Genomic DNA, 56,010 nt, shown 5'->3' with positions numbered 1-56,010 from the left:
CTCGCCGATCCTCGGCGGCTGGCGCGCGAACACGCTCAACGTGGTCAAGCGCACGCCGTTCATGAAGAGCATTTCGCCCGGCGCCACCAGCCGCAAGCGGCGCAACAGCTGGGAGCACCGCGAGGCGGTGTTCGAGCACTTCCGCAGCAAGAAGGCCTTCGCGAAGTGGGACGAGCAGGTGCTGCACGACTACATCGACCACGGCACCTTCGACAGCGAAGACACGCGCGCCCTGAGCTTCGACCGCGACGTGGAAACCGCGATCTACAACACCCTGCCCCACACGCTGGGCGGGCTGCTACGCCGCCATCCGCTGAAGTGCAAAGTGGCGTTCATCGGCGGACGCCAGTCGGTCGAGATGAAGCAGGTCGGCATGGCGATGACCGAGCAGGTCACCAAGGGCCGCATCACCATGCTCGACGGCAGCCATCTGTTCCCGATGGAAAAGCCGCTGGCCACGGCGGCAGCCATCGAGGCTTCGCTGCGCAACCTGATGTAGGTGGCGCTCAGGCGCTGCTGCTGCCCACGCGGCAGGCGACCGCATCGCCGACGCGCAGCACACCGCCGCGCAGCACCCGCGCCGTCACGCCGCCGTGCCCGCGCATGGCGTTATAGCCACCGGCGCCCAGCAGTTCTTCCATGCGCGAGCAGGGCTCGCAGGGCCCGGTGATCTCGAGCAGCACCTCGGGCCCGAGCGCCAGCACCAGCGGCTGGTCGCGAAACAGCGACCGCGCCGCCAGCAGGTTGAGTCCCGACACGACGAGGTTGCGGCGCAGCAGGCCGGCGTCGACACCTTCCACGCACTGCGCGAGCGCCGAGATGACCGGCAGGTGCTCCGCCTGGATCAGCGTGACCTGGCGCTTGCCGCCGCCGCGCCCAGCGCTGCTGCGGTCACCGACCAGGCCCAGCGCTTCGATCGCCAGCACCTCCTCCACCGATTCGACAGGCGTGCGCCGCGCGGGGCGCAGCAGGATGGCGTCGAGCCGGCCGGGGTGCGGGAACTGCCGGGTCAGGGCGTGGAGATCGGACATGCGCCGCATTGTCCATGCGGACTTTTTTTGCGCGCTGCTGTCGGCCCGCCGCATACTGGCGCGTCCTTGGGGTTGAACCTCCTTCTTCGAAGCGACACCGCACCGCGCCGACGATGACCACCACCGAGCTGAGCTGGATCGCCACCACGCTGACCGCCGCGCGCCCGCGCGCGGTGGCGGCGCTGCTGCGCTACTTCCGCGACCTGGACACAGCCGAGGAAGGCTTTCAGGAAGCCAGCCTGCGCGCGCTGCGGCACTGGCCCGAGCAAGGCCCGCCCGACGATCCGCTGGCGTGGCTGATCCTCGTAGGCCGCAACGCAGCGCTCGACGAACTGCGGCGGCGCGACCGGCACGATCCGCTGCCTGAAGGCGATGACGGCGACGCGGACGCGGCCCTCGATACCGACCTCGCCGAGCAGCTCGACCAATCGCATTACCGCGACGACGTGCTGCGCCTGCTTTTTGTCTGCTGCCACCCCGCCCTGCCGCTCGCGCAGCAGATCGCGCTGGCGCTGCGCATCGTCTCGGGCTTGTCGGTGCCGGAGATCGCGCGCGCCTTCCTCGTCGGCGAGCGCGCGATGGAGCAGCGCATCACGCGCGCCAAGCAGCGCGTGGCCGCGGCCGGCCTGCCCTTCGATGCGCCCGGGGTGCGCGAACGCGGCGAGCGGCTGGCGGCCGTGGGTGCGGTGGTCTACCTGCTGTTCAACGAAGGCTATGCGGCCAGCGGCGGCACAGCCCATGTGCGCGCCGCGCTGTGCGAAGAGGCGATCCGCCTCGCGCGCCTGCTGTGCGCGCTGTTCCCCGACGAACCGGAGACCGCCGGCCTGTGCGCCCTGCTGCTGTTGCAGCATGCGCGCGCCGAGGCGCGGCTCGACGCCGACGGCATGGTCGTGCTGCTCGAAGACCAGGACCGCACACGCTGGCACCGCGCGGCGATCGACGAAGGCCTGGCCCTGCTCGATGCCGCGCTGCACCGGCGCCGCATCGGGCCGTACCAGTTGCAGGCGGCCATCGCAGCCACGCACGCACGGGCCGCACACGCAGCCGACACCGACTGGGCCGAGATCGACCGGCTCTACGCCGGGCTCGAACGGCTGCAGCCCTCGCCCGTGGTGACGCTCAACCGCGCGGTGGCCGTGGCCAAGGTGCGCGGGCCCGAGGCCGCGCTGGTGATGGTCGACGCGCTGGCGGTTCCGCTGTCGGCGTACTTTCATTTCCACGGCCTGCGCGGCGGCCTGCTGACGCAGCTGGGCCGCGCCGACGACGCGCGCCGCGCCTTTGCCGACGCGCTCGCACTGGCCCGCACCGCCGCCGAGGCCGCGCACATCCGCCTGCTGCTCGACCGCCTCGGTGCCCACGGCGATGGCACCGCTTCCGACACCCTCCACGCAAAGGACGAACGATGCTCTATTCCATCCTGATCTACGGTTCCGAAGCTGCGGCGGCCGGCTGGGCGCCCGAGGTCGAAGACGAGATGCTCGAGCGCCACACCGACCTGCGCGACGAGCTGCAGGCCGCCGGCCGGCTCGGCACCGTGCTGCGCCTGATGCCCGACACCGCCACCACGGTGCGGCACGCCGGCGCCGCGCATCCGCTGGTGACCGACGGGCCCTTCGCCGAGACGAAGGAGCAGCTCATGGGCCTCTACATCGTCGAGTGCGAGTCGCTCGAGGACGCACGGCATGCGGCGCGGCGGCTGGACTTCGAGGGCGGCGTGTTCGAGATCCGCCCGGTGACCTGGTACGACCCGGGCGTGATCGCGCCGCGCATTCCGCAGGTCTGAGAAAAATCCCACTGCGCTGTCGGATCGCCGGGGCCTGCGCCGTCCTTGGAACGAGCGCCCGCATGTCGCGGGTCGCCATCCCAAGGAGAAGCGCTCATGCCCTCGAATGTTCTGTCTTTGAAAGACCGCTGCGCCGTGATCCACGGCGGCAGCGGTGCCCTCGGCGGTGCCGTGGCCCGTGCCTTTGCACGCGAAGGCGCCCATGTGTTCATCACCGGCCGCAACCGCGACAAGCTCGATGCGGTGGTGCGAGACATCGCGGCCACCGGTGGCCGCGCGCAGGCCGCGGTGGTCGATGCGCTGGACGAAGCCGCCATGCTGCGCCACGCGGCCGAGGTCGCAGAAGAGGCCGGCGGCATCGACCTCGCGTTCAACGCGGTCGGCGTCTTCCACGTGCAGGGCCGGCCGCTCGCCGAGCTGTCGCTGGAGGACTACTTCGTCCCCGTCCACGCCTACACGCGCAGCAACTTCCTCACCGCCAAGGCCGTGGCGCCGCACATGGCGGCGCGCGGCGGCGGCGTGATCCTGTCGGTGTCGACGCCGGCCTCGCGCCTACCCGGTCCCGGGTACCTCGGACATGCCGTGGCCTGCGCCGGCGTGGAGGGGCTCACGCGCCACATGGCGGGCGAGCTGGCGGCCTTTCGCATCCGCACCGCCTGCATCCGCTCGCACGCGATTCCCGAGGCGGCGGCCGCGGGCTCGCACAGCCGCGAGGTGTTTCACCCGGCGGCCGAGCGCATGGGGCTCACGGTCGAGCAGATGCTGGCCGAGCGGCCCGAGGGCCTGCTGGTGGCGCGCCTGCCCTCGCTGGACCAATTGGCGGGCACCGCGGTGTTCCTGGCGTCGCCGCTGGCCGGGGCCATGACGGGCGCAATAGTCAACCTCAGCGGTGGGGTCATCCTCGACTAGGTCCGGCTCACGCTTTGAATTAACATCAAGATACAAATAGGAACTTTAGAAACAGTCGTTTCATTTAAGAAAAAACGTTGCACCACGTACACCACGGCTCAAAAATGTCGTCCTATGTCTGCCCCTCTTCTGGAAGACGTTGAAGTTGTCTCGCTGAGCCCTGCGCTGGTCGTCGAAGACGATCCGGCGATGCGCGAGCGGCTGGCGTACGTGCTCTCCACACTGGGCTGCGACGAGCCGCAGATCGCCTGGGCCGACAGCGTGGCCGCGGCCCGCTCGCTGCTGGAGCAGCAGCAGCATTTCGGCGTGGCACTGGTGGACATCGGCCTGCCCGACGGCAGCGGTGTCGACCTGATCGACTGGATGCATGTGCACCGCCCGCTCGTGCCCGCGGTGGTGATCTCGGCCTGGCGCACCGAGGCCGTGATCTTTGCCGCGCTGCGCGCCGGCGCCATCGGCTACCTGCTGAAGGAACGCGACGACCTCGAGCTCAGCATCGCGCTGCGCAGCATCGAGCAAGGCGGCGCACCGATCGACCCGGCCATCGCACGACGCATCCTCGGCTGGGTGGCGGCGCAGTTGCCCGCCCCGCCACCGCCCTTCGACGAGCCGACGCTGGCCCCCGTCGCACTCACGCCGCGCGAGCGCAAAATCCTCGAGCTCGTGTCGCAAGGGATGAGCAACCGCGACATGGCGGAAGCGCTGTCGATCTCCAGACTGACCGTGGAATGCCACACCAAGAACATCTACCGCAAGCTGGCCGTCAACTCGCGCACCGAGGCGATCTACCAGGGACGACGGCACGGCCTGCTGCGCTGAGGTTGTTTGCGGGCCTTGCGCTGTGGGCCCTGTGGTTGCTGCTCTCAGCAGGCAGCGCACACGCTCAAACACCCGCTGCTCCTGAACTCCGCGCCGAAGCCGCACGCGGCACCGGCTGGGACGACACCGCTCCACCCACCGACGGCTGGACGCCCGTCACCCTGCCCGACAGTTGGGCCACGCGCTGGCCCGGTTTCGACGGCGTGGTCTGGTACCGGCTGACCTGGGAGCAGCCCACGCCCGTGGGCGAAGCCGGGTTGTTGCTGCACTACCTGAACATGGCCGGCGAGGTCTCGCTCAACGGCACCACGATCTGGCGCGACCGCAGCCTGGTCGAGCCGCTCACGCGCGCGTGGAACTCGCCGCGCTACTGGTTATTGGCCGCGCCGCAGCTGCGCGCCGGCACCAACACGCTGCTGGTGCGGGTGTCGGGCCTGTCGGCCTACCAGGCCGGGCTGGGGCCGGTGAGCCTGGGCACGCCCGCCGCCCTGCAGGCCGAGTTCGGCCGCGAGCAGCTCATGCGGCGCGACCTGCAGGTGTTCGGCCTGGCGACCAGCGCGGCGGTGTCGGCCTTCTTCGCAGCGTGGTGGCTGCTGCGCCGGCGCGAAACGGCCTACGGCTGGTTCGCTGCGATGTCGGTGCTGTGGCTGCTGTTCGGCTACAACCAGATCGCCACCAGCCCCTGGCCCTTTGCCAACAACCACAGCTGGCAGGCGCTCAACACCTCGCTGCTGCTGTTCTTCAGCATGTCGTATGGCGTGTTCGTGCTGCGCTTTGCCGGGCGGCGCCTGCCGCGCCTCGAAATCGCGGCGTTCGCGGTGGCAACAATCGGCGTGCTCGACCTGTGGTTCGCCGGCACTGCGAACCTGCCCACCCACCGCGCGATCTGGACCCTGGTGGGCGGCCTCACGATCATCGGGGTGAACAGCGCCGGCATCTTCCATGCGCTGCGTTACCGCGGCAGCCCGATGCGTTCGCTCGCGCCGTTCATGGCGGTGTCGGCGCTCACGGGCGCACACGATCTGCTGGTGTTCACGCAGGTGATCGACAGCAACATCTACTACACGACCATGTCCTCGTACGTGCTGCTGCTGGGCATGGCGCTCACGCAGGCCGGGCGCTTCGTGCAGAGCCTGAAGCGCATCGAGAACTTCAACACCGAGCTGATCGAGGAAGTGAACGCCGCCAAGGCCGAGCTCGCGGCCACGCTCGCGCAACAGCACGCACTCGAGTTGGCGCACGCGCGTATCGGCGAGCGCGTGAACCTCGTGAGCGACCTGCACGACGGCCTGGGCGGCATGCTCGTGGGGAGCATCGCGACGCTGGAGCGCACGCCCGACCACCTCAGCGCGCCGCAGCTGCTGGCCATGCTCAAGAGCCTGCGCGACGACCTGCGGCTGATCATCGACGCCACCGGCCGCGACGACGGTGCGCGTGCACTCGGCGAACTGCTGGCGCCGCTGCGCTACCGCAGCGCGCAGCTGCTCGACGCCAACGGCATCGACTGCCGCTGGAAGGTCTCGGGCATCGACACGCTCGAACTCGCGCCTTCGCAAAGCCTGGACCTGATGCGCTTCCTGCAGGAGGCGCTGACCAATGTGCTCAAGCACAGCGCAGGCCGACGCGTGGACGTGACGGTGGCGCGCGCGGGCGCCGAACTGCAGCTCAGCGTGCGCGACGACGGCCGCGGCTTCGCGGTTCACAGCGTGAGCGGCGGTGCGGGGCTGCGCAATTTGCAGGCGCGGGCGCGCCGCCTGGGCGCGGAGCTTCAGTTGCAGTCGCAGCCCGGCGACACGCAGGTGGTGCTGCTGATGCCTTTGGGCGGTGCTGCTACTTGACCAGCGTCAGCGTGCCCTTCATGAGCGACGCGTGTCCGGGGAACGAGCAGAACCACGCATAGCTGTCGCCGGCCTTGAGCTTGGCCACGTCGAAGCTCACGGCATCGGTCTCGCCGCCGCCGATGACCTTCGAATGCGCGATGACGCGGGCATCGCCCGGCTTCACATAAGCCTTGTCCAGCCCTGCGCCGATGCCGTCCGCCGCCACGCCTGGCGCGTCAGCGGCCTTGCTCAGCACCCAGTTGTGGCCCATTGCGGCCTTGGGCATCTTGCCGACGTGCTTGAGCTTCACGGTGAACTGCTTGCAGCTCGCCGGCACCGCGATGGCGGTCTTGTTGAACTGCATCGCGTCGTTGCCTTCGATCTCGATGTCGCAGGTGGCGGCCAGCACGGGGCCGGCGAGCAGCGCCGTGAAAAGCAGGGCCGCGGTGGTTTTCGTCTTCATCACATGGTTCCTTCGGTGAGGTGCCGATTCGGCACGCCCCACTGTGCGGTGGGCGTGCCGCGAAACCCTTGCGATGAATCAAGGCGTGTGGAGAAAGGCCTCAGAGTTCGAGCACCAACCGTCCTTCGCAGGCGCGGGAACAGCAAGCCATCATCTTCGTGTTCGCATCGCGCTCGCTGCGCGTGAGCACCACGTCGCGGTGATCGACCTTGCCGGCCAGCACGCGCACTTCGCACGAGCCGCACAGCCCTTCTTCGCAGTCGCTCTGCACATCGACATTGGCCGCGCGCAAAGCCGTCAGCAAGGTCTGGTCGGACGGCACGGTGATGACGAGGCCGGAGTCTTTCAGCTCCACCTCGAAGGCATGTTCCTTCGACGGGTCGAGCGTGGCCAGCGTCGATTCGAAATGCTCGACGCGCAATGCGCCCTCGGGCCAGGCGGCGCAGCAGTCTTCGAGCGCTTCGAGCATGCGCAGCGGACCGCAGGCATAGACCTGAGCGCCGGGCACTGGCGTGGCCAGCAACGCACGCAGGTCGTTGCGCCGGCCTTCGTCGGCCGCATGCACGTGCAGGCGATCGCCGTGCATCGCAGTCAGCTCGTCGACGAAGGCCATGGTGGCGCGGCTGCGGCCGCTGTAGTGCAGTTCGTAGTCCATGCCCAGCGCCTTCGCGCGCCGCGCCATCGCGCTCACAGGCGTGATGCCGATGCCGCCTGCGATGAAGATCGCCTTCGCGAGCGACTCGTCGAGCCGGAAGTGGTTGCGCGGGCCGCGGATGCGCAAGCGGTCGCCCACCTTCACGTTCGCATGCACCCAGGCCGAACCGCCACGGCCTTCGGGCTCGTGCAGCACGGCGATCTCCAGCGCGTGGGCTTCGTCGGGGTCGCCGCACAGCGAGTACTGGCGCGACAGCTCGGGCGTGCCGCATTCCACGTCGATGTGCGAGCCCGGCGTCCAGCGCGGCAGCGGCTTGCCGTCGGGCGACACCAGGCGCAGCCGCACGATACCGTCGGCCACCGGCGTCACGCGCTCGACCACCACGGGCCGCGCGATGGCGTGCGCCGACGGCTCGCCGATGCGTACGGGCACTTGCACGTCGCGCAGGCCCGCATTGGCGCGCTCGGGGTTGGCGCGCGCGTCCCACTCGACCCACAGGTGCTCGGGACCGCGGAACGAGGTGTTGGGCACGTAGCTGAAGCGTTGTTCCGACAGGCGCATGTGCGGCAGACGGCGCGTGAACTCCTCCAGGAAGATCTGCATCTCCATGCGCGCCAGGTTCTTGCCCATGCACTGGTGCGAGCCGTAGCCGAAGGTCAGGTGGTCGCTGGCGTTGTCGCGGCGGATGTCGAACAGGTCAGCATCGGCGAAGTGGCCTTCGTCGTGGTTGGCCGACGAGGTGACGATCAACAGGCGCGAGCCCGCCGGCAGGTCGACACCGCCGACCTGCGTGTCTGTCGTGACGAGCCGGCGCCAGGCGGCCACCGAGCCGTTGTGGCGCAGGCACTCTTCCACCGCATTGGGAATGAGGCCCGGGTCGTCGCACAGCTCCTGCCACACCTGCGGGTGCTGCAGCAGCAGCTTCACGGCGTTGGCGGTGGCGTTGGCGGTGGTCTCGTGCGCGGCGACGATGCCGGCCATCATCATCGAGTGCAGGTACGAGTCGGTGACGACCTCGGGGTGCTGCATCTGCTTGCGGATGCCGTACTGCATCCAGCCCGGTGCGTCGGGGTCTTGGCGCATCTTGTCGAGCACCTTGCCGGCGTACTGCCAGAAGTTGCCGACGGCGTGCGCCACGGCGACCTGCTCCTCGGGCTTGGGACGGCCCCAGGTGTTGACGGTGTGCGCGATGGAGTATTTGCGCAGCGTGTCCATGTCTTCCTCGGGCACGCCGAGAAAGTGCAGCGCCACGGTGAGTGGAATTTCCCACAGCATCTGATCGACGAGGTCGGCGCGGCCGTCGTCGATGAAGCGGTCGACATAGCTGCGCGCCAGCTCGCGCACCAGCGGCTCGTGGTGCTTCAGCGCCTCGGGGGTGAACGGGTCCATGAGCGCGCGGCGACGCGGCATGTGGGCCGGCTCATCCTCGTTCACCAGCGTGCGGTTGAGCGCAAAGCCGTAGCTTGCGAGCACGGCGTTGGCTTCGTCGCCCGTGGGCGTGATCTTCTCCAGCGCGTTCGACGGGCTGAAGGTGAGGTTGTCGCGGAACACCGCCTTGATGTCGTCGTAGCGCGTGATCACCCAGTAGCCCAGCTTGGGGCTGTAGAAGATCGGCTCCTGCTCGCGCGCCCAGCGCACGTACTCGGGCGGGTCTTGCTGGTAGCCGTCTTCGAAGGGATCGAACTCGGCGGCGCGCTGGCTCACGGGGCAGCCGGTGGGCGTGCTGTGCGACGAGAGCGCCCCGTGCGCGACGGGGCAGCCAGAAGCCGAGGAAGTGCGCGATGGCATGGCGGTGTCGGACATGGCAGCAGACTCAGTCGAGCGTGATCTTCAGGTCGCGGATCAGCTTGTGCCAGCGCGCGGTCTCGGCCTTCAGCAGCTCGGTGTACTGCGCGGGCGTGTTGCCCACGGGCTCGACGCCGAAGTCGACCATGCGCTTGTTCACCGAGGGCTCGTGAATGGCCGCCACCAGCTGGCGGTTGAGCGTGTTCACCACATCGGCCGGCGTGGCCGCGGGCACCACCACGCCGACCAGCGCGGCGGCCTCGACGTTCTTGTAGCCGAGCTCGGCGAAGGTGGGCACGTCGGGCAGCTGCGGCAGGCGCGTGGGGTTGGCCACGGCCAGCGCGCGCACCTTGCCGCCCTTGATGAAGCCGGCGCCGGCGGCCATGTCGACCATCATGGCCGGCAGCTGCCCGCCGACCACGTCGGCCAGCGCGGGCGCTGCGCCGCGGTACGGCACGTGGACCATGAAGAGCTTGGCCTCCACCTTCAGCAGTTCCATCGCCAGGTGGTGCGGGCTGCCCGCGCCGGCCGAGGCGTAGTTGATGCCGCCCGGCTTGGCCTTGGCCTGCGCGATGAAGTCCTTGGCGGTGGCAAAGCCCGAGTTGGCGCCGACCACCAGGATCATGGGGAACTTGCCCATGAGCGTGACGGGCGCCAGGTCTTTGGTGGGGCTGTAGCTCAGCGACTTGTACAGCGCCGGATTGAACACCAGCGTGCCGTTGTCGGCCGAGAGCACGGTGTAGCCGTCGGCCGGGGCGCGCGCGGTTTCGGCGGCGGCCAGCGCGGTGTTGCCGCCCGGCTTGTTGTCCACCAGCACGGGTTGGCCGACCTGCGTCGACAGCGTCTGGGCGACGGTGCGCGCAAGGAAGTCGGAGCCGCCGCCGGCCGCGTAGGGCACGAGCCAGCGGATCGGCTTGGCGGGGAAAGCGGTCTGGGCGCTGGCGGCGGTGGCCAGGGCAGCGAGGGACAGGACCGCAAGGCCGCGGGCGAAGTGCATCTTCATCGGGTGTCTCCGGAGTGGATATTGTGTATTGCGTAATTATCATACGCATTGCGTAATTAACGATCCACGGGTTTACCCGGCCGCCTGGGCCGCCACCTAAGATGCCGACGACATGACCTCCCCCGCCGAAGCTCCTTCTTCCCCTCCCCGCGAGCGCCGCCAGCGCGTGCAGTCCGCCGAGACCGGCATGGCCGTGCTCAAGGGCCTGGCGCACCTGGGCGGGCGCAGCAGCCTCACGGCCCTGGCCACCCACGTGGGCGAGAGCCCGGCGAAGGTGCACCGCTACCTTGCGAGCCTGATGGAAGAAAGCCTGGTGCGCCAGGACACCGCCTCGCAGCACTACTACCTGGGGCCCGAGGCGATCCAGATCGGGCTGGCCGCCATGCGCCAGGCCGACCCGATCCGCGCGGCCGAGCCCTGCCTGATCCGCCTGCGCGAATCGCTGGAGGTGACCTGCTTCGTCGCGGTGATGGGCAACAAGGGCCCGACCATCGTGCGCTTCGAGGAGCCGGGCCTGCCGGTGACGGTAAACGTGCGCGCCGGCTCGGTGATGTCGATGCTGTGGTCGGCCACCGGCCGCGCCTTTCTGGGCCTGCTCGACGAGTCGCGCGTGGTGGCGCTGGCCGAACAGGAACTGGCCGAAGCCACCGCGGACATGCGTGCGCTGCTCGATGCGGCCGACCCCATCGGCGCGCTGCGCCGCGAGGTGCAGCAGGCGCACTGCGCGATCGTGAAGGACACCTACCTGCGCGGCATCAGCGCCGTGGCGGCGCCGGTGTACGACTACGCGGGAAGGGTGTGCGCCGTGATCACCGCGCTGGGTGCCACGGGCGGGTTCGACCCGTCGATCGACGGGCCGATCGCCATCGCCGTGCGGCGGGAGGCGAAGGCCGCCGGCGCGCTGCTGGGCGCGGCGGCCTGAGGCAACGCCGGAGCTGCCCGAAGGCAGCGGGCAGATTTACTCTGCCCAGACCACCGTGCCGGTCCACGCCGTGGCCAGCACGACGATGCCGAAGGCGATGCGGTACCACGCGAACGGAATGAAGTTGTGCGTGCTGATGTACTTCAGCAACCAGCGCACGCACAGCCACGCGCTGATGAACGAGAAGGCCAGGCCCACCGTGAACATCGGAATGTCGGCCATCGACAGCAGCGCGCGTTCCTTGTACAGGCTGTAGGCACCCGCGCCGATGAGCGTCGGAATCGCCAGGAAGAACGAGAAGTCGGTCGCCGCCTGGCGCGACAGGCCCAGCAGCATGCCGCCGATGATGGTCGAGCCGCTGCGGCTGGTGCCGGGGATCATCGCGAAGCACTGCACCAGGCCGACCTTGAGCGCGTCCCAGGGCGTCATGTCGTCCACGTGCTCGACACGCACCGAGCCCGGCGGGCGCTTCTCAGCCCACAGGATGATGAAGCCGCCGATGATGAAGGTGCTGGCCACCACGGTCGGAATGAACAGGTGCGCCTTGATCATCTTGCCGAACAGCAGGCCCAGCACCACGGCGGGCAGGAAGCCGATGACGATGTTCAGTGCCAGCCGGCGCGCCTTGGGCTGGCGCGGCAGCGCCACCACGGTCGAATGGATCTTCTGCCAATAGACCAGGATCACCGCGAAGATCGCGCCGGTCTGGATGGCGATGTCGAACACCTTGGCCTTGGCGTCGTCGAAGCCCAGCAGCGAGCCCGCAAGAATGAGGTGGCCGGTCGACGAGATCGGCAGGAATTCGGTCAGACCCTCCACGATGCCCATGACAGCGGCCTTGACCAGCAAAACGATATCCACGCGTACTCCTTGTAAGAGCGGCAATTATGGCGAGGCCTCCGGTCAGGTCCTGCTCAGGCCCTCGGCCGCAGGAAATACCTAGTTCAGGTGATGTTCGACGTCGGCGCATTAATACATATTGGTAACAGTTATTCACCTGCGGCCGAAGGAGCATCCATGTCAACGTTCACCACCGGGAGTGAACTCGAGGACTGCGTCGCTGAAGAACGCCCCTCGACGCTCGACGACCATGTCGAAGACCGACTCAAGAGCCCCTGCCAGCGGGAGCGGGAGCAGTGCCACGGCATGCTGCGCGTGGCCGAAGCCACCGGCGCCTCGGCCTACGAGCTGCGCCAGCTGACGCAGCGCCTGGCCGATATCGACCGCTGCGGCGCCAGCGCCTGCATCGTCGCGCAGGGCCACGTGGAGGCCGACCGCATGGCCTCCGGCCTGCAGGCCGACGCCGCCCTGTGCATCGACTTCCGGCTGCTGGAGCCGCTGGGCCCGGCCCACGACAAGAAATGGTTTGCGCGCTGGAAGTTCTGGAGCTTCCTGCTCGGTGCGGCCGGCCCGGTGGCCGCGCTCACGCTGCAGGGCCTGGCGCTGCGCCCGGCCGAACCGCACGATGCGCATGCCGACCTGGTCGCCAAGTCGCGCAAGGTGCTCGAAAGCTGGCGCCGCACCTCCGACACCCTCTTCTGGCACGCGGTGGAAGACTATGTGCGCCAGCAGGCCTTCTCGCTCGAAACGCAGGCCTACCTGATGCACTGCGTGGCGTCGGTCTTCGCCGCCGATGCGCCCTCGCTGTCCGACGCCGAGCGCGAACGGCTGGCCGCCGTGCTCACCGACACCTACTGCGACGCGCTCGGCACCGCGGCGACCATGCCGTCGTCGGACATCTACCGTCGCCTGGCGCAGGGCCTGGAAACCGACAGCGGCAACGCCGGCCCGGGCCGTCCGCTGGGGCGTGGCGAGGCCGCACAGGTGGCGATGACCACGCTGGTCACGGTCGTCGGCAACGGCGGCTCACACTGAGCCTGTAGACGCGCGACGGCGCAGCGCACGCACCGCGCTGTCGACCGTCGTCAGCACCGGCAAGCCACTGGCTGCCTCGCAGGCGCCACGCGCCCGCGCCATGCTGAACTGAGCCAGAGCAATGCGCGTGCAGCCGCGCGCGCGCAGCGCCGCAGCCTGTTCGGCGATGAGCGCATCGTGGCGCTGCGCGTCGCCCGCATCGAGCGCGGCCAGTGCGCCCTCGGCCAGCGCCAGCTCGAGCGCCATGCCCGAAGGAAACTCCGGCGGCATCGACTCCAGCGTGCGCGCAAAGGTCGCGATCAGGCCCAGGCGGCCTTCGCCCTGCACCGCCTCTTCGATCATGGCCTCGTTGGGCTTGAGCACCGGAATGCCCGCATGCCGCTGCGCGACCGCCTCGATGCACGGCCCGAAGGCCGAGCAGGTGAAGAGAATGCCGCGCGCACCCGTGTCCACCGCGTACTGCGCCAGACGCTGGAAGCGCTCGTGCATGGCCGCGTCGAGCCCCTTGCCATCGCGCGCGAGATCGGCCGAGAGGCTGTCGTCCAGCAGGTTCATGCGCACGGCCTCGGGCCAGTCGCGTGCAAAGGCTTCGTTGATGGGCGCGACGGAATGCGAGAGTGCGTGGATGAGGGCGATGCGTGTCATGAAATCAGAGGAGATCGAAACGCTCAGATGCCCTTGGACGACGGGTTGGCAAACGCCTCCTTCGTCTCGGCATTGAGCGGGTAATTGATGTTGATGCCCTTGGGCGGAATCGGCGACATGAACCACTTGCTGTAGAGCTTGTCCATCTCGCCGGACTTCATCATGCCCGAGACCACGCGGTCCACCAGCGCCTTGAAGGCGGGGTCGTCCTTGCGGAACATCAGCGACTGGTTCTCGGTGCGCAGGCTCTCGCCGGTGATGACGAAGTCCTTCGGGTTGCGCGCGTTGGCGATCTGGCCCGCGAGCAGGATGTCGTCGAGCACGAAGGCCTGCGCGCGGCCGCTCTCGACCAGCAGGAACGAATCGGTGTGGTCCTTGCCCGAGAGCTGGTTCACCTCGAGGCTGCGGCCCTTGTCGGCCGCGCGCAGCAGGCGGAACGAGGTGGTGCCGGCGGTGGTGACCACGGTCTTGCCCTGCAGGTCGGCGATGCTCTTGATGCCCGAATCGGCCTTCACCAGCGTGCGCACGTTGTAGCGGAAGATGTCCGGCGAAAACGCCACCTGCGACTGGCGCTCGACCAGGTTGGTGGTGGAGCCGCACTCGATGTCCACCGTGCCGTTCTGCACCAGCGGGATGCGGTTGGCCGAGGTCACGGCCTGGTACTTGATGTCGAGGGCCGGCAGCTTCAGCTCGGTCTTCACCGCCTCGACGATGCGGTTGCAGATCTCGATGCTGTACCCCACGGGCTTCAGGTTGCCGTCCAGGTACGAGAAGCCGAACGAGGCCTCGCGGTAGCCGAAGGTGATGGCGCCGCTGGCCTTGATCCTGGCGAGCGTGTCGTTGGCGGCCTGCGCCTGCGCGGCGGTGGTCGGCAGCAGCGTGGCACAGGCCAGCGCGAAAGCGGCGGCGGCGATGGAAAGCGACGGACGAAGCTGGGGCATGGAACGCTCCTCGGAACGGCGGTTGAAGAAAAGGGGGACGGTGATTCAGCGCGTCGCGCCGCGCGTGACCGCGTCGACCGAGGCCGCGAGCCGCGAAACGATCTCGTGCAGGTGGTCGCGCGTGGCGATGTACGGCGGCGCCAGCAGCACGTGGTCGCCCTGGCGGCCGTCGACCGTGCCGCCGAAGGGGTAGCACAGCAGGCCGCGCGCCATCGCGTCTTTCTTGAGGAGCGCGTGGACCTTCAGCGACGGATCGAAGGGCCGCTTGCTCGCGCGGTCGGCCACCAGCTCGACGCCCCAGAAGAAGCCGCGCCCGCGGATGTCGCCCACGTGCGGGTGATCGCCCAGCGCCTCGGCCAGCATCGCGCCGAAGGCGACGCCGTCGTCGCGCACCTTGGCGACGAGGCCATCGCGACGGATCACCTGCTGCACCGCGAGCGCCGCCGCGCAGGCCATCGGGTGGCCCAGGTAGGTGTGACCGTGCTGGAAGAAACCGCTGCCTTTCGACATGGCCTCGACGATCTTTCGCTGCGCCAGCACCGCGCCGATCGGCTGGTAGCCGCCGCCCAGGCCCTTGGCGATGGTCATCAGGTCGGGCGCCACGCCCTCCTGCTCGCAGGCGTGCAGCGAACCGGTGCGGCCCATGCCGCACATCACCTCGTCGAGGATCAGCAGCACGCCGTACTTGTCGCAGACCGCGCGCACCGCCTTGAAGTAACCCGGCACGGGCGTGAGCACGCCGGCGGTGGCGCCGCCCACGGTCTCGGCCACGAAGGCGATCACGCGGTCGGCGCCCTGCGCGACGATGGCCGCTTCCAGTTCGGCCGCCAAGCGCAGGCCGTACTGCTCGGCGCTTTCATCGGCGCGCTGCTCGCGGTACGGGTAGCACGGGGCGACGTGCGTGGCCGGCACGAGGATCGGCGCGAAGGGCTCGCGCCGCCAGGCGTTGCCGCCCACCGCGAGCGCGCCCAGCGTGTTGCCGTGGTAGCTCTGGCGGCGCGCGATGAAGTGGGTGCGCTGCGGCTGGCCGATTTCCACGAAGTACTGGCGCGCCATCTTCAGCGCCGACTCCACCGCCTCCGAGCCGCCGCTCACGAGGTACACGTGGCTCATGCCTTCGGGGGCGGAACCGATGAGTTCGTCGGCCAGCTGCTCGGCCACCTCGCTCGTGAAGAAGCTGGTGTGGGCGTAGGCCAGCGTGTCGATCTGCGCGTGCATGGCCGCCATCACCTCGGGATGGCCATGGCCGAGCGAGGACACGGCCGCACCGCCCGACGCATCGAGGTACTCGCGCCCGTCGGCGTCGCGGATGAACATGCCCTGCGCGCTGGCGGCAACGGGCGGGGTGTGGCGAAGGTGGCGGTGGAAGACGTGCGTCATGGCAAGGGGAAAGCGGCGGCCTGTGTTTGGAACTAACGTTTCGGCCGAATTATTGTTTGGAACATTTGTTCCGTCAACTCCCGGGATTTCCCTGCTCCGGTACATTCGTTCCAGACACCCAGAGAAAAGAGACACCGCCATGGGCGCCCGAGAACAGATCCGCCAGCGTTTCAACGAACTGAGCCCTGCCCTGCAGCAGGTCGCGCGCTACGTGCTCGACCACCCCAACGAAGTGGTCACGGGCTCGATGCGCAACGTCGGCACGCGCGCGCAGAGCACGCCGGCCACGCTGGTGCGCTTCGCCCAGCACCTGGGCTTCGACGGCTGGCCGCAACTCAAGGAGGCCTTCGCCGCTGACATGGGCCTGGGCACCGAAACGTATGGCGTGCGCGCCAAACAGCTCGTGGGCCGCGCCGCCGACCAGGGCCTGACGGGCGAGATGTTCGAGGTGCAGCGGCGCAACCTGGAGCTCACGCACCAGCAGAGCGGGCCGGCGCTGCTCAAGGCCTGCGTGCTGCTCGAAAAGGCGCCGGCCGTGCACGCGGCAGGCTTTCGCGCGTGCTTTCCGATCGCGTTCTCGTTCGTGTACGTGTACCGGCTCTTTCGCACCAGCGTGCATTTGGTCGACGGCCAGGGCGGCTCGCTCGAGATGCAGCAGCGCGCCTTCGCCAAGGGCGACGCGCTGGTGGTGGCGAGCTTTGCGCCCTACTCGCGCGAAGCCTTGCAGGTGGCCGAGGCTGCGAAGGCGGCCGGTTGCCGCATCGTGGCGATCACCGACAGCGTGACCTCGCCGCTGTCGCTGCTGGCGGACGAGACGCTGCTCTTCACCATCCACAGCCCGTCGTTCTTCCCCTCGGTGGCGGCCGGCGTGGCTGTGACGGAAGCGCTGGTCGAACTGCTCGCGAGCCGCGCGGGCAAGCCGGTGATCCGGCGCATCGACCAGGCGGAAGCGCAGCTGTTCGAGTCGGGGGCCTACCTCATGGCGCCCGTGGCGCGCGGCGGCTGAGAGACGGAATCAGGCCAGCGCGCGGGTGCGGCCGGCGCTCTGGCGCAGATACAGCACCAGCAGGTCGCGGTTGGCGTTGATGTGCTCGCGCATGGCCGCTTCGGCGCCGGCAGCTTCCTGCCGGCCGAGCGCCTCGACGATGCAGCGGTGCTCTTCCAGCGCCTGCAGCGCCTGGCCGTGCCGGTACATCAGCATGGCGGCGTCGCGCTTGTGCGGGCGCGAGCGGCTGTCGAAGATCACCGGCAGCTGGCAGGCCCGCTGCACGGCCTCGCTGAGCCAGCGGTTGTCGGCCAGCGACAGCAGCTTGTGGTGGAAGGCCTGGTTCAGGTCCTGCCACTGGTCGGCGCGCTCGTCGGACCATTCGCCGCTGTCGTGCAGCAGCGCGTGCTGCTCGTCGACCATGGCCGTCAGTTCGGCCAGCGCCTCACCGCCCAGGCCGCGCTCGCTGAGCAGGCGGCAGCCCATGCCTTCGAGCGTGGCGCGCACGCTGAAGGCGTCGAACACGTCCTTGGCGTCGAAACGGCGCACCTGGAAACCCCGCTGCGGGTGGTAGACCAGCAACCCCTCGTCGGCCAGCCGCGCCATGGCGCCGCGCACAGGGGTGCGCGACACGCCAAGCTCGTTGGCGAGCGAAATCTCCATGAGGTGGGCGCCGGGGGCGATCGCACCATCGAAGATGCGGGTGCGCAGCGTGTCGGCCACGGACAGCACGCGCGTCCGCGAGGGATCTGGGGGGGTCATCGAAAGTCGGAAACAGGGAGCGGCCCGAAGCGGGCCGCGCGGATGGTACGGCGGCGTATCGAAGCTTCATATCCCCAATTTCCGTAAAAATTCCTTTCTGGCGACTTTTTCGAGAATTACGGAAAAATTATTAACTTCTGTAAACAAACACCCCGGTTTCCGCGTTACCGCCCCGCCGTTTCGGCCGCCAGGTGGATCGCGGCGCGAATCCGGGGGTAGGTGCCGCAGCGGCAAATGTTGCCGCGCATGGCGTCCGAGACCTGGTCGTCGCTGGGTTTGGGCGTGGCCTTGAGCAGCGCGCAGGCCGACATGAGCTGGCCGCTCTGGCAGTAGCCGCACTGCACCACGTCGACCTCGGTCCAGGCCTGGCGCAGGGCGTCGGCCTCCCGGCCTTTCAGGCCCTCGATGGTGGTGACCTCGCGGGCGCCCACGGCCTCGAGCGGGGTGACGCAGGAGCGCACGGCCTCGCCGTCCAGGTGCACGGTGCAGGCGCCGCACAGCGCCTTGCCGCAGCCGAACTTGGTGCCGACGAGCTTCATCTCGCCGCGCAGCACCCACAGCAGCGGGGTGTCGGGCTCGGCGCTCACGGTGGCGGTCTGGCCGTTGATCTTCAGCGTGGTGGTCGTGGTCATGGGGATGTCCTTCTTGTTCTGGGAGGATCAGGCCAGCCGCAAAGGCAGGCTGCGCAGGCGCTGGCCGGTCAGCGCGAACACGGCGTTGGCCACGGCGGGCGCGATGGGCGGCGTGCCCGGCTCGCCGACGCCGCCGGGCGGCACCTCGGCGCCGGTGCCGGCGAGGATGTCGACCTCGATGACCGGGCACTCGTCGATGCGCAGCGGCGTGTAGTCGTGGAAGTTGCTCTGCTGCACCTGGCCGCGCGCCACGGTGATCTCGCCGCGCAGCGCCGCCGACAGGCCGAACACGATGCCGCCTTCCATCTGCTGGCGGATCAGGTTCGGGTTCACCGGCAGGCCGCAGTCGATCACGCACACCACACGGTGCACACGGATCTGCCGCTCGGGCGTCACCGACACCTCGGCCACCTGCGCCACGATGCTGCCGAAGGCGCGGTGGATGGCCACGCCGCGCGCGCGCTTCGTGCCGTCGGGCCCGTCGGCCAGCGGCTCGCCCCACTTCGAGAGCTCGGCCACGCGCTTGAGCACCGCCAGGTGGCGCGCGTCCTTGGCGAGCAGGCCGGCGCGGAAAGCCACCGGGTCCTTGCCAGCGGCCACCGCGCATTCGTCGATGAAGCTCTCGACGAAGAAGCCGTTCTGCGAATGCGCCACCGAGCGCCAGATGCCGGTGGTGACGGCCGATTCGACAGGCACGTGCGCCACGCGGGCCTGCGGAAAGTCGTAGGCGGTGTTCCAGGCGCCGTCGGTCGAGTTGTCCATGAACGACGGCGCGCCCAGGCTGGAGCCGGCGCTGGTGGTCTGCCACGCGACCAGCGCGCCCGCCGCGTCGAAGCCGGCCTTGCACCGCGCCACGTAGGCGGGGCGATAGAAGTCGTGCGTCATGTCTTCCTCGCGCGACCAGATCAGTTGCACCGGCGCGCCGCCGGCCTCGCGCGCGAGCTGCGCGGCCTGCACCAGGAAGTCGATGAAGTAGCGCCGCCCGAAGCCGCCGCCCAGGTAGGTGACGTGCAGCGTGACCTTCTCGGCATCGATGCCCAGCGTCTTGGCGACCGCGGCGCGCGCGAAGCCCGGCGCCTGCGTGGGCGCCCAGACGGTGGCGGCGCCGTCCTTGAACTGCACGGTGCAGTTCATCGGCTCCATGGTGGCGTGCGCCAGGAAGGGGACGCGGTACTCGACCTCGATGGTGCGCGCGGCCGACTTGAGTGCTGCTGCCACGCCGCCCGTATCGAGGCGCGCGTTGCCCGCGTCAGCGTCGAGCGTGCGCGCGAGGCGGTCGATCATCTCGGCGCTCGACAGGCTCGCGGCCGGGCCGTGGTCCCAGGTGATGTCGACCTTCTTCAGCGCGCGCATCGCGTGGTACGGCGTGTCGGCGATCACCGCCACGCCGCCCGCCGTGCTGCCGGTGCCGACGAGGCTCGCGGCCACCGGCTCCAGCGCCATCACCTTGCGCACGCCGGGCAGCGCCTCGGCAGCTTTCGCATCGAAGTGCGCGACGCGGCCGGCCAGCGTCGGGCACATGGCGATGCTGGCGTACAGCAGGCCCGGCGGCAGCACGTCGATGCCGTAGGTGGCCGTGCCGTTGAGCTTGCCGGCGTTGTCGATGCGCCGCTGCGGCTGTCCGATGACGCGGAAGTCGGCGGGCGCCTTGAGCTTCACCGCCGTGGGCAGCGGCTGCTGCGCGGCCTGCGTAGCGAGTTCGCCGAAGCGCGCGCTGCGGTTGGAAGCTGCGTGCAGCACGCGGCCGGCCTCGGTGCGGCATTCGCTGGCGGGCACCTGCCACTGGGCCGCCGCCGCGCCCACCAGCATCAGCCGCGCCGACGCGCCGGCTTCGCGCACCGGGCCCCACTGATCGGTGACGCTCGACGAGCCGCCCGTGCCCGACAGCCCCGGGATCGTGCGCAGCAGCTTGCCCACCACCTGGTGCGCCGCGCGCTTGCCGAAGCCCTCGTCGCCAGGCTTGAAGGGCAGCGCGTCGAGGATCATGGCCTGGTTGTTGTAGATGGCATCGAAGCCGGCCTGCTCGAGCCGCACCTGCGACATCGAAGCGTCCATCTCTTCGGCCAGCAGCATCGCCAGGCCGGTGTGCGTGCCCTGCCCCATTTCCGACTGCGTCATGACCAGCGTGACCGTGTCGTCACTGCCCACCTTGACCCAGCCATTGAGCACGACCTGCCCGTTGCCCGCCGGCAGCGGCGCGCCGGGCACGAGGCGCGACGCCGCCGGCGTGGCGGCCCAGCCGACGACCAGGGCGCCGGCGGCCCCGAGGGTGCCGAGCACGAAGTGGCGGCGTTTGAGTGTGGGCATGGGGGGTCTTTCTTCGGTGGGGGTCTTGCTTGTCGTTCGTGCGGAGATGTCGCCGTCGTCAGGGCGGCACGGCGATGCCTCGCCAGAACATCTCGAAGCCGGCTTCGGCGCAGTCGAAGGCCTCGTGGTCATCACCGGCCTGCGCGATGTAGCCGACTGTGGTCTCGGCCATGGCCGTGAGCATCGCGCCCAGGAATTCCATCGGCCGCTCGACGACTTCGCCGCGCCGCATGCACTCCTGCGCTGCCGCCTCCAGCCGCGCGAACGGCACCATGCCGGCGACGCGGCTCTCGTTGCTCAGTTCGTCGGACACCTTGAGTTGCGCCAGCACGCGCAGCTTGCCGGGGTGCGCCACGCCCCATTGCACGTAGCGGTCCCAGATGTGGCGGAACTGGGTGCGCGGGTCGGCGGCTTCGGGCCAGTCGGCCAGCATCACGCCGGCCAGCTCGGTCTTCAATGCGCGGTACAGCGCGTCGGTCAGCAGCGCCTTGCTCGCGAAGTAGGTGAACAGCGTGCCCTCGGCCACGCCCGCGGTGCGCGAGATGGCCGAGGTCGGCGTGGCCCACACGCCGCGCCGGCCGAACTCGGCCAGCGCCGCCTCGAGGATCGCGTTGTGCTTGTCTGCGCTGCGGGGTCGGGCCATGCGTCGAGGGTCTCCATCGTTCGTTTAAATGAGTGCGCACTCAAGTATAGGAACGCGGCGCCGATCCGCAAGCCCCGTGGCGATGGCCCCGTGGAACCACGGCGTAACACAACAGTCCAACGAGGGTCGTGGCGTCGTGCTGCGACAGGAGGTAATGACCATGAAGCATGTCAAGCATTGGCAGGACCCCGTCAACGCCGTCGCCGGCGTGTGGCTGATCGTCTCGCCGTGGGTACTGGGCTTTCAGGGCAACACGCTCGCCATGTGGACCATGGTGGCGACCGGCATCGCGCTGGGCGCCGTGGCCTTGGGCGCGACCTTCGTGCCGCATCAGTGGGAAGAGTGGACCGAAGTGGCGCTGGCAGCCTGGCTGGCGGTGTCGCCCTGGTTGCTCGACTTCCGCATGGTCGAGCCGGCACTGGTCAACGCGGTGCTTGTTGCCGCGGTGATCATGGTGCTCGCCCTCTGGGTCCTGGTGACCGACAAGGACTACCTGGGCGGTGCCATCGACCGTCCGGCGTGATGGGGAGAGAGCGATAGTGTGAGCCGAGCGGCGACCACCGCCGCGAAGCGACGACGCCCGGTCCGGTGTTCCTGCATGCAGCGAGCACTGGTCGGGCCGACGGGCCAGGCAGGTTCCCATGCCCGCCCGCGACACCCGCCGCTTACGGCGTGCGGGAAGCGGCGTTGTTGTTCTGAATGCTGTTGCCGGCCGGGCGGGCGTCGCCCATCCAGTCGGCCTGCCAGCCGCCGCCCATGGCCTGGATCAGCGCGATTGCCGCGGCCTGGCGATTGACCTGAAGCTGCACGAGCGCGCGCCGCGCGCTCAGTGCAGCGGCCTGCGCCTGCACCACATCGGTGTAGCTCACCTGCCCCGCGCGATACCTATTGAGCAGTTGCTGCTCGGTCTTGTCGGCCGCTGCCGTGGCCTCGCGGCGCAGGCCTTCCTGCTGCGCCAGCGTGGCGCCGGTGGTCAGCTGGTCTTCGACGGTCTGGAACGCGGCCAGCACGGTCTGCCGGTAGCGCGCCACGCTGGCCTCGTGGCCGGCCTTGGCGGCATCGACGCTGGCGCTGATCGCTCCCGCATCGAACACCACCTGCGCCACCGACAGGCCCAGCCCCCACAGCGTGTTGGCCGAACCGAAGAGATCTTTCACGCGGCTCGCGTTGCTGCCGACGGAGGCCGTGAGCGAGATGTTCGGGTAGTAGGCCGAGCGCGCCACGCCGATCTGCGCATTGGCCGCCGCCACCGCGCGCTCCGCCGCCGCGATGTCGGGCCGGCGCTGCAGCAGCGTCGAGGGCACGCCGGTCGGCACGCCGGGCACCGTGGGCGTCCAGCGCGCGGGCGGCAGGCTGAAGTCGGCCGGTGCCACGCCCACCAGCATCGCGACGGCGTGCTCCAGCGTGGCGCGCGTGCGCTGCAGGCCCACGCGATCGGCCTTGGCGTTCACCAGCTGGGTCTGCGCCTGCAGCACGTCGGTCTGCGCGGCGATGCCGGCGGCGTAGCGGTTGCTCGTGATCTCGAACGCGCGCTGGTAGCCGAGGATGGTTTCGTCGAGCAGCACGATCTCGGCGTCGGCCTCGCGCAGCGAGAAGTAGTTGGTGGCCAGGTCGCCGATGGCCGACAGCCGCGCCGAGGCCAGGTCGGCTTCGCTGGCCTGTGCGTTGGCCTGCGCGCTGTTCACGGTTTCGCGCAGCCGGCCCCACACGTCGGGCGTCCAGCTCGCGCCCAGCGTGGCGCCGAAGACATTCGACGGGCTGGCCGAGGCGTTGCCGCCCACGGTGCCCGAGCGCCTGCCGCTGCCGTCGAGCGACACCGACGGGAGCAGCCCCGCGCGCTGCTCGCGCACCAGCGCCTGGGCCTGCGTGTAGTTGGCGACGGCGGCCGCGATGTTCTGGTTCGACACCTGCACGCGCCCCGCGAGTTCGTCGAGCGTGGCGTCGCCGAAGAGCTTCCACCACTCGCCGCGATCGAGCGCGTCGGCCGGCGCGGCGGGCAGCCAGCCGTCGGCGGCGGGCTGCTCCTTCCAGCCGGCCGGCGCGGCGGAGGCGGGCAACTGGTACGTCGGGCCGACGGCGCAGCCGGCGAGCACGGCAGCCAGCGCGAGCGTGCTCAGCGCGAAGAAGCGGCGTGAAGGGCCGATAGAAGAGAAGGAGGCATTCATGGTCATGGATCTCAGACGGCCGGAGCGCGGCTCAGCGCGTGTTCGTTCTTGCCGCGGCGGCGCAGCTTGTCGAGCAGCAGGTACACCACCGGCGTGGTGAGCAGCGTCAGCAGCTGGCTCGCGATGAGCCCGCCGATGATCGCCACGCCCAGCGGCCGGCGCAGCTCGGCGCCCTCGCCGAAGCCAATGGCCAGCGGCAGTGCGCCGAGCGCGGCGGCCAGCGTGGTCATCAGGATGGGCCGGAAGCGCAGCAGGCAGGCCTCGCGCACCGCCTCGAGCGGGCTCAGGCCGCGCGAGCGCTCGGCCTCCAGCGCGAAGTCGATGATCAAAATGGCGTTCTTCTTCACGATGCCGATCAGCAGGAACACGCCGATCAACGCGATGATGGAAAACTCCATGCGGAACATCAAGAGCGCCAGCACCGCGCCCACGCCGGCCGAAGGCAAGGTCGACAGCACCGTCACCGGATGCACCAGGCTCTCGTACAGGATGCCCAGCACGATGTAGATCACCACCAGCGCCGCCAAAATCAGCATCGCCTGCTGGCCCTGCGACTGCTGCGCGCTCAGCGCGGTGCCGGCAAAGGCGCCGCGCACATTCGTCGGCATCGCGATGTTGGCCTCGGCCTTGGCGATGGCCTCGCGCGCATCGCCAAGGTTGGCGCCTTCGGCCAGGTTGAACGAGATGGTGGTGGCGAGCTCGCCGTCTTCATGGCTCACCGAGGTCGCGACCGACTGCTCCTCGAACTTCGCCACCGCCGACAGCGGCACCAGCGTGGTCGCCGTGTTGCTCAGCACGTTGCCGGTCGAGGCGTTGCGCAGGCCGGCGTTGGCCGACACCGGCACCGTGGCGGCGGCCGAGGTGGAGGCGGCCGAGGTGCTTGTCGATGTGGTTGCCGCCACCTGCGTGGTCACCGCCTGCCCGCCCACCACCGAAGTTCGGGTGGCGGGCACGTACACGTCGCGCAGCGCGTTCGGGCTGCTCGTGTAGGCCGGCGCCCATTCCATCACCACGTGGTACTGGTTGAGCTCGGTGTAGATCGTGGCCACCTGCCGCTGGCCGAAGGCGTTGTACAGCGCGTTGTCGATGGCGGTGGAGGTCAGCCCCAGGCGCCGCGCGCTGTCGGGATCGACCTTCGCCACCGTCTCCACGCCGTTCTGGTCCTGGTCGGTGTCGATGTCGGTCAGCGTGGGCTGCTGCTTCATCTCGTCGGCCAGCTTCACGGCCCACGTGCGCAGGTCGGACAGGCTGTCGCTCTTGAGCGTGTACTGGTAGGTGGAGTTGCTGGAGCGCCCGCCCGAGCGCACGTCCTGCACCGGGCCGAGGAACACGCGCAGCCCCGTCACCTGCGCCAGCTGCGGACGCAGCCGCGCGATCACCGCCAGGCCGCTGTCCTTGCGCTGGCTGGCCGGTTTCAGGTTGACGAACATGAAGCCGCCGCCCGCCCGCCCGCCGCCCGTGAAGCCCACCACGGTGTCGACCGCCTCGTCCTTGCGGATGATGTCGACCACCTCGCGCAGCTTGGCGCCCATGGCCTGCGACGAAATGCTCTGGTCGGCGCGCAGGCCGCCGTTGAGCTGGCCGCTGTCCTGCTGCGGGAAGAAGCCTTTCGGCGCCGCGCTGAACAGGTAGACATTGAGCCCCACCACCGCCAGCAGCACGAACATGACGATCGCCTTGCTGTCGAGCGCCCAGTCGAGCGCGCTCTCGTAGCGCTTGAGCATCCAGTCGTAGCTGCGCTCCGCCGCGCGACCGAACCGGCCCGGCGGCTTGCCGTTGCCGTGGCCGTTGTTGCCCCCGGGCTTGAGCATCCACGCGCACATCATCGGCGTGGTGGTGAGCGAGATGACCAGCGAGATCAGCACCGCCGCCGACAGCGTGACCGCGAACTCGCGGAACAGCCGCCCCACCTGCCCGCCCATGAACAGCAGCGGAATGAACACCGCCACCAGCGACACGCTGATCGACAGCACCGTGAAGCCGACTTCTTGCGCGCCGAGCAGCGCCGCCTTCATGCGCGACATGCCCGCCTCGATGTGGCGGCTGGTGTTCTCCAACACCACGATGGCGTCGTCCACCACGAAGCCCGTGGCCACGGTGAGCGCCATCAGGCTCAGGTTGTTGAGGCTGAAGCCCAGCAGGTGCATCACGCCGAACGTGCCCAGCAATGCCACCACCGTCGCCACCGCCGGCACCACGGTCGCGCGCACGCTGCGCAGGAACAGGCTGACCACCAGCACGACGAGCAGCACGGCGATGACCAGCGTCATCTCCACTTCGCGCAGCGAACTGCGGATGGAGTTAGTGCTGTCCGACGCCACCTGCAGCGTCACGTCCGGCGGCAGTTGCGCCTGCAGCTCGGGCAGCAGCGCGCGCACGTTGTCGACCGTCTCGATGATGTTGGCCGAGGGCTGCCGCGTGATCAGCACGATGATCGCCGGCTCGCCGTTGAACAGGCCCAGCGTGCGCGTGTCTTCGACGCCGTCGATCACGTCGGCCACCTCGCGCAGCCGCACCGCCGCGCCGTTGCGCCAGGCCACGACCATCGAGGCGTAGTCGCTTGCGCGCAGCGCCGGGGTCTGGGTGTAGATCTGCAGCTTGCGGCCTTCGCCTTGCACCATGCCCTTGGGGCGGTTGGCGTTGGACGCTTGAATCGCGGCGCGTACGTCGTCGGAGCTGATGCCGTAGCGATTCAGTGCGAACGGCAGCAGTTCGATGCGGACGGCGGGGAGCGAGCCGCCGCCGATTTCTACGTCGCCTACGCCGTCTACCTGCGACAGGCGCTGGCTGACGATGTTCGAGACTGCTTCGTAGATCTGGCCTGGGGTCTTTGTTTTTGACGTGAGGGCCAGGATGATGACGGGGGAGGCTGCTGGGTTGGCTTTGCGGTAGGTTGGGTTGCTTCTTAGCGTGGCTGGCAAGTCGACGCGGCTGGCGTTGATGGCGGCCTGGACTTCTCTTGCGGCGCCGTCGATGTTGCGGCTTAGGTCGAATTGCAGGGTGACGCGGGAGGAGCCTACCGAGCTGGTGGACGTCATTTCGTTGACGCCTGCGATGGTGCCTAGGTGTCTTTCTAGTGGCGTTGCTACGCTTGTTGCCATCGTCTCTGGGCTTGCGCCTGGGATCGAGGCTCTTACTGAGATGACTGGGTAGTCGACTTGGGGTAGCGGGGAGACTGGTAATACGAAGAACGCGGCTATGCCTGCTAATGCGATGCCGATGGTTAGCAGGACTGTGCCTATGGGGCGGCGGACGAAAGGGCGCGACAGGTTCATCGCAGTGCCTCTTTTTGCTTCCCGAGGCCGGGTCTCGCCCCGGCGGGCGACCTACTTTTCTTTGCTTCGCCAAAGAAACGTAGGCAAAAGAAAGGCGACCCTACTGTCTGCGTCCCTGCGCTTCGCTGCGGGCAACCTGCGGTGCTCACGTTTCGCGGGGTCTCGCCCAAACTCGCTTCGCTCAAACAAGGGCGAGCCCTGATCCGCGAAACGCTGCGCTCCTCGGCGCATACAGAAGGGGTTGGGATACCAACAGGCCATCGCTTTGCTCGGCACCTGAACACCTCACGAGCCTTCGCTTCGCTCGGCCTGAATTGCTCCCTCTCCCCTTGGGGAGAGGGTTGGGGTGAGGGTCCGCGGCACAGAAACACCGCCTCGCGCGCATGAAGGCCGATGCCCTCACCCCCGCCCTCTCCCCAAGGGGAGAGGGAGCAAGTCCCCCGCCGAGCGAAGCGAAGGCCCGTTTCCAGGCCGAGCGAAGCGAAGGCCCGCCCGGTATCCCAACCCCCTCTGTATGCGCCGAGGAGCGCAGCGTTTCGCGGATCAGGGCTCGCAGCTGTTTGAGCGAAGCGAGTTCTGCGAGACCCCGCGAAACGCGAGCACCGCAGGCTGCCCCGTAGCGAAGCGCAGGGGTCGCAGACAGTGGGGTCGCCTTTTCTTTGCTTACTTTCTTTTGGCGAAGCAAAAGAAAGTAAGTCCGCCGCCGGGCGGAACTCCCGGCCTCGGAAAACAAACAAGCAGCAGGAGCACAGACAGATCAAGCCGTCTCCTCCTCAAGCTCAGAAGAAGCCCGCCCACTCCCCCCACCCAACCGATCAAACGCCAAATAAATAACCGGCGTAGTAAACAAAGTCAGCAACTGACTAACGATCAACCCACCAAAAATCGCAAGCCCCAGCGGACGCCTCAACTCAGCCCCGTCCCCAAAACTCAACATCAGCGGCACAGCAGCAAAAAGAGCAGCCAGCGTAGTCATCAAGATAGGACGAAACCGCAACAGAGCAGCCTGATGAATGGCTTCACGCGCAGACTTCCCTTGAGTCCGCTCCGCATCGATAGCAAAGTCGATCATCATGATCGCGTTCTTCTTCACGATGCCGATCAGCAAAATGATCCCGATGATCCCAATCACCCCCAGATCATTGCCAGTGATCATCAGCGCCAACAAAGCCCCAACCCCAGCAGAAGGCAACGTAGACAAAATCGTCAACGGATGCACATAGCTCTCGTACAGCACCCCCAACACGATGTACACACAAACCACCGCCGCCAGAATCAACCACAGCTGATTCGACAAAGACTTCTCATAAGCCCCCGAAGCCCCCAGAAAAGTCATCGTCACGCTGCCCGGCAACCCGATCTCCTTAGCAGCCGCGCGAATCGCCGCAACAGAACCACCGAGTGACACCCCCGGCGCCGTATCGAAGTTCAACGTGCTCGCCGGATACTGCGCCACGTGCGTGATCTGCAACGGCGCCTGCCGCTCGCTGATCTCCGCAAAGGCCGACAACGGCGTCGCCGTGCCCGACCCCGCAATGAGGTTCAACTGCCCCAGCGTCTGCGGAGTATTCACCATGCCGGGCTGTGCTTCCAGAATCACGCGGTACTGGTTCGTCTCCGTAAAAATGGTCGAGACGATGCGCTGACCGAAGGCGCTGTACAGCGCGTCGTCCACCGAACTCGCAGTGATCGACAGCCGCGACGCCGTGTCGCGGTTCACGTTCACGTATGCAGCCAGGCCCTGCGCGCCGGCATCGCTGCTCACGTTGCGCACCTTGTCCGACTCCTGCAGCTTTGCGACGAGCTTCTGCATCCACTCGGTGACGAGCGCGCTGTTGACGCCTTCCAACGACACGCGGTACTCGGTCGGTCCGGTCTCGGCATCGATGGTCAGGTCTTGCGTGGGCTGCAGGTACAGCGTGAGGCCCGCCACCTTCTGCACGCGCTCGCGCAGGCGGTCCATCACCTCCTGCTGGTCGTCGTGGCTCTTCGTCAGATTGATGAGCATGCTGCCGGTGTGCAGCATCGTGTTGTTGGCCGCGTCCACGCCGACGAACGAACTGAGGTTCTCGACGTCATGGTCTTCAAGAATGGCGCGCGCGGCTTGCTGCTGCAGCTGCGCCATGCGCTCGAAAGAGACGTCTTGCGCGGCCTGCACGCGAGCCTGCAGCTGGCCGGTGTCCTGCGTGGGGAACAGGCCCTTGGGAATGGTGAGGTACAGCACCACGGTCAGCACCATGGTGAGCAGCGCCACCAGCAGCGTGAGCGGCTGGTGCGCGATCACCCAGTGCAGCGAGCGGTCGTAGCGCACCATCACGCCGTCGAAGAAACGCTGCGCGCGCGCGCCGAAGCCGGTGCCCGTCGCGTCTTTCTTCGGCTCGTGCTTGAGCCAGCGCGCGGACATCATCGGCACCAGCGTGAGCGAGACCACGCCCGAGATCAGGATGGTGATCGCCAGCGTCACGGCGAACTCGCGGAACAGGCGGCCCACCACGTCGCCCATGAACAGCAACGGGATCAGCACCGCGATGAGCGACACGGTCAGCGAAATGATCGTGAAGCCGATCTGCGCGGCGCCCTTGAACGCGGCCTGCAGCGGTTTTTCGCCCTCCTCGATGTAGCGCGCGATGTTCTCGATCATGACGATCGCGTCGTCCACCACGAAGCCGGTGGCGATGGTCAGCGCCATCAGGCTCAGGTTGTTCAGGCTGTAGCCCAGCAGGTACATCAGGCCGAAGCTGCCGATGAGCGAGATCGGCACGGCGATGCTGGCGATGACGGTGGCGCGCAGGCTGCCCAGGAACGCGAAGATCACCAGCACCACGAGCACCACGGCCAGCACCAGTTCCATCTCGACGTGCTGCACCGACGAGCGGATGCCGGCCGTGCGATCGCTCAGCACCTCGATCTGCAGGCCCGCGGGCAGGCCGGCCTGCAGTTCGGGCAGCTGCTTCTTGATGGCGTTGACGGTGGCGATCACGTTGGCGCCGGGCTGGCGCTGCACGTTCAGGATGATGGCCGGCGTGAGCTGCACCTCGCCATCGACCTTGCGCCCGGACCACGCGCCCAGCTGCGCGTTCTCGGCGCTGTTGACCACGCGCGCCACGTCGACCATGCGGATCGGCGCGCCGTTCTTGTAGCTGACGATGAGGTTCTTGTAGTCGTCGACCGTGAGCAGCTGGTCGTTCGAGTTGATGGTGTAGGCGCGCTTGGGGCCGTCGAAGCTGCCCTTGGCGCCGTTGGAGTTGGCCGCGCTGATCGCGGTGCGCAGCGAATCCAGCCCGATGCCGTTGGCCGCCAGCGCCTGCGTGTTGGCCTGGATGCGCACGGCCGGGCGCTGCCCGCCGCTGAGCGACACGAGGCCCACGCCCGAGACCTGGCTGATCTTCTGCGCGAGCCGGGTGTTCACGAGGTTCTGCACCTCGGTGAGCGGCAACGTGTCGGAGGTGATGGCCAGCGTGAGCACCGGCGCATCGGCCGGATTGACCTTGGCGTACACCGGCGGCGCGGGCAGGTCGGCCGGCAGCAGCGAGCCGCCGGCATTGATGGCGGCCTGCACTTCCTGCTCGGCGACGTCGAGCGTCTGGCCCAGCGAGAACTGCAGCGTGATGATCGACACGCCCGCCGCGCTGGTCGAGCTCATGCGGTCGAGCCCCGACATCTGGCCGAACTGGCGCTCCAGCGGCGCAGTGACGGTGTTGCTCATGACCTCGGGGCTGGCCCCGGGGTAGAGCGTCTGGACCTGGATGGTCGGGTAGTCGACCTGCGGCAGCGCCGCCAGCGGCAGGAAGCGAAACGCCACCAGGCCGGCCAGCACGATGGCCAGCATCAGCAGCGAGGTGGCGACCGGCCGCAGGATGAACGGGCGCGACGGGCTCATGGACTGCGCCGTCCCTCACCACCGCGCTCGGACTGACGTTGCCAACGCTCCAGCGCGGCGGGGTCGCCACGGTCGAGCGCTTCGAGGAAACGCTTGCGGCGTTCGAGTTGTTCGGGATCGTCCTTGGCCGCGTCGAGCATGCGCTGGCGCTGCTCGGGGGTGGGGAGCTTGGCGGGTGTTGTGGCTGCAGGGGCTGCAGCAGGTGCGGGTGCGGGCGTTGTTGCCGGAGGTGCTGCGGCCGGAGCAGCCGGTGCCTGCGATGGCGAAGCCGGCGCCGCCGTTTCGGCTGGACGGGCACCGCCGGCGCCTTCCTGCCGACGTCCTCCGCGCCGTCCGCCCGGCGCTGCCGCGCCAGAGGCCGCACCGGCCGGCCGGTCGACCGTGGTCTGCACGCGCGCGCCGTCCTTCAGGCGGTCGCCGCCCTCGGTCACCACGGTTTCGCCAGGCTGCAGGCCCTTGGTGATCGAGGCGAATTCGACGCTCGATTCGCCGCGCGTCACCGGCCGCTGCGAGGCCGTGTTCTCGGCCGTCACCACGTACACGTAGTCGCCGTTCGGGCCGTACCGCAGCGCCGTGACCGGCACCACCACCGCGCTGCTCACGGTGCGCAGCAGCAGCCGCAGATTGACGAACTGGTTCGGGAACAGCGCGCCGTCGGCGTTGGTGAAGCGTGCCTTGGCCTTCACGGTGCCGGTCTGCGTGTCGACCATGTTGTCGAGCGTGGAAAAACTGCCTTCCGCCAGCCGGCGCGTGCGCGTGCGGTCGAAGGCCGTGGTGGCGAGCGTGGCGCCCTGCCCCAGCCGCTCCTGCACCTCGGGCACGCGGTCTTGCGGAATGGCGAACTCGACGTCGATGGGCGCGATCTGCGTGATGGTGGCCACGCCGCCCGTGCTGCCGGTCGAGATGTAGTTGCCCGCGTCCACCGGCCGCAGGCCGATGCGCCCGCTTACCGGCGCCGTGATGCGGCTCCAGGTCAGGTTGAGCTTGGCGGTGTTTTCGTTGGCACGGTCGATGGCCACGGTACCTTCGAGCTGCTTGACCAAGGCGGCCTGGGTGTCGACGTCCTGGCGGGCGATGGAGTCCTGCCCGAGCAGCGTCTGGTAGCGCTGCAGCGTGACGCGCGCCGCGGCCAGCTGTGCCTCGTCGCGCTGGCGCGCACCGGCGGCCTGCGCCAGCGCGTTCTCGAAGGGCTGCGGGTCGATGGTGGCGAGCACGTCGCCCTTCTTGACCATCTGGCCTTCCTTGAACAGCACGGCGGTGAGCACACCCGACACCTGCGGCTGCACCGTCACATTGGCCAGCGGCGTGACCGTGCCCAGCGCTTCGAGCTGCACCGGAATGTCGGCCTGCCGCGCGACGGCGGTGCCGACGGTGCTGGAGGCCGCACCGCCGCCACCGCCACCCGCTCGCCCACCCGGACCACCGCCGCCGGGCCGGCCCTGGCCCGGTCCGCCCGCGCCGGGCGCCGGTGATTTGGAACGCTGGATCAAATACCAGGCGCCGCCCCCGAGGGCCACCAGCAGAAGCAGGGCCATCAGGCTCCCGAACCAGCGGCGCCGACGCGCCGGAGGATGGGTCGACGACACGACGGGTGGCAGGGGCTCGGGGGGCGTGTGGGAATCCATGGGCGGTGCGTGCGAAGGGGTGCGAAAGAGCGACCTGAAGGGAGGCGGCCTAGAGTACAGCGCGAAATATCACTCCCCAAGTTTTCCGTGCCGTAAAGCGACGGTAAAGCTTCCGTTTGCATGCATCTGTCGCGGCCTTCCGCCCGCCATTCACGCCGGTGGCTGGCACTTCACGCCGCCCACCCGCATTTCGTCGCATGGCCGTGGCGGGGGCCGGGCGGCATCGGCACAGTCCGCTCCATCGATCCCCTGCCCCCTTTGCTTTCTTCCAACCGAACGGAGCCTCTCATGCTGATGCAAATCCTTCTTCACACCCCGAAGTGGGTGTTCGCCGTGTTCGTCCTGCTGGCCTGGCTCGGCGGCCGTCAGCTCGTGGCCAACCGCCTCGGCCTGAACCGCGTGCTGGTGATGCCGGTCGCGATGGCCGGCCTGTCGTTCTTCGGCGTGGTGTCGGCGTTCGGTGACTCGGCCGGCGCCCTGCTCGGCTGGGCCGTGGCCGCGCTGCTGCTCGTGGCGCTCGTGCTGCGCCGCCCGCTGCCCCCGACCACGCGCTACGACGCGGCGGCGCGCCAGTTCGAGGTGGCCGGCACCGCCGTGCCGCTGATGCTCATGATGGGCATCTTCTTCACCAAGTACGTGGTGGGCGTGTCGCTGGCCATGCACCCCGAACTGCGCCACCACGTGGCCTTCGCCCTGGGTGTGCCCGCGCTGTACGGCGCCTTCAGCGGCATCTTCGCGGCGCGTGCTGCGCGCCTGTGGCGGCTGGCCGCGGCGTCGGGTGCGATGGTCAGCGGCGCCCGCGCGGCCTAAGATTCCGCCCAACCCAGCCCCGCCTGCCCTTCGCCGCCAGGAACCGCCATGACCGTGCTCGTGTTGATCCTCAAGATTTCCGTCACGGTGGTGCTGCTCGCTTCGCTGGCCGAAGCGCTGGTGCTGTCATGGCGCAACGGCTGGCGCAGCTACGACTGGAAGGCGGCGGGCATTTCGGTGTTCGACTTCCTGGTGCGCGAATACCCGCTGCGCTGGCTGCTGCCGCTGGCCTTCTGGATCGGCGCCATGGACTGGCTCTACGCCCACCGGCTCTTCACGCTGCCGATGGACCACTGGACCGGCTGGCTCGCCTGCTTCATCGGCCAGGAGTTCTGCTACTACTGGTACCACCGCGCCGCGCACCGGGTGCGCTGGTTCTGGTGCACCCACGCCGTGCACCATTCGCCGAACGAGCTGAACCTGTCGGCCGCCTACCGCTTCGGCTGGACCGGCCGGCTCACCGGCACGCTGGCCTTCTTCCTGCTGGCGCCGCTGCTGGGCATGCCGCCGCGAATCATCCTGCTGATGCTCACGCTGAACCTGCTCTACCAGTTCTGGATTCACGCGACCTGGATTCCGAAGCTCGGCCCGCTCGAATGGGTGCTCAACACGCCCTCGGCCCACCGCGTGCACCACGCCTCGAACCTGGAGTATCTGGACGGCAACTACGGCGGCGTGCTGATCGTGTTCGACCGCCTGTTCGGCACCTACATCCCCGAACGCGCCGACCTGCCCTGCCGCTACGGGCTGGTGAAGCCGATCACCTCGTACAACCTGTTCGAGATCGAGTTCAGCCAGTGGCGCGACCTGTGGCGTGACCTGCGTTCGGCGCGATCGCTGCGTGCGTTCGTCGGTTATCTGGTGAAGCCGCCGGGCTGGCGGGCGGACGGGCCGGGCGAGACCACGGAGGAATTGCGCCAGCGTGCGGCGCTGCAACTTTCACCACCGATGGCGACGCCCGCAACGGCCGCCAGCGACTTCGTTCCCCTTTCCCCTGTTTCACCCATCTCTCTCAAGGAGCTGTCATGACCCCCATGTCCTCTTCCACCTCCTCTTCGAACCGCGCCGACGCCGATCTCGAAAAGCGCGCCCGCCGCCGCGCCGGCGCCAAGATGGGCTGGTTCATCCATGCCTTCGTCTATGTGGTCGTCAACGTCGGGCTGGTCGCGCTCGCGGCCTCGCGCGGCCACAACTGGGCTGTCTACCCGCTCATGGGCTGGGGCCTGGGCCTGTTGATCCATGGCGCCGTGGTCTGGCTCATCGCCCCCGGCGGCGGCCTGTACGACCGGCTGCTGGAGCGCGAGCGCCGCGCGCTGGGCGGCGAGGACCGCCGGTGAGCCTGGGCCTGTCGCTGTCGCCCCTTGCCGCCGGGTTCAGTGCCCGGTTCAGCGCCGCCAACGTCCAGTCCATGCTGCGGCATGGGCTGATCACCGCCGTCTTCAATTGCCTCATTGCGAGTTCACTGACCATTGCGGGCGGCGGCAGTTGGGCCGCCCACCTGGTCTATTCGATGGGGATCGGCATCGCGAGCTGGCTTTTCATCGATGGCGGCCGACTCCTCATCACCGGACACCGCGAAGCCCTCTGGCCGAAATGGCCGTGGGGCCCTCTGCTGGTCGTGGCGGGTGTGACCTTCGGCTTCTTGACCGGCAACCTCATCGGGGACGCCTGGAGCGGTGCACCCGCATTCGACTTTCTCGACCTCCGAGGCCACAAGCTGGCCACGGGCGTCACCGTCACCATCATCGCGGGGTCCGGCATCTGCTTCCTCTTCTACAGCCTCGGCAAGAGCAAGTACATGCAGAGCCAGATCGAACTGGCCCAGCGCAATGCCACCGAAGCCCGCCTCAAGCTGCTCGAAACCCAGCTCGAGCCGCACATGCTCTTCAACACGCTGGCCAACCTGCGCGTGCTGATCACCGTCGACCCGCCGCGCGCCGTCGCCATGCTCGACCGGCTCAACAGTTATCTGCGCATGACGCTCAGCGGCTCGCGCGCGCTGTCGCATCCGCTGTCGGCCGAGTTCGACCGGCTGGGCGACTACCTCGAGCTGATGTCGGTGCGCATGGGCGAGCGCCTGCGCTACACGCTCGACCTGCCCGAAGAGTTGCGCGACACGCCCGTGCCGCCGCTGCTGCTGCAGCCGCTGGTCGAGAACAGCATCCGCCACGGACTCGAGCCCCAGGTCGAAGGTGGCGAGATCGCCGTGCGCGCGCGCCGTAAAGCGGGCGAACTGGTCATCGAGGTGAGCGACACCGGCGTCGGGCTCGATGCGACGCAGCAACCCTCGGAAGGCGGCGGCTTCGGGCTCGAACAGGTGCGCGAGCGGCTGGCCACCGTATACGGCGAGCAAGGCCGGCTGAGCCTGCGGCCCGCGCCGACGGGCGGTACGTGCGTCACCCTGAACCTTCCCCTGCCCGCATGAACATGCCTCACGACGACAAGACGATGCCTCTCACCGCCCTCATCGCCGAAGACGAACCCCTGCTCGCCCAGGCCCTGCAGGCCGAACTGGCCGCCGCCTGGCCCGAGCTGCGCGTGGTCGCCACCGCCCGCGACGGCCGCAGCGCCGTGCGCGAGGCGTTAAGACTGCTGCCGCAGGTGCTGTTCTTCGACATCCGCATGCCCGGCCTCGACGGCCTGGGCGCCGCCGCCGAGCTGGCCGACAGCTGGCCCACAGACGAGGCGCCGATGCCGCAGCTGGTGTTCGTGACCGCCTACGACGAGTACGCCGCGCGCGCCTTCGAGGCCGAAGCCATCGACTACGTGCTCAAGCCCGTGCAGCCCGAGCGCCTGCGCAAGACCGTGGCACGGCTGCGGCAAGCGCTGGCGACGGCGGCCCCATCGATGACGCCACCCATCCCGGCCGACGAAGCGCTGGAGCGCACCCTCGCCCAGTGGCGCCAGGTGCTGGGCGCCGCGGGCGGTGCCCCGTCGGCATCGCCATCGGCACCGTTGCGCATGATCGCCGCCAGCGATGCCGGCGGCGCGACCGTGCGCATGGTGCCGATCGACGAGGTGCTGTATTTCGAGGCGGCCGACAAATACCTGCGCGTGCTCACCGCCACGCAGGAATACCTGATCCGCACGCCCCTCAAGCAGCTGCTGCCCCAGCTCGACCCCGACACCTTCTGGCAGGTGCACCGCGCGGTGGTGGTGCGCAGCGCGGCCATCGAGGCGGTGCACCGCGACGAAGCCGGCAAGCTGCACCTGGCGCTGCGCGGGCGGGCCGAGAAGATACCGGTCAGCCGGCTCTACGCCCATCTGTTTCGCGCCATGTGAAATCTGCGGAGCGAGCGCCCAGCAAAAAGCCGGCCTTTTCGGGGCCGGCTTTTTTCATTCAGTCACGAATGGCGTTGTAAATCAGCGCCAGTGGCCGTGTCCGTGGCCATGACCGCGGTGATAGCCGCGACCGTAGTAGCGCGGGCCGTAATAGGCCGGCGGCGGTGCGTAGTAGACCGGTGCCGGGCGGTAGTACACCGGCGGCGGCGGACGGTAATAAACCGGGGGCGGCGGTGCGTAATACACAGGAGCCGGCGGTGCGTAGACCGGCGCCGGGTAGTAGGCGGGACCGCCCACGCCGACCGCCACGCCGGGCACGCCGACGCCGATCGACCAGCTCACGTCGCCGCGGGCGCTGGCCGAGGTGGCCGCAAACAGGGCACCGAAGGCCACCGCACCGGCGGCGGCCCATTTGAAGAGGTTGGAACGTGTGACGCTCATGATGTGGAACTCCTTGTTGAGGGGGCGTTGTGGGCCCATGTGTGTATTGAACGCCCCAAATGCAAACCGCGTGGACGCTGCATTGTGAAGAGCGTTGCCAAAAGTAACCCCCGCAGGCCCCCCTCTAGAATGACGCGATGACCTCCCCGACCGACAAAAGCGGCACCAAAACGACCGCTGCACCGAGCAATTTCCTGCGCCACGTGATCGAGAACGACCTCGCGCAGGGTGCCTACGCAGGCCGCACCTGGGGCGGTTCCCCGGGCGACGCCGCCCACCACGCCCAGGGCATGCCCGACCCCGCCAAGGTCCGCATGCGCTTTCCGCCCGAGCCCAACGGCTACCTGCACATCGGCCACGCCAAGAGCATCTGGCTGAACTTCCAGCTGGCCAAGGAATACGGCGGCGTGTGCCACCTGCGCTTCGACGACACCAACCCCGAGAAGGAAGAGCAGGAGTACGTCGACTCCATCCGCGACGCCGTGAAGTGGCTCGGCTACGAAACCTACCTGGCCGACCGCCCCAGCGCGCCCGGCACGCTGCAGGAACACGAGTACTTCGCCAGCAACTACTTCGACTTCATGTACGAAGCCGCCGAGTACCTGATCGGCGCCGGCCTGGCCTACGTCGACGAGCAGACGCCCGACGAGATGCGCGCCAACCGCGGCGACTTCAACACGCCCGGCACCGACAGCCGCTTTCGCAGCCGCACGCCCGACGAAAACCTGGCGCGCTTTCGCGAGATGCGCGACGGCAAGCTCGACGACGGCGCCGCCATCCTGCGCGCCAAGATCGACATGGCGAGCCCCAACATCAACATGCGCGACCCCGCGCTGTACCGCATCCGCCGGGCCACCCACCACAACACGGGCGACAAGTGGTGCATCTACCCGATGTACACCTACGCGCACCCGATCGAAGACGCGCTGGAGCAGATCACCCACTCCATCTGCACGCTCGAATTCGAAGACCAGCGCCCCTTCTACGACTGGCTGCTCGACCGCCTCGCCGAAGGCGGCCTGGTCGCCAGCCCGCACCCGCGCCAGTACGAGTTCGCCCGCCTGAACGTGACCCACGTGATGACCAGCAAGCGCAAGCTGCGCCAGCTGGTCGAAGAAAAGCACGTCGACGGGTGGGACGACCCCCGCATGCCCACCATCGCCGGCCTGCGCCGCCGCGGCTACACACCTGCGGCGCTGCAACTGTTCTGCGAACGCAGCGGCACCACCAAGTCGGGCGGCTGGATCGAGTACGCCAGCCTCGAGGCCGCGCTGCGCGACACCCTCGAGCCCGTCGCGCCGCGTGCGATGGCCGTGCTCGACCCGGTGAAACTGGTCATCACGAACTGGGGCGAGCTGATGGGCGGCGACGACGTTCTCGACGACTGCTCCGCCCCCGTGCACCCGCACCACCCCGAGATGGGCAAGCGCGAATTCAAGCTCGGCCGCGAAGTCTGGATCGAGCGCACCGACTACGAAGACGTGCAGCCCAAGGGCTTCTTCCGCCTGTTCCCCGGCAACAAGGTGCGCCTGAAGTACGGCCACGTCATCGCATGCACCGGCGCCACGCGCGACGCCGACGGCAAGCTCCTCGAAGTGCAGGCCACGCTGGTGCCCGACACCAAGAGCGGCACGCCCGGCGCGGACGCGATCAAGGTCAAGGGCAACATCACCTGGGTGGCTGCGGCGGATGCCGTGCAGGCCGAGGTGCGACTGTACGAACGCCTGTTCGCCGAAGCCAACCCGGGCAGCGGCGAGCTGCTGGACGAGCTGAACAAGCACAGCCTTGAGGTGTGCACGGCGTTCGTCGAGCCGTCGCTGGCGAAGGCTGAAGCGGGCGTGGGCATCCAGTTCGAACGGCATGGGTACTTCGTGCGCGACGCGAAGGCCGGCGTAGAAAGCAAGCCCGTGTTCAACCGCGCGGCGGGGATGCGGGACAGCTGGGCCAAGTAAGGCCGGTTTTCTCTCTCCCGCAAAGCCGGGGCCGACGTGGCTCCGGCTTTTTTCTTTTTCAGCAGGGCGCTATTGCGGCCGCTTGTAGACCACGCCCAGCACCGCGCTGTTCTCGTCGGTGGTGCAGACGACGGAGCGACCTTGCGGGCCGACCTTCAGGTTGATCGTGTAGATCCCGTCGCGCGGCGTGGTGCCACTGTCGACAACGACGCTGGCCGCAGGCACCTTCAGTTCACGCGCGGCTGCGGCCACGCAGTTCTTGACGCTCGCCTCGGGCGCACCGCCGACGCGGACGGAGGTGCTGTTGCAGGCGATCAGCAAGACGCCGGCGCTCGCCAAGCAAGCGATATGGATGAAGCTTCGCATCGTCATTTCGGGTTCTCTGATGTTGGCTGGACCAGATCGAATTAACAGGCGTCGGACCACCACACGGTGCAGGACAGACCCGTTTCTGCGTATGGCCCTTCACTGATTTCTTGAGGCAACCAACGCTTTTTCCACGCGGCCAACTCTCAGTAAGGCGTTGATCTGATGAGATTTGCCGTATGAAACTTGATTCATAGGAATCTCATGGAAAACTTGTTCTCGTTGACTGACGCGGGCGGACACGTGGAAGAACTGGTGCGAGACTATCTGCCGCAGTTGGCCGATGCGCCACGCGACGCCACCCGCCCATGAATCTGCCCACCGACTCCCGCCTCATCCGCTTCAACAAACCCTACGGCGTCCTCAGCCAGTTCACGCCCGAGGGCCGTTGGCGCGGCCTGAAGGACTTCATCGACCTCCCCGGCGTCTACGTCGCCGGACGCCTCGATGCCGACAGCGAAGGTCTGCTCCTGCTCACCGACGACGGCAAGCTCCAGGCGCGCATCGCCGATCCGCGCTTCAAGATGGAGAAGACCTACTGGGTGCAGGTGGAGGGCGTGCCGACCGAGGAGGCACTCGCGGCGCTGCGCAACGGCGTGCAGCTCAACGACGGCCCCACACGCCCCGCAAGAGCGCGCCTGCTCGATCCGCCGCCCGCCGTGTGGAACCGCGAGCCCCCCATCCGCGAGCGCAAGCTCATTCCCACCGCGTGGCTGGAGCTGGCGATCAGCGAAGGCCGCAACCGCCAGGTGCGGCGCATGACGGCGGCCGTGGGGCTGCCGACGCTGCGCCTCATCCGCGCCGCCATCGGGCCCTACACGCTCGACGGACTGGCGCCCGGAACCTGGCTGGAACAGAACGGCGACTGAGCCGCCGCACCACCAACTCTTCATTCGAATCCTGTCCATGCACATGAACCTTCCTTTCTCCGACCTCCCCTCCTCTGCCGCGCTGAACCGCCGCAGCGCCGTGCTCGGCGCTCTCGGCTTGCTGGCGTTGCCGGCCGGTGCCGCGGCCCCGGCCAAGAAAAACAACAAACCGCAGGCACCCGACGTCTGGCCGCACGCCTCGCTGGTGCCCGGCGGCGTCGCCCGCCTGTCGCTCGGCCCGGCGGCCACGCGCCCCAAGGCCTTTGCCGGTGACGTGCCCGTGCTGGTGCTCGGCGATCCGATCGAATGGACCGCATTGGTCGGCATTCCGCTCGCCACCCCACCGGGCGAAGCCCACATCAGCGTGCGCGCCGAGGGCAAGCCCGACCGTCAGATCGCCTACACCGTCGCCCCGAAGCAGTACCGCGAACAACGTCTGACGGTGGCGCCGCGCAGGGTCGACCTGTCGCCTGAGGACCAGGCCCGCTACAACAAGGAGCGCGACCACCTGGCCGGCGTAATGGCCACGCTCACCGACCTGCGCCCCGACGCCGCGCTGCAGATGCGTGTGCCCGTGCCGGGCCGCCGCTCCAGTTCCTTCGGCCTGCGCCGCGTATTCAACGGACAGTCGCGCAATCCACACAGCGGCATGGACATCGCAGCCGGCACCGGCACGCCCGTGCTTGCGCCGCTGGCCGGCAAGGTGATCGACACCGGCGACTACCTCTTGCCCGGCGGCACCGTCTGGCTCGACCACGGCGGCGGCCTGCTGACGATGTACTGCCACCTGAGCCGCTGGGACGTGAAGGTCGGCGACGTGCTCAAGGCCGGCGAGCCGCTGGCCGCCGTGGGCGCGACGGGGCGTGTGACAGGGCCGCACCTGCATTGGGCGGTGATGCTGAACCGGGCGATGGTGGATCCGGCGTTGTTCGTTGCGGGTTGAGTTGCGCGCGCGGGAATGAGCCTTCGTGAGCCCCGGAGATCTCAACGCATGACGATCCGGACCAAGTCCTTTCTCACTTGGCTCGCAGTCGTTCCAGTGCTGTCGGCGCTGTGCGTCATCGGCGTGAACCTGTTGCCGCTCTGGTTCGTGTACCTCCTGCCCTATGCGATCGGGGTGGCCTTGCTGGTGATCCTGGTGGCGATCGTGGCGGCAGGCGGCGCGACCAAAACCCTCGGCGCGAGCTTCGGGGGCCTTGCTGCCGGCGTTGTGCTGGTGTTCATCGCCTACGACGTCGTCAAAACCGCAGATCGGGCGGATTGGAACGCTTCGTACGACGAATTCCGGCAGTTCAGTCAGGTCGTGGCACGCGGCGATCGGAAGGCCACGGCGTTGGCTCTCGACGATCTCCGGCGCTTCACGCCGGCCGAAGCGCTCTGCATCCTCGGTTCCGACAGCGGGACCGGCGGCTCGGGATATCTGATGCCCGATGGCCCGGACACGCAGCGAACCCGCATGGGGCAACGCTACTTCATCTCGACGCCGCGACTTTTTGAAGTAGCCGAGATCCTCGTTTCGACGCAGCCTGCCCAACGTGAAACGCAGGTGGCCCTGTCGCGGATGCTGCGGAGCTTGTACTGGCGCGGCGACCCCGCGGCATTTCCGCGCTGGGAACAGCTCTGGCTGCGCACAAAAGCCGCCACGGGCGGCACCGCCGGCTGGCACTTCGACGGTGCCCGCTTGAGGCGACCATCCGAGCAGTGCGGAGGAGACGACGACACGCACCTCGCCGATCTGGTCAAGGAAATCAACAAGCCACCCGAAACACCGGAAGAAGCGCGTGCCCACGAGTCGGGAAGCTCGCAAGCACGGCAAGCCGCAGACCAGGCACTTCGAGACGCGCAGCACAACGCTGTCGCGCGGTGAAGGCCCGGGCGCCCGCCCCGGCTTATAAAGAGACCTTTCGAGGAGCGAGGCGAGCGACCGATGGCAAAACAAACAAGAACCGAGCGCCGACGCGAGCGTGCGCGACAGGAACTGGCTGGCAAGGGCTGGACCGCGATCTTCTTCGGCATCGTGCTGCTGGTGATCGCACCCGCCTTCCTGACAGGGCCGATCGTGGGCGGGCTGGGACCGGCGCTCCGGCCCGCCGGGTGGGTCGCTCTGGCGGTCGGCGCCGTACTGCTGGGCCTGCACTACATCGTCCGTCGTCAGGCCGCCCGCGTGGAGGTCGAGCCCGCTGCAGCTCACGCTCCCGCACGTCCTGCGCCCACCGCGACCACCGAGCGTCGCGAGCCCGCGTTTTCGCCCGCGCCGTCGACAGCAACGCATGCGGGCCAGGAATCCCAGTGGGGCCCCGCTGTGTTGCACGCCATCGAATGGCGTCGCTTCGAGGCCTTGTGCGAAGCGCTCTACGCACAAGCCGGCTTCACCACGCGCAGCCAATCGCACGGCGCGGACGGCGGCGTCGATATCTGGCTCCAGTCCAAGCACAGTGACGTCCCACGCATCGTCCAGTGCAAGCATTGGCAAGGCAAAGCCGTGGGCGTGAAGGAAATGCGCGAATTCTTCGGTGTGATGGCCTCGCACCAACTGAAGAGCGGCACGTACGTGACAAGCTCGACCTTCTCGGCGGAAGCAGCTGCGTTTGCGAAGGCGAACGGCATCCACGCCCAAGACGGCGCGGCCCTGCTCCAGCTGATCGGCCAGCGCACGCCCGAGCAACAAGCGGCCCTACTCGCCGTGGCCTACGAAGGCGAATACTGGCGGCCCACCTGCGCGAGCTGCGGCACCAAGATGGTCGAAAGAAACTCGCCCAAGAACGACGGCAGCTTCTGGGGCTGCGCCAACTATCCGAAGTGCCGGGGCCGGACGATCCCGAAGTCGAAGGCATCCGCGGCGGTCTAGCCGGGAAGCAAGCCATGGCCCATCCACCGATGTTCACCGAAGCCTGCCTCGACACCTCGTTCGCGCGCACCACCGAACGCCGCGAAGCCCTCGCCCTCCTCAACACCCGCCTGCACCCTGCCCTGCAGCGAATCGTCGCCGCCGAAGTCGCCGCGGGCAACCGCGTCGTCGACGTCGGCATCGACTGGCCCGACGTGGGCTCGGTGCATGTCACGCTCCACAGGCACTTCACCGGCCGGCATGCCGGCAAGGAAGCCGCATTCAGCCTGTGCGACGACCCGCACTACTGGCACGCCGACTACAGCACCGCGGAAAAACCGCGGCACCTGCTGATCTGTTGAACTGAAGAGCGCCGCCTTCAGAGCGGCTTCGTCAGATACACCGCCTCGCGCCCAACGATCGTGCGCTGCGCCGGCATGAAGATCGTGCAGTCGTCGCACGGCGCGCGGATTTCGTCCGGGCCGTTGGTGGCGATCAGCTCGCCCTTGGCAAAGGTCTCGAAGCCGATCAGCGGGCGCACGAAGGCGAAATCTTCTGACTTGATGACGTGCGTCTGCAGCAGCTCGAAGCGGCGCTGCTCGCCGGGCGCGGGCACGGCCGGGTCTTTGTCGATGAGGCCGAAGTGCGCCAGAAAGTCGAGCGAGATGGCGGTGGCCAGCTCGGAGGCCGAGCGCAGGAAATGCTGGCCGCACTCGGCCACCAGCGCCACGCCCTTGCCGTCGGCCTTGCCATGCTGGCCGTGCTGGATCAGCGGCGTGCCCGAGCCCAGGCCGTCGGGCATCACCAGGTGCACCGACGGGCGGCCGATGGCCATGGCGGCCTCGGCGTTGCGGTCGAAGGCCGGGTACACCCAGAACGGGATCACGGGCTGGCTCGTGGAATGGATGTCGAGGATGTGGTCGGCCGCGCTCACCACCGGGCGCAGCACGCGGGCGCGACTCAGCTCGGGACTGTCTTCACTGCCGTCGAGCCATTCGGGCGACCACACGCGGTTGAGGTTGTGCACCAGCTGGCGGCTGTCGAAGGGCAGCGCCTCGTTGAAGGACTCGTACGCCGCCACGTTGGCAAAGCTGATGGTGAGCGTGCCGATCTTCGGGCGCACGCCGGTGTCGAGCAGGTGCGTGGCGGCGGTCATGCCGCAGATCTCGTTGCCGTGCGTGAGCGCGTTGATGAGCACGTGCGGACCGGGCTTGCCGGACTCGAAGCGGTGCACGTAGTCGATGCCGACGTTGCCCTCGCGGTAGGCGGAAAGGTCGCGGGGGAGGACTTCGAGGGCGGGGGGCGATTGGGTCATGGGGTGGTGAACAGATGGGATCGGGGGCCGCCGGCAAGTTTGCTACAGCTGGCAAATTCGTGCCGTGAGCCGCAAATCCCCCGTTGCGGCTCATTTCCTGAGCCGCATTTCCCTCACCGGGCCCTCGCCCTTACCAATTCACCTCCCGCTCCGGCGTCGCCGAAATGTGGTGAATCGACAGATCCGCCCCGTCGTATTCCTCTTCCTGCGACAGCCGCAGCCCCATCGTCGCCTTGAGCACGCCGTACACCAGGGCGCCGCCGATCAGCGCCCAGACCACGCCGAGCAGGGTGCCGATGAGCTGCGCCCACAGGTTCACGCCGCCGATGCCGCCGAGCGCCTGGGTGCCGAAGATGCCGGCTGCGATGCCGCCCCAGGTGCCGCACAGGCCGTGCAGCGGCCACACGCCGAGCACGTCGTCGATCTTCCATTTGTTCTGGGTGCGCGTGAACATGAAGACGAAGATGGCGCCGGCCACGCCGCCCGCCACGAGCGCGCCCAGCGGGTGCATGAGGTCGGAGCCGGCGCACACGGCCACGAGGCCGGCGAGCGGGCCGTTGTAGACAAAGCCGGGGTCGTTCTTGCCCATGGCCAGTGCCACCAGCGTGCCGCCGACCATGGCCATCAGCGAGTTGACGGCGACGAGGCCCGATATCTTGTCGATGCTCTGCGCGCTCATCACGTTGAAGCCGAACCAGCCCACGCACAGCACCCACGCGCCCAGCGCCAGGAACGGGATGTTCGACGGTGGGTGCGCACTGAGCGAGCCGTCGCCCCGATAGCGGTTGCGGCGCGCGCCCAGCAGCAGCACGGCTGGCAGCGCAAGCCAGCCGCCCACGGCGTGCACGACGACCGAGCCGGCGAAGTCATGGAATTCATGGCCCGTGACCGAGGCGATCCAGGCCTGGATGCCGAAGGCCTTGTTCCAGGCGATGCCCTCGTACAGCGGGTAGACGAAGCCGACGATCACCGCGGTGGCGATCAGCTGCGGCCAGAACTTGGCGCGCTCGGCGATGCCGCCCGAGATGATGGCCGGAATGGCCGCCGCGAAGGTCAGCAGGAAGAAGAACTTCACCAGCTCATAGCCGCTTCTTGCCGACAGTTCGGTGGCGCTGACGAAGAAATGGGTGCCGTAAGCCACACCGTAGCCCACCAGGAAGTACACGATGGTCGACACCGAGAAGTCGACCAGGATCTTGACCAGCGCATTGACCTGGTTCTTCTTGCGCACGGTGCCCAGTTCCAGAAAGGCGAAGCCGGCATGCATGGCCAGGACCATGATGGCGCCGAGAAGGATGAACAGCGCATCTGCGCCCTGTTTGAGTGCGTCCATGAGAGCTTCTTGCAGGTTTTGGGTTTGATTTGGTGCGTCGCACCCGAACGGCTCGGGGTGCCGGCGCAAGAAAGCAAAAATGGTGCCTACAGGCTCTTGGATGGTGCGAAACGACCCAAGAACGGGCTGATTTCGCAGGGCGCGCACCGGATCGGAACGCGCCGAAGCGCTCAGCCCGCGCCGCCGCGCAGCGCGTCGCGATACCGCCGGCTGCAGGGCACGGTCGTGCCGTCGTGCATGTGCAGCCGGGCATCGCCGCCGTCGAGCGGCTCGATCTCCTTGATGCGACCCAGGTTCACCGCGTGGCTGCGATGCACGCGCACGAAGGTGGCGGGGTCGAGTTGGGTCAGGAAGTCGGTGAGCGTGGCGCGCAGCAGGTAGTCGTGGCCGTTGACGTGCAGGCCGACGTAGTTGCCCTCGGCCTGCAGCCAGTCGATGTCGGTGGCGGCGATGAGAAATTCGCGGCGCAGCTTGCGCACGAGGAAACGTTCGGGGCGGGCGACCACGGGCGGTGGCGCCGGCGGCGCTTCGACAGCGGGCGCGGGAGGCATGGCAGCAGCAGCCGCTGCGTCGGTGGGCGCCTCGGGCGTCACCAGCGGCATCGCGGCCTCCGCCGCCCCTGCGTCCTCCGGCGCATCGAGCACCCGCGCCTCCCCCTGCAGCCGCAGCATGAACAGCCGGTAGGCCCAGATGCCGAAGACCATCGACGCGTACGCGCGCACGTCCTTCAGGTATTCGTAGCCCCACTGGCCGCGCCAGTCCGCGAAGTCGTAGCGCTCGCCGACCGCCGCGTAAGCCAGCGCGCGCAGCGCGAACATGGCCATCACGTGCACCACGCTGAAGACCACGCTGGCCACCGCATGCCCCGCCAGGTAGCGCAGCAGGTGCCTGCGCGGCAGTGGCGACAGCCAGCGCTCGACCGCCACGATGCCCGGCACCAGCGCCAGCAGCACGAGGTGGCTGGAACCCTCCCACACCAGAATCTCCCAGGTGGCGTGCGGCACGGCGCGCCGCCCTGCATCGACCAGCGCCACCGAGGTGTTGAACACGGCCTGCACCGCCATGACCACGATCCAGAAACCCACCTCCACGTACCGTCGGATCGGCTCGTAGCGTTCGTACAGGTTCTTGCGCGGGTCTCGCATGCGGGGAATTCTCGCGAAAACAGGCCCCTGGGGTCGGCCCATTTCGTCCCTGCGGGGCACCGCTCGTCACAAAGCGGGGGCGATCCGTCCCCTCACCGACCCCGGCCGGGGCCGCGGGCCCGAGCATCGCGGCTTCTTCGCTTCGAGGCGCTTGCAATGACCACCGCACCCACCCACCCGGCCGACCCGCGCCGCCACGACATCGACGCCCTGCGCGCCCTCGCCTTCCTGCTCGTCATCCTCTATCACGTGGGCATGTACTACGTGGCCGACTGGCCCTGGCACCTGAAGAGCCCGCATGCGGCCGAGTGGCTGCCGTGGCCGATGCGGGTGCTGAACCTTTGGCGCATGGACCTGGTGTTCCTCATCTCGGGCGTGTCACTCGGCTTCCTGAGCCGGGGCCAGGGCACGGGGGGCCTGCTGCGCAGCCGGGGCCTGCGGTTGATGCTGCCGCTGGCCTTCGGCATGGCGGTGGTCGTGCCCTACCAGGCCTATGCCGAAGGCGTGGCGCGCGGGCTGGTGGCGCCGGGCTTCGGCACCTTCCTGCTGCGCTACCTGTCGATGGGCGCGCCGTGGCCCAAGGGGGCGTTCGCGGGGGCGGAGTTCGGCATCACCTGGAACCACCTCTGGTACCTGCCCTACCTGTTTCTCTACACGGCACTGGTCGCGCTGACGCTGCCGCTGTGGCGCTCGGCCGCCGGGCAGTGGGTGCGGCGGCGCTTCAACGGGCTGCGGGGCTGGCAGCTGCTCGTGTTGCCCGCGCTGCCGCTCGTGGTGTGGACGGTGCTGCTGGCGCGGCACTTCCCGGCCACGCACAACCTGCTGTGGGACTTCCACCTGCACAGCATCTACTTCACCGTGTTCCTCTACGGCTACTGGATGGGTGTGGACACGGGCATCTGGCGCGAGCTCGAACGGCTGCGCCGCGTGTCGCTGCTGCTGGCGGTGGCGGCGATCGGCGCGTTCATCGCGCTGCGCGTCGGGGCCGTCGTTCCGCCCCAGGGGCTGCTGATGGACGTGCTGCGCAATACCTACCTGTGGCTCGCGGTCGCCACGATCCTGGGCCACGGCCATCGCTACCTGAACCGCCCGTGGCCCTGGCTGCGCTGGGCAAACGAGTCGGTCTACCCCTGGTACATGCTGCACCAGACGCTGATCGTCGCGGGCGTGGCGCTGCTGGCACCGCTTGCGCTCGGCCCGGTGTGGGAACCGATGGCGCTGGTCGCCGTGACGATCGCCGGCTGCTGGCTGCTGACCGACGGGCTGATCCGCCGCATCGGCTGGCTGCGCCCGCTGTTCGGGCTGAAGCGCAAGGCCGAGGCCGAGACGGTGGTGGTTACTACGCAGCCTGCTTCGGCTTCGGCGTCGTCGACGCCTCGTCCACCGGCACCAGGATGGCGTTCGCCGTCGCCACGAGCTTGAGCGCGTCGTCGCCCTGGCCCTCAGGCTGCGCATAAAGCTCGGCCCCGACGAACACCTGCTTGCGCCCCGCCTTCACCACGCGACCGCGCGCCACGAAGGCTTCGCCGATGGCGGGCGAGATGCAGTTGACCGAGAAATGCGAGGCCAGCACGCGGCCCGCCACGGTGGCAGCCGCGAAGCCGCTCACGGTGTCGAGCAGCGCGGCGATCATGCCCGCGTGCAGGAAGCCGGTGTACTGGCCCATGTCTTCCTCGCGCCATTTCATGCGCAGTTCGGCCTGCCCGTCGGCGGCCTGCGTGACGTCGAAGCCGGCCCAGCGGTTGAAGGCGGCCGAACGGTTGATGGCCTGGATCGTGTCGAGCATGGTGCGTGTCCTCTCAAGATGAACGTGGATGGAAAGTGAGACCCACTCTAGAAAGCCGCGCCGCCGCGCGCCGTCTCTTGGGTGACCGATCCGCCGCCGGCAGATGCATGCGCGACAGCAGCGCTCCCGCGTCACATCGGCGTCACGAAAAAACTTGGCAACGCCTTAACCCCGTTCGCCCGCCCCGTCCGTAGAAGCAGAGATTCGTCACTGACTTTCTTCCGGAAGGCTTTCCATGCACACACCGTTCTCCGCCCGTCCCCTCCTGCGCGCCACCGCCCTCGCCGCCCTCTGGCTGACCGCGGGCGCCGGCGCCCATGCGCAGCTGCAGGCCGATGCCTCGCGCATCACGCAGGTCAAGGTCTACCCCGGCAGTGCCACGGTGGAGCGCGTGGCGCGCGTCGCGGCCGGCAGCCGCTCGGTCACTTTTGCCTGCCTCCCGGCCGGGCTCGACGTGCAGAGCCTGCAGGTGTCGGCCGGCGCGGCGGTGCGCGTGGGCGAGACCTCGGTGCTCAGCGAGGCGCGCGAGCTCTCGGCGAACTGCGCCACCAGCGCGCTCGACGGCCGCATCCGCGAGCTTGAAGACCAGAAGGCCTCACTGCAGGCCGAGACCGATGCGCTGGGCATGGTCACCGGTTACCTCAAGGGGCTGTCGGGCGGCGAGTCGGGCCCCGGCGCGCGTGCACCGATCGATGCGCGCAACCTCACAGCCGTGACCGACGCGATGCGCCGCTCGGGCCAGGACGCGCTGCTCAAGCAGCACCAGATCCAGCGCCGCCAGACCGACCTCGACCGCCAGCTCAAGCCGCTGCTGGCCGAGCGCGGCCGCACACAGGGCCAGGGCGCGCAGGTGACGGCCGTGACGGTCACGCTGGCCGCGAGTGCCGACACCGAGGTGAAGCTCAGCTACCAGGTCAACGGCCCGGGCTGGACGCCGAGCTACCGCGCGCTGCTCGACACCACGACGCGCAAGGTGCGCATCGAGCGCCAGGCGTTGGTGGCGCAGGCCACGGGCGAGGACTGGCGCGGCGTGAAGCTGGTGCTGTCCACCGGCCAGCCGCGCCGCGAGACCACGGGGCGCACGCCGAGCGCGTGGCGCATCGGCATCGAGCCGCCGCCGCGCGCGAATGCCGACGCGGCCTACATGGCCGCGCCGATGGCTGCCGCCTCCCCCGCCCCCATCGCTGTCGACCGCAAGATGGCCATGGAGCGCGCACGCGAGCCGCTGTTCGACGTGAGCGTGTTCGACAACAGCTTCGCCACCGAATTCGCCGTGCCGCAAAGCATCGACGTTCCTTCCAACGGCCAGCGCGTGACCCTGGCGCTGGGCCAGCACGAAGACACGGCGCAGCTCGCCGCACGCACCAGCCCGCGCGTGGACCCGAGCGCCTTCCTGGTCGCCGAGATGGCACAGCCCACGGGCGTGTGGCCGGTCGGCCCGATGCAGCTGTACCGCGACGGCAACTTCGTCGGCCAGGGCCGCTGGAACGCGCCGAGCGACGCGAAGCTCACGCTCTCGTTCGGCCGCGACGAACTGGTGCGCGTGCAGGTCGAGCCCGAGCGCGACAACCAGGGTTCGGGTGGCTTCGCGGGCTCGCGCGCCGAGCGCCAGGTGCAGCGCGCCTACGTGGTCGAGAACCGTCATCGCACGCCGATCGCGGTGCAGGTGCTGGAGGCCGCGCCGGTGTCGGTCGACGAGCAGGTGCGCGTGACCACGCGCTTTGCGCCGCAACCCGTGGATCAGGTTTGGAACAAGCAGCCGGGGCTGGCGATGTGGCGCTTCGATCTCGACGCGGGGCAGACGGCGCGCGTGTCGGCGGACTACACGATCGGGTATCCGAAGGACGCGCGGTTGCAGATGCGCTGAACGGGCTCGGTTCGGGGCGCGTGCACAGGACACCGGGTACTCCCCTCCGCGAATGTCCCCCGCTTCGCTCCTCCTTTATTTCGCTGCGGGGAGCACCCAGTGCCCTGCGCACGAGGGCACGCTCTGCGTTTGCGGCCGATCAACCACCGTTCTGAAAACGATCACGCTGATGGGGTGCCTTGCGCAGCGAAATCAAGGAGGAGCCCGAAGGGCGGGGGACATTCGCGGAGCAAGGTGCCCCGTCGGCGTGATCGCACCTCGAACAACGGCACTCAGAAATCAAACTTCGCTGACACCTCGAAGGTCCGCCGCGGCGCCAGCAACACCTGGCTCGCGGCACGACCAGTCCATGTCGCGTAGAGCCGGTCCGTCAGATTGCGCACACGAAAACTCAGCAGCGCATTCTTCAAGCGATAGCTCACGGCCGCATCCACCGTCGTGAAGCCGTTGATGCGAATCTGGTTGGCGTTGTCGGTGTACATCGGCCCCGTGTGGTTCAACGAAGCGAAGTACTCGAACTTCGAGCCATCGGGCCGGTAGGTGGCGAAGACGTTGGCCATGCGCTCGGGCACGTTCGGCGGGGTCTTGCCCACGCGCGAGACGTTGCCCGCTTCCAGCAGCGTGTCGAAGCGCGCATCGAGCGCCGCGAGGTTGCCCGCCAGCGTCCATTCGCGCGTGGGCTTCCACACGGCCGACAGCTCGAGGCCGCGCGACGACTGGCGGCCGTTGTTCACGGTGGTGGCGGCGTTGTTCGGGTCACGCGAGAGCACGTTGTCGAGCTCGATCTTGTACAGCGCCGCGGTCCACTCCAGGTTGGCCGCGGGCAGGCTTTGCTTGAAGCCCACCTCCGCCTGCTTGCCGCGCGACATCGGGAACGCGGCATTCGACGCCGACAGCAAGAAGAGCGAGCCCACCGGCAGCGTGGCGTTGGTGTACTGCGCGTACAAGCTCGACTGCGGCGACAGGTCGTACACCGCGCCGATGCGCCCCGAGGTGGCGCGGTAGCTCGCGCCGAAGCGCGTGACGCTGCCCGCGTTCAGGTCCCAGATGCGGCGGTCGACCTCGGTGCGGTCGTGGCGCAGGCCGCCGACCAGCGTGAGGTCGCGCATCGGCTTGAGCGCGTCTTCCACGAAGACCGAGGCGACCTTCACGCGCGAGAAGGTGTCGGCGCGGTTGCCCGCGCCGGTGGTCAGCGCGGGGTTGTCGTCGAAGTAGCCGGTGTACGGGTCGAACACCGGTACACGCAGTTGCATGGCGGTGGCCGCGCTGCTGTTGGAGAAGCGGCGCTGGCTGCCGAAGCGCGTTTCGCTGTACTCGCCACCGACGACGAAGCGGTTGTCCAGCCCGGCGATCTTTCCCTTGTGCGTGGCGTCGAAGCGGTCGAGCCAGAAGTCCTGGTCGTGCGTGATGAGCGTCTGGTCGCGCGCGATGCTGGACGGCGGCACGAAGGTGGCACTTTCGGAGTTGCGGAACATGCGCTTCGACTGGTTGGCCGAGAACTCGTTGCGCCACGACCAGCCGCCGCCCGCCTGCCCCGTGAGGCGCGCGCGCAGCCAGTAGGTTTCGGACGAATTCTCGTCGTCGCGCACGTTGTAGTTGGTGCGCGCCATGCGCCGGTCGATCACGCGGCCGTCGGGCGTGCTGACGACATTGGTCGGCTGCGTGGCGAAGCTGCGCGGCACGAGCGGCGTGCCCCAGTAGGCGTCGTTGTCGTCGCGCAGGTAGTCGAACGACAGGTCGAGCTTCACCGAGCCGCCCAGGTCCACCAGCAGGCCGCTCGTGAAGTGGTCGATGCGCTCGCCGTTGCGCTCGATGGTGCCCACCTTGGTGTCGTTGCGGCTGTAGTCGAGCCGGTAGGCGCTGGCCTCGCCGAGTGCGCCGCCGAAGCCGAAGGCCGCGCGCGTGGAGCCGTAGCTGCCGTACGAGAGCAGCGCCTCCTTGTGCGGATTGCTGCGGTCGGGCCGCTTGGTCACGAAGTTGACGATGCCGCCGATCGCGCCCTCGCCGTCGAGCACCGAGGCCGGACCCTTGAGCACTTCGATGCGCTCGTAGTTCCAGGTGTCCTGCACGCGATTGGTAACGCCCGCGCCCGAGCTGCGCACGCCGTCGTAGAGGTACATGAGGCTGTTGAAGCCGCGCAGCGACAGCGTGGTCGGCGACGACGGCGGGCCGCCGCCCGACAGGCCCGCCATGCCGCGCAACGCTTCGCTGAAGGTGCGCGCGCCGCGCTGCTGGATCGCGTCCTGCGACAGGATCTCGACCGAAGCCGGCGTCTCGCGCACCGACAGGCCCAGGCGCGAGGCCGTGCCGCTCGTGTCGTCGAGGTGCAGGCTGTTCGCGTCGCGGCTGCCTTCGATGGTGACGGTGCCGAGTTCGGCGTTGTTGCTGCTGCTGTCTTGTGCAGAGGCGACCTGCAAGGCGGTGAAGGCGGCCAGCGCGACGGTGGTGCGGGTGAACGGGGTCATGGAACGGTGCAGTGAAGGAAATGGAAAAGGCAATGCGTCAGGCAACCGAGAAGCGCCGCAGCCGCCAGGCCGCGAGGCCGAACAACAGAAGGCTCGGCACCAGCAGTTGCAGCACGGCCAGCGCGGCCTGTCCGCGCACGAGGTCGGCGGGCTCCTCGTGCCATGCGAAGGTGGGCATGCGCTCGAAGTCGGCCGGCACGAGCGCATCGCGCGCATCGATGCGCGGGAAGAAGAAGGCCTTCCACGCTTCGTGGTGCGCCACGGTCTGCGCGTCGAAGCGCGCATGGCGGCGCGCGCCGTTGCCGGCCAGTGCGGTCATGCCCTCGTAAGCCACGGCCGCGGGCGACGCGGCGCCGAAGCGGCCCAGCAGTGCCTGCTGTTGCGCCTGCTGCGCATCGAAGCGCGCGAGCGCGGGGCGGATCGCTTCGTCGACCTCGCGCTGGATGCGGTAGTTGGCCAGCGAGCGGCCGGCGATCTCGATCTTGCCGTCGCGCGGCACGAGGATCGCGCCCTGCCCCACGTGCTGGTACTCGGTGCCCAGCAGGTCCTGATGGCGCTTCATCGCCTCGGCCGTGACCACGCGCTGGCGCGTGGCCAACTCGGTGCGCGAGGGCGCGGGGCTGGCCTGCGTGACGGCCAGGTTGAGCAGCACGGGCGCCACCAGCACCAGCAGCACCCAGGCGATGACGAGCACCATCGCATTCGTCGCCGACGAGGCGCCGAAGGCATTCACCGCCACCACCAGCGCAAACCAGAACAGCGCGTAAGCGCCGACCAGCAACGCCCACCACAGCGTGGCGCTGCCCGCGCCGCCCGCCGTAAGCCCGGCATGGCGGGCGATCCACAGCACGGCCACCGGCAGCAGCACAGCGGGCCCCAGCAGCACCGCGGCGCGCACCGTGAGCTTGCCCGCAAGCAGCGTGCGCAGCCGCAGCGGTTGCGACAGCAGCAGGCGCAAGGTGCCGTTCTCGCGCTCGGCCGACAGCAGGTTGTAGCTGAGCGCAAAGATCAAGAGCGGCAGCAGGTAGACGATGACGAAGGCCAGGTCGAAATGCCCGCTCAGCAGGTGCCACGGGTTCTCGATGTCGCTCGGGTTCATGAACACGACGCGGCTCTGGTTCGTGACCTCGTACTGGCTCGGGAAGAGGTCGCTCTGCCCCAGCGCGACCGGGCCCAGCGGCGCGGTCGGCAACAGCACGTGCTGGCCGCCGTAGTCGCTGGCCATGCGCGAAGGGTCGGCCGGGTTTTCGAAGGGCGTGGGCTGCGCGGTGCCGGCGAAGATGGCTTCGAGCAGCGTGCGCTGCGCGGTGCGGGTGTCGCGGTCGGCCTGCGCCACGGCCGCCTGCGCGCGGTCGCGCTTGGCGGTCTGCAGCAGGCCGTTGCCCAGCGCATAGGCCACGAGCAAAAGGAACAGCGCGCCGACGACCCAGAGGCCGCGCTCGGCGAGCATCAAACGGACTTCCTGGCGCATCACGGCCAGCAGGCGGCGGCCTTGGGGAGGATGGATGGACGACATGGGTGGCATCCCCTCTCAGAGCGCGCGCTGGCGCAAGGTGGCGAAGGCCGCGAACGCCGCGGCGAGCAGCAGGCCGGCGCACAGCACGAGGAAGCTGCGCGCCTGGTGCCGCAGCGCCCATCCCGCCCCCGGCGGGTGGTAGTCGAAGGGCGGCACGGTGGCCCAGAGGTCGGCCGTGGCCTGGTAGGAAAAGTGGCGATCGCCGAGCGGGTCGGCATGCGCCACGAGGTCCTTGCTCATCAGGTCCTGGATGTTGCGGCGGTGCAGTTCGGCGGCCGTGGTGAAGCGGCGGTGGTGCGAAAAGTCGGTGCCCGCCATGCCCATCGAGAAGCTGCGCACCGCGAGCAGTGGCAGCAGCAGGCCGCTCCACTCCTGCACCTCTTGCTGCTGTTCCCAGGTGTCCCACAGGCGGCCGTAGTGGCGGTCGTACACGGGGTACGAGGCCTGGTCGTCCAGGCGCAGCGCAATGCCCCATTTGCTCAGCGGCACATCGCGCCCCCAGCGCTCGGTGGTGCCGAAGTTCTGCTGCCAGACCTGGTTCGACACGGCCTTGAGTTCCGCGCCCAGCGCCTGGTTGAACTCGAGCCGCGTCGGGCTCGGGAACCACGTGCGCGAGAGTTCGGAGAGCACGCGCGGCGCCATCACGGCCTGCCCGATCCACAGCGCGAGCAGCACGGTGATCGCCATGCGCGAGGTCGACGACAGCGCCGACACGCCCAGCACCAGGCACACGAAGATGCCGAGGTACACCGCGTAGCCCAGCGACCACGCGCCCAGCCGCAGCAGCGCGTCGATGCGCCCGCCCGCCTCCGCGCCCACCGCCACGGCGACGGCTGCAACGAGGGCCGCCGGCACCAGCAGCACCGCGAGCAGCGCCGACAGCGCGAGCGCCTTGCCGGCCAGCAGGCGCAGCGGCGCCACGCCCAGGCTCAGCGTCTGGCGCAGGATGCCCTGCTCGCGCTCGCCCGCGAAGGCGTTGAAGCCCAGCACGATCACCAGCAGCGGGCCGAGCACCTGCAGGATCCAGCCCACCGACAGGTTGCCGAAGCGCTGCAGGCCGGTCGCGTCCTGCGCGGCATTGAACTTGACCTCGCTCTGGCGGTGTGCCTGCAGCCACACGGTGCTGCCGATGTAGGGGTTGATGCCCGCGTCGACCATCGACAGCGGCGGCTCGGGCTTGAAGGCATGCATGCCCTGGTGCGCGGCGTCGTGTGGGTGGCGCTGGTCCTGGTGCAGCCAGTCGCGGTAGTCCATGGCCTGCGCGGCCACCTGCTCGGCATGCGCGCCGCGCTGGTGCGCCCAGCCGACGGCCAGTGCGGTGAAGAGCAGCACGGCCACGAGCCCGCCGGCCCAGTACAGGCGGCCGTCGCGCAGGCGTTCGGTGAATTCGCGTCGGGCGATCCAGTGCATCAGCATCTGATCAGGCCCTCATGTGTTGAAGGTAGAGCGACTGCAGATCGGTCTGCCCGATCTGCGCGCCTTCGAGGCTCTCGACCAACCGGCCGCGCTTCATGATCCCGACGCGCGTGGCGGTCTGTTGTGCGTGGAAGAGGTCGTGCGTGGTGGTGAGCACGGCCACGCCGCGGTCGGCCGCGCGGCGCAGCAGGTCGGAAAACTCAGCGGCGGCGTGCGGGTCGAGCCCGGAGGTGGGCTCGTCGAGCAGCAGCGCCTTGGCCTGCTTGGCCAGCGCCACCGCGATCCACACCTTCTGGCGCATGCCCTTCGAATACA

Annotated in this window: 49 protein-coding genes (2 of these 49 only partly in view); 23 read left to right on the top strand and 26 right to left on the bottom strand. The window is 68.7% G+C overall.

What is annotated here, in order from left to right:
* A protein-coding gene (locus tag CY658_RS07890) for an alpha/beta fold hydrolase (protein WP_180838922.1) crosses the window boundary here: on the top strand, positions 1-499 show its 3' portion. The gene continues 308 nt to the left of window position 1, outside the view; only the last 499 of its 807 coding nucleotides appear in the window; the start codon falls outside the window, past its left edge; it ends in the stop codon at positions 497-499.
* Positions 500-506: 7 nt separating this feature from the next.
* Here CY658_RS07890 and CY658_RS07885 read toward each other — a convergent pair whose 3' ends face one another.
* Positions 507-1,031: an MOSC domain-containing protein gene (locus CY658_RS07885; protein ID WP_101489593.1), complete on the bottom strand. Its 525-nt coding sequence runs from the start codon at positions 1,029-1,031 to the stop codon at positions 507-509.
* A 113-nt stretch (positions 1,032-1,144) separates the two neighbouring features.
* Here CY658_RS07885 and CY658_RS07880 point away from each other — a divergent pair, with 113 nt between their 5' ends.
* From CY658_RS07880 to CY658_RS07860, 5 genes are all read left to right on the top strand, one after another.
* On the top strand, positions 1,145-2,452 hold the full coding sequence (locus CY658_RS07880; RefSeq protein ID WP_101489592.1) for an RNA polymerase sigma factor: 1,308 nt from the start codon (positions 1,145-1,147) through the stop codon (positions 2,450-2,452).
* Positions 2,434-2,814 carry a YciI family protein gene (locus CY658_RS07875; RefSeq protein WP_101489591.1) on the top strand — a complete coding sequence of 127 codons (381 nt, stop codon included), beginning with the start codon at positions 2,434-2,436 and terminating at the stop codon, positions 2,812-2,814. Before CY658_RS07880 ends, CY658_RS07875 begins: the two co-directional genes overlap by 19 nt.
* 96 nt (positions 2,815-2,910) lie before the next feature.
* Positions 2,911-3,723, top strand: coding sequence for an SDR family NAD(P)-dependent oxidoreductase (locus tag CY658_RS07870; protein WP_101489590.1), 813 nt, complete (start codon positions 2,911-2,913; stop codon positions 3,721-3,723).
* Positions 3,724-3,837: 114 nt separating this feature from the next.
* Positions 3,838-4,542 (top strand): response regulator transcription factor, encoded by a 705-nt coding sequence (locus CY658_RS07865; protein WP_101489589.1) that lies wholly within the window; start codon positions 3,838-3,840, stop codon positions 4,540-4,542.
* Positions 4,452-6,380, top strand: coding sequence for a sensor histidine kinase (locus CY658_RS07860; RefSeq protein WP_101489588.1), 1,929 nt, complete (start codon positions 4,452-4,454; stop codon positions 6,378-6,380). The genes CY658_RS07865 and CY658_RS07860 overlap by 91 nt, the downstream gene beginning before the upstream one ends.
* Here CY658_RS07860 and azu read toward each other — a convergent pair.
* The 3 genes from azu to CY658_RS07845 form a co-directional block, all read right to left on the bottom strand.
* On the bottom strand, positions 6,373-6,825 hold the full coding sequence (gene azu, locus CY658_RS07855) for an azurin (protein WP_101489587.1): 453 nt from the start codon (positions 6,823-6,825) through the stop codon (positions 6,373-6,375). The genes CY658_RS07860 and azu overlap by 8 nt on opposite strands.
* A gap of 100 nt (positions 6,826-6,925) precedes the next feature.
* Entirely contained in the window at positions 6,926-9,283 is a 2,358-nt protein-coding gene (locus CY658_RS07850) for a cytochrome P450/oxidoreductase (RefSeq protein WP_101489586.1), read from the bottom strand.
* 10 nt (positions 9,284-9,293) lie between these two features.
* The gene (locus CY658_RS07845; RefSeq protein ID WP_101489585.1) at positions 9,294-10,268 is read right to left on the bottom strand and encodes a Bug family tripartite tricarboxylate transporter substrate binding protein; all 975 of its coding nucleotides are present in this window, start codon (positions 10,266-10,268) and stop codon (positions 9,294-9,296) included.
* A gap of 112 nt (positions 10,269-10,380) precedes the next feature.
* On the opposite strand from CY658_RS07845, the gene CY658_RS07840 reads away from it, so the two are divergent.
* Positions 10,381-11,190 (top strand): IclR family transcriptional regulator, encoded by an 810-nt coding sequence (locus tag CY658_RS07840; RefSeq protein WP_101489584.1) that lies wholly within the window; start codon positions 10,381-10,383, stop codon positions 11,188-11,190.
* A 36-nt stretch (positions 11,191-11,226) separates the two neighbouring features.
* On the opposite strand, the gene CY658_RS07835 is transcribed toward CY658_RS07840, so the two are convergent.
* A complete protein-coding gene (locus CY658_RS07835) occupies positions 11,227-12,051 on the bottom strand; it encodes an undecaprenyl-diphosphate phosphatase (RefSeq protein WP_101489583.1) in 825 nt (274 codons plus the stop codon).
* A 156-nt stretch (positions 12,052-12,207) separates the two neighbouring features.
* Between CY658_RS07835 and CY658_RS07830 the strand changes: the two genes are divergently transcribed.
* Complete coding sequence (locus CY658_RS07830) at positions 12,208-13,065, top strand: hypothetical protein (protein WP_101489582.1); 858 nt, start codon at positions 12,208-12,210, stop codon at positions 13,063-13,065.
* Here CY658_RS07830 and CY658_RS07825 read toward each other — a convergent pair.
* Genes CY658_RS07825 through CY658_RS07815 form a run of 3 tightly spaced genes read right to left on the bottom strand, consistent with a single transcriptional unit; the run spans position 13,057 to position 16,031 of the window.
* Positions 13,057-13,710 (bottom strand): aspartate/glutamate racemase family protein, encoded by a 654-nt coding sequence (locus CY658_RS07825; RefSeq protein WP_101489581.1) that lies wholly within the window; start codon positions 13,708-13,710, stop codon positions 13,057-13,059. The genes CY658_RS07830 and CY658_RS07825 overlap by 9 nt on opposite strands.
* A 23-nt stretch (positions 13,711-13,733) precedes the next feature.
* The gene (locus CY658_RS07820) at positions 13,734-14,651 is read right to left on the bottom strand and encodes a transporter substrate-binding domain-containing protein (protein ID WP_101489580.1); all 918 of its coding nucleotides are present in this window, start codon (positions 14,649-14,651) and stop codon (positions 13,734-13,736) included.
* A gap of 45 nt (positions 14,652-14,696) precedes the next feature.
* Positions 14,697-16,031: an aspartate aminotransferase family protein gene (locus tag CY658_RS07815; protein WP_101489579.1), complete on the bottom strand. Its 1,335-nt coding sequence runs from the start codon at positions 16,029-16,031 to the stop codon at positions 14,697-14,699.
* 139 nt (positions 16,032-16,170) lie between these two features.
* Between CY658_RS07815 and CY658_RS07810 the strand changes: the two genes are divergently transcribed.
* Positions 16,171-17,037 (top strand): MurR/RpiR family transcriptional regulator, encoded by an 867-nt coding sequence (locus tag CY658_RS07810; RefSeq protein WP_101489578.1) that lies wholly within the window; start codon positions 16,171-16,173, stop codon positions 17,035-17,037.
* Positions 17,038-17,046: 9 nt separating this feature from the next.
* Here CY658_RS07810 and CY658_RS07805 read toward each other — a convergent pair whose 3' ends face one another.
* The 4 genes from CY658_RS07805 to CY658_RS07790 all read right to left on the bottom strand — a co-directional run bounded on the left by CY658_RS07805 (position 17,047) and on the right by CY658_RS07790 (position 21,360).
* Positions 17,047-17,778, bottom strand: coding sequence for a GntR family transcriptional regulator (locus tag CY658_RS07805; RefSeq protein ID WP_101489577.1), 732 nt, complete (start codon positions 17,776-17,778; stop codon positions 17,047-17,049).
* A gap of 164 nt (positions 17,779-17,942) precedes the next feature.
* Positions 17,943-18,410, bottom strand: a complete 468-nt coding sequence (locus CY658_RS07800; RefSeq protein ID WP_101489576.1) for a (2Fe-2S)-binding protein — start codon at positions 18,408-18,410, stop codon at positions 17,943-17,945.
* A gap of 27 nt (positions 18,411-18,437) precedes the next feature.
* The gene (locus CY658_RS07795; RefSeq protein WP_101489575.1) at positions 18,438-20,717 is read right to left on the bottom strand and encodes a xanthine dehydrogenase family protein molybdopterin-binding subunit; all 2,280 of its coding nucleotides are present in this window, start codon (positions 20,715-20,717) and stop codon (positions 18,438-18,440) included.
* A gap of 58 nt (positions 20,718-20,775) precedes the next feature.
* A complete protein-coding gene (locus tag CY658_RS07790; RefSeq protein WP_101489574.1) occupies positions 20,776-21,360 on the bottom strand; it encodes a TetR/AcrR family transcriptional regulator in 585 nt (194 codons plus the stop codon).
* A 160-nt stretch (positions 21,361-21,520) separates the two neighbouring features.
* Here CY658_RS07790 and CY658_RS07785 point away from each other — a divergent pair, with 160 nt between their 5' ends.
* A complete protein-coding gene (locus CY658_RS07785; protein ID WP_101490282.1) occupies positions 21,521-21,883 on the top strand; it encodes an SPW repeat protein in 363 nt (120 codons plus the stop codon).
* 142 nt (positions 21,884-22,025) lie between these two features.
* On the opposite strand, the gene CY658_RS07780 is transcribed toward CY658_RS07785, so the two are convergent.
* The 4 genes from CY658_RS07780 to CY658_RS07760 all read right to left on the bottom strand — a co-directional run bounded on the left by CY658_RS07780 (position 22,026) and on the right by CY658_RS07760 (position 32,305).
* Positions 22,026-23,525, bottom strand: a complete 1,500-nt coding sequence (locus CY658_RS07780) for an efflux transporter outer membrane subunit (RefSeq protein ID WP_101490281.1) — start codon at positions 23,523-23,525, stop codon at positions 22,026-22,028.
* Between the two features lie 11 nt (positions 23,526-23,536).
* Positions 23,537-26,800: an efflux RND transporter permease subunit gene (locus tag CY658_RS07775; protein ID WP_101489573.1), complete on the bottom strand. Its 3,264-nt coding sequence runs from the start codon at positions 26,798-26,800 to the stop codon at positions 23,537-23,539.
* 757 nt (positions 26,801-27,557) lie between these two features.
* Positions 27,558-30,680, bottom strand: coding sequence for an efflux RND transporter permease subunit (locus CY658_RS07765; RefSeq protein ID WP_101489572.1), 3,123 nt, complete (start codon positions 30,678-30,680; stop codon positions 27,558-27,560).
* Positions 30,677-32,305, bottom strand: coding sequence for an efflux RND transporter periplasmic adaptor subunit (locus CY658_RS07760; RefSeq protein ID WP_101489571.1), 1,629 nt, complete (start codon positions 32,303-32,305; stop codon positions 30,677-30,679). The genes CY658_RS07765 and CY658_RS07760 overlap by 4 nt, the downstream gene beginning before the upstream one ends.
* A 120-nt stretch (positions 32,306-32,425) precedes the next feature.
* Between CY658_RS07760 and CY658_RS07755 the strand changes: the two genes are divergently transcribed.
* From CY658_RS07755 to CY658_RS07735, 5 genes are all read left to right on the top strand, one after another.
* Positions 32,426-33,115, top strand: a complete 690-nt coding sequence (locus CY658_RS07755; protein WP_374221092.1) for a DUF6622 family protein — start codon at positions 32,426-32,428, stop codon at positions 33,113-33,115.
* Positions 33,116-33,163: 48 nt separating this feature from the next.
* Positions 33,164-34,144: a sterol desaturase family protein gene (locus CY658_RS07750; protein WP_101489569.1), complete on the top strand. Its 981-nt coding sequence runs from the start codon at positions 33,164-33,166 to the stop codon at positions 34,142-34,144.
* Between the two features lie 5 nt (positions 34,145-34,149).
* Positions 34,150-34,452, top strand: coding sequence for a 2TM domain-containing protein (locus tag CY658_RS07745; RefSeq protein WP_101490280.1), 303 nt, complete (start codon positions 34,150-34,152; stop codon positions 34,450-34,452).
* Between the two features lie 71 nt (positions 34,453-34,523).
* Positions 34,524-35,540: a sensor histidine kinase gene (locus tag CY658_RS07740; RefSeq protein WP_101490279.1), complete on the top strand. Its 1,017-nt coding sequence runs from the start codon at positions 34,524-34,526 to the stop codon at positions 35,538-35,540.
* 23 nt (positions 35,541-35,563) lie between these two features.
* Entirely contained in the window at positions 35,564-36,397 is an 834-nt protein-coding gene (locus CY658_RS07735) for a LytR/AlgR family response regulator transcription factor (protein WP_101490278.1), read from the top strand.
* 81 nt (positions 36,398-36,478) lie between these two features.
* Here CY658_RS07735 and CY658_RS07730 read toward each other — a convergent pair whose 3' ends face one another.
* Positions 36,479-36,838 (bottom strand): hypothetical protein, encoded by a 360-nt coding sequence (locus CY658_RS07730; protein WP_101489568.1) that lies wholly within the window; start codon positions 36,836-36,838, stop codon positions 36,479-36,481.
* 137 nt (positions 36,839-36,975) lie between these two features.
* On the opposite strand from CY658_RS07730, the gene CY658_RS07725 reads away from it, so the two are divergent.
* A complete protein-coding gene (locus CY658_RS07725) occupies positions 36,976-38,790 on the top strand; it encodes a glutamine--tRNA ligase/YqeY domain fusion protein (RefSeq protein WP_101489567.1) in 1,815 nt (604 codons plus the stop codon).
* A gap of 69 nt (positions 38,791-38,859) precedes the next feature.
* Here the strand turns inward: CY658_RS07725 and CY658_RS07720 are convergent, their stop codons facing one another.
* Entirely contained in the window at positions 38,860-39,162 is a 303-nt protein-coding gene (locus tag CY658_RS07720) for a hypothetical protein (RefSeq protein ID WP_180838887.1), read from the bottom strand.
* A 302-nt stretch (positions 39,163-39,464) separates the two neighbouring features.
* On the opposite strand from CY658_RS07720, the gene CY658_RS07715 reads away from it, so the two are divergent.
* From CY658_RS07715 to CY658_RS07695, 5 genes are read left to right on the top strand one after another with little or no spacing between them, the layout of a single operon-like run.
* Complete coding sequence (locus tag CY658_RS07715; RefSeq protein ID WP_101489566.1) at positions 39,465-40,025, top strand: rRNA large subunit pseudouridine synthase E; 561 nt, start codon at positions 39,465-39,467, stop codon at positions 40,023-40,025.
* A gap of 43 nt (positions 40,026-40,068) precedes the next feature.
* Positions 40,069-40,968: a peptidoglycan DD-metalloendopeptidase family protein gene (locus tag CY658_RS07710; RefSeq protein ID WP_374221091.1), complete on the top strand. Its 900-nt coding sequence runs from the start codon at positions 40,069-40,071 to the stop codon at positions 40,966-40,968.
* 48 nt (positions 40,969-41,016) lie between these two features.
* Positions 41,017-41,892: a hypothetical protein gene (locus CY658_RS07705; RefSeq protein WP_101489564.1), complete on the top strand. Its 876-nt coding sequence runs from the start codon at positions 41,017-41,019 to the stop codon at positions 41,890-41,892.
* Between the two features lie 60 nt (positions 41,893-41,952).
* Entirely contained in the window at positions 41,953-42,873 is a 921-nt protein-coding gene (locus CY658_RS07700; RefSeq protein ID WP_101489563.1) for a restriction endonuclease, read from the top strand.
* A gap of 29 nt (positions 42,874-42,902) precedes the next feature.
* On the top strand, positions 42,903-43,214 hold the full coding sequence (locus CY658_RS07695) for a hypothetical protein (RefSeq protein ID WP_143713624.1): 312 nt from the start codon (positions 42,903-42,905) through the stop codon (positions 43,212-43,214).
* A gap of 17 nt (positions 43,215-43,231) precedes the next feature.
* Here the strand turns inward: CY658_RS07695 and CY658_RS07690 are convergent, their stop codons facing one another.
* The 3 genes from CY658_RS07690 to CY658_RS07680 form a co-directional block, all read right to left on the bottom strand.
* Positions 43,232-44,167, bottom strand: coding sequence for a succinylglutamate desuccinylase/aspartoacylase domain-containing protein (locus CY658_RS07690; RefSeq protein ID WP_099791275.1), 936 nt, complete (start codon positions 44,165-44,167; stop codon positions 43,232-43,234).
* A gap of 130 nt (positions 44,168-44,297) precedes the next feature.
* Complete coding sequence (locus CY658_RS07685) at positions 44,298-45,500, bottom strand: ammonium transporter (protein WP_101489561.1); 1,203 nt, start codon at positions 45,498-45,500, stop codon at positions 44,298-44,300.
* A gap of 170 nt (positions 45,501-45,670) precedes the next feature.
* Complete coding sequence (locus CY658_RS07680) at positions 45,671-46,645, bottom strand: LytTR family DNA-binding domain-containing protein (protein WP_101489560.1); 975 nt, start codon at positions 46,643-46,645, stop codon at positions 45,671-45,673.
* A gap of 156 nt (positions 46,646-46,801) precedes the next feature.
* Here CY658_RS07680 and CY658_RS07675 point away from each other — a divergent pair, with 156 nt between their 5' ends.
* Entirely contained in the window at positions 46,802-48,067 is a 1,266-nt protein-coding gene (locus tag CY658_RS07675) for an acyltransferase family protein (RefSeq protein ID WP_101489559.1), read from the top strand.
* On the opposite strand, the gene CY658_RS07670 is transcribed toward CY658_RS07675, so the two are convergent.
* Positions 47,985-48,431 carry a PaaI family thioesterase gene (locus tag CY658_RS07670; RefSeq protein WP_101489558.1) on the bottom strand — a complete coding sequence of 149 codons (447 nt, stop codon included), beginning with the start codon at positions 48,429-48,431 and terminating at the stop codon, positions 47,985-47,987. The two genes, CY658_RS07675 and CY658_RS07670, sit on opposite strands and share 83 nt — an antisense overlap.
* Before the next feature lie 235 nt (positions 48,432-48,666).
* On the opposite strand from CY658_RS07670, the gene CY658_RS07665 reads away from it, so the two are divergent.
* A complete protein-coding gene (locus CY658_RS07665; protein ID WP_101489557.1) occupies positions 48,667-50,298 on the top strand; it encodes a DUF4139 domain-containing protein in 1,632 nt (543 codons plus the stop codon).
* Between the two features lie 272 nt (positions 50,299-50,570).
* Here the strand turns inward: CY658_RS07665 and CY658_RS07660 are convergent, their stop codons facing one another.
* The 4 genes in view from CY658_RS07660 to CY658_RS07645 are tightly spaced (at most 37 nt apart) and all read right to left on the bottom strand, a layout consistent with a single transcriptional unit that may run on beyond the window.
* The gene (locus tag CY658_RS07660) at positions 50,571-52,763 is read right to left on the bottom strand and encodes a TonB-dependent receptor (protein WP_101489556.1); all 2,193 of its coding nucleotides are present in this window, start codon (positions 52,761-52,763) and stop codon (positions 50,571-50,573) included.
* A 37-nt stretch (positions 52,764-52,800) separates the two neighbouring features.
* Positions 52,801-54,279: an ABC transporter permease subunit gene (locus CY658_RS07655; protein ID WP_101489555.1), complete on the bottom strand. Its 1,479-nt coding sequence runs from the start codon at positions 54,277-54,279 to the stop codon at positions 52,801-52,803.
* Positions 54,280-54,294: 15 nt separating this feature from the next.
* On the bottom strand, positions 54,295-55,695 hold the full coding sequence (locus tag CY658_RS07650; RefSeq protein WP_180838886.1) for an ABC transporter permease subunit: 1,401 nt from the start codon (positions 55,693-55,695) through the stop codon (positions 54,295-54,297).
* Positions 55,696-55,699: 4 nt separating this feature from the next.
* On the bottom strand, positions 55,700-56,010 hold the 3' end of the coding sequence (locus tag CY658_RS07645) for an ABC transporter ATP-binding protein (RefSeq protein WP_101489554.1). The gene runs 394 nt beyond the window's last position; 311 of the gene's 705 nt are visible here — the last part of the coding sequence; its start codon lies off the right edge, out of view; its stop codon occupies positions 55,700-55,702.

It is taken from the genome of Variovorax sp. RO1, assembly GCF_002849325.1.
Taxonomy (GTDB): Bacteria; Pseudomonadota; Gammaproteobacteria; order Burkholderiales; family Burkholderiaceae_C; genus Variovorax.
This window is presented reverse-complemented; position numbering and strand designations above follow the sequence as displayed.

Excerpts from the sequence above, each read along its gene's own strand:
- CY658_RS07885 (WP_101489593.1), bottom strand. The coding sequence starts at position 1,031 with ATGTCCGATCTCCACGCCCTGACCCGGCAGTTCCCGCACCCCGGCCGG.
- CY658_RS07880 (WP_101489592.1), top strand. The coding sequence starts at position 1,145 with ATGACCACCACCGAGCTGAGCTGGATCGCCACCACGCTGACCGCCGCG.
- CY658_RS07875 (WP_101489591.1), top strand. The coding sequence starts at position 2,434 with ATGCTCTATTCCATCCTGATCTACGGTTCCGAAGCTGCGGCGGCCGGC.
- CY658_RS07870 (WP_101489590.1), top strand. The coding sequence starts at position 2,911 with ATGCCCTCGAATGTTCTGTCTTTGAAAGACCGCTGCGCCGTGATCCAC.
- CY658_RS07865 (WP_101489589.1), top strand. The coding sequence starts at position 3,838 with ATGTCTGCCCCTCTTCTGGAAGACGTTGAAGTTGTCTCGCTGAGCCCT.
- CY658_RS07860 (WP_101489588.1), top strand. The coding sequence starts at position 4,452 with ATGCCACACCAAGAACATCTACCGCAAGCTGGCCGTCAACTCGCGCAC.
- azu (WP_101489587.1), bottom strand. The coding sequence starts at position 6,825 with ATGAAGACGAAAACCACCGCGGCCCTGCTTTTCACGGCGCTGCTCGCC.
- CY658_RS07850 (WP_101489586.1), bottom strand. The coding sequence starts at position 9,283 with ATGTCCGACACCGCCATGCCATCGCGCACTTCCTCGGCTTCTGGCTGC.
- CY658_RS07845 (WP_101489585.1), bottom strand. The coding sequence starts at position 10,268 with ATGAAGATGCACTTCGCCCGCGGCCTTGCGGTCCTGTCCCTCGCTGCC.
- CY658_RS07840 (WP_101489584.1), top strand. The coding sequence starts at position 10,381 with ATGACCTCCCCCGCCGAAGCTCCTTCTTCCCCTCCCCGCGAGCGCCGC.
- CY658_RS07830 (WP_101489582.1), top strand. The coding sequence starts at position 12,208 with ATGTCAACGTTCACCACCGGGAGTGAACTCGAGGACTGCGTCGCTGAA.
- CY658_RS07825 (WP_101489581.1), bottom strand. The coding sequence starts at position 13,710 with ATGACACGCATCGCCCTCATCCACGCACTCTCGCATTCCGTCGCGCCC.
- CY658_RS07820 (WP_101489580.1), bottom strand. The coding sequence starts at position 14,651 with ATGCCCCAGCTTCGTCCGTCGCTTTCCATCGCCGCCGCCGCTTTCGCG.
- CY658_RS07815 (WP_101489579.1), bottom strand. The coding sequence starts at position 16,031 with ATGACGCACGTCTTCCACCGCCACCTTCGCCACACCCCGCCCGTTGCC.
- CY658_RS07810 (WP_101489578.1), top strand. The coding sequence starts at position 16,171 with ATGGGCGCCCGAGAACAGATCCGCCAGCGTTTCAACGAACTGAGCCCT.
- CY658_RS07805 (WP_101489577.1), bottom strand. The coding sequence starts at position 17,778 with ATGACCCCCCCAGATCCCTCGCGGACGCGCGTGCTGTCCGTGGCCGAC.
- CY658_RS07800 (WP_101489576.1), bottom strand. The coding sequence starts at position 18,410 with ATGACCACGACCACCACGCTGAAGATCAACGGCCAGACCGCCACCGTG.
- CY658_RS07795 (WP_101489575.1), bottom strand. The coding sequence starts at position 20,717 with ATGCCCACACTCAAACGCCGCCACTTCGTGCTCGGCACCCTCGGGGCC.
- CY658_RS07790 (WP_101489574.1), bottom strand. The coding sequence starts at position 21,360 with ATGGCCCGACCCCGCAGCGCAGACAAGCACAACGCGATCCTCGAGGCG.
- CY658_RS07785 (WP_101490282.1), top strand. The coding sequence starts at position 21,521 with ATGAAGCATGTCAAGCATTGGCAGGACCCCGTCAACGCCGTCGCCGGC.
- CY658_RS07780 (WP_101490281.1), bottom strand. The coding sequence starts at position 23,525 with ATGAATGCCTCCTTCTCTTCTATCGGCCCTTCACGCCGCTTCTTCGCG.
- CY658_RS07775 (WP_101489573.1), bottom strand. The coding sequence starts at position 26,800 with ATGAACCTGTCGCGCCCTTTCGTCCGCCGCCCCATAGGCACAGTCCTG.
- CY658_RS07765 (WP_101489572.1), bottom strand. The coding sequence starts at position 30,680 with ATGAGCCCGTCGCGCCCGTTCATCCTGCGGCCGGTCGCCACCTCGCTG.
- CY658_RS07760 (WP_101489571.1), bottom strand. The coding sequence starts at position 32,305 with ATGGATTCCCACACGCCCCCCGAGCCCCTGCCACCCGTCGTGTCGTCG.
- CY658_RS07755 (WP_374221092.1), top strand. The coding sequence starts at position 32,426 with ATGCATCTGTCGCGGCCTTCCGCCCGCCATTCACGCCGGTGGCTGGCA.
- CY658_RS07750 (WP_101489569.1), top strand. The coding sequence starts at position 33,164 with ATGACCGTGCTCGTGTTGATCCTCAAGATTTCCGTCACGGTGGTGCTG.
- CY658_RS07745 (WP_101490280.1), top strand. The coding sequence starts at position 34,150 with ATGTCCTCTTCCACCTCCTCTTCGAACCGCGCCGACGCCGATCTCGAA.
- CY658_RS07740 (WP_101490279.1), top strand. The coding sequence starts at position 34,524 with ATGCTGCGGCATGGGCTGATCACCGCCGTCTTCAATTGCCTCATTGCG.
- CY658_RS07735 (WP_101490278.1), top strand. The coding sequence starts at position 35,564 with ATGCCTCTCACCGCCCTCATCGCCGAAGACGAACCCCTGCTCGCCCAG.
- CY658_RS07730 (WP_101489568.1), bottom strand. The coding sequence starts at position 36,838 with ATGAGCGTCACACGTTCCAACCTCTTCAAATGGGCCGCCGCCGGTGCG.
- CY658_RS07725 (WP_101489567.1), top strand. The coding sequence starts at position 36,976 with ATGACCTCCCCGACCGACAAAAGCGGCACCAAAACGACCGCTGCACCG.
- CY658_RS07720 (WP_180838887.1), bottom strand. The coding sequence starts at position 39,162 with ATGACGATGCGAAGCTTCATCCATATCGCTTGCTTGGCGAGCGCCGGC.
- CY658_RS07715 (WP_101489566.1), top strand. The coding sequence starts at position 39,465 with ATGAATCTGCCCACCGACTCCCGCCTCATCCGCTTCAACAAACCCTAC.
- CY658_RS07710 (WP_374221091.1), top strand. The coding sequence starts at position 40,069 with ATGAACCTTCCTTTCTCCGACCTCCCCTCCTCTGCCGCGCTGAACCGC.
- CY658_RS07705 (WP_101489564.1), top strand. The coding sequence starts at position 41,017 with ATGACGATCCGGACCAAGTCCTTTCTCACTTGGCTCGCAGTCGTTCCA.
- CY658_RS07700 (WP_101489563.1), top strand. The coding sequence starts at position 41,953 with ATGGCAAAACAAACAAGAACCGAGCGCCGACGCGAGCGTGCGCGACAG.
- CY658_RS07695 (WP_143713624.1), top strand. The coding sequence starts at position 42,903 with ATGTTCACCGAAGCCTGCCTCGACACCTCGTTCGCGCGCACCACCGAA.
- CY658_RS07690 (WP_099791275.1), bottom strand. The coding sequence starts at position 44,167 with ATGACCCAATCGCCCCCCGCCCTCGAAGTCCTCCCCCGCGACCTTTCC.
- CY658_RS07685 (WP_101489561.1), bottom strand. The coding sequence starts at position 45,500 with ATGGACGCACTCAAACAGGGCGCAGATGCGCTGTTCATCCTTCTCGGC.
- CY658_RS07680 (WP_101489560.1), bottom strand. The coding sequence starts at position 46,645 with ATGCGAGACCCGCGCAAGAACCTGTACGAACGCTACGAGCCGATCCGA.
- CY658_RS07675 (WP_101489559.1), top strand. The coding sequence starts at position 46,802 with ATGACCACCGCACCCACCCACCCGGCCGACCCGCGCCGCCACGACATC.
- CY658_RS07670 (WP_101489558.1), bottom strand. The coding sequence starts at position 48,431 with ATGCTCGACACGATCCAGGCCATCAACCGTTCGGCCGCCTTCAACCGC.
- CY658_RS07665 (WP_101489557.1), top strand. The coding sequence starts at position 48,667 with ATGCACACACCGTTCTCCGCCCGTCCCCTCCTGCGCGCCACCGCCCTC.
- CY658_RS07660 (WP_101489556.1), bottom strand. The coding sequence starts at position 52,763 with ATGACCCCGTTCACCCGCACCACCGTCGCGCTGGCCGCCTTCACCGCC.
- CY658_RS07655 (WP_101489555.1), bottom strand. The coding sequence starts at position 54,279 with ATGTCGTCCATCCATCCTCCCCAAGGCCGCCGCCTGCTGGCCGTGATG.
- CY658_RS07650 (WP_180838886.1), bottom strand. The coding sequence starts at position 55,695 with ATGCTGATGCACTGGATCGCCCGACGCGAATTCACCGAACGCCTGCGC.